The sequence below is a fragment of the Helicobacter bilis genome, from assembly GCF_900198365.1.
In the GTDB taxonomy this organism is placed as follows: Bacteria; Campylobacterota; Campylobacteria; order Campylobacterales; family Helicobacteraceae; genus Helicobacter_A; species Helicobacter_A bilis_B.
On record NZ_FZMS01000001.1, the window covers coordinates 1 to 57,179 of the forward strand.

The 57,179-nt window shown below is 36.6% G+C and carries 60 protein-coding genes and 6 tRNA genes (1 of these 66 running past the window's edge); 51 read left to right on the top strand and 15 right to left on the bottom strand.

From position 1 onward, the window contains the following. Nucleotides 1-130: 130 nt before the first annotated feature. Genes C6H08_RS00005 through flgB form a run of 4 tightly spaced genes read right to left on the bottom strand, consistent with a single transcriptional unit; the run spans nt 131 to nt 4,053 of the window. Nucleotides 131-2,704, bottom strand: a complete 2,574-nt coding sequence (locus C6H08_RS00005) for a peptidoglycan D,D-transpeptidase FtsI family protein (protein ID WP_034580257.1) — start codon at nt 2,702-2,704, stop codon at nt 131-133. A 37-nt stretch (nt 2,705-2,741) separates the two neighbouring features. Further along, nucleotides 2,742-3,044 (bottom strand): flagellar hook-basal body complex protein FliE, encoded by a 303-nt coding sequence (gene fliE / locus C6H08_RS00010; RefSeq protein ID WP_004086421.1) that lies wholly within the window; start codon nt 3,042-3,044, stop codon nt 2,742-2,744. A 21-nt stretch (nt 3,045-3,065) separates the two neighbouring features. Beyond that, nucleotides 3,066-3,557, bottom strand: coding sequence for a flagellar basal body rod protein FlgC (flgC, locus tag C6H08_RS00015; protein WP_005216538.1), 492 nt, complete (start codon nt 3,555-3,557; stop codon nt 3,066-3,068). A gap of 37 nt (nt 3,558-3,594) precedes the next feature. After that, on the bottom strand, nt 3,595-4,053 hold the full coding sequence (gene flgB, locus C6H08_RS00020; protein WP_052100047.1) for a flagellar basal body rod protein FlgB: 459 nt from the start codon (nt 4,051-4,053) through the stop codon (nt 3,595-3,597). A gap of 629 nt (nt 4,054-4,682) precedes the next feature. Here flgB and rpsJ point away from each other — a divergent pair. From rpsJ to C6H08_RS11425, 43 genes are all read left to right on the top strand, one after another. Further along, nucleotides 4,683-4,994 (top strand): 30S ribosomal protein S10, encoded by a 312-nt coding sequence (gene rpsJ, locus C6H08_RS00025; RefSeq protein WP_004086428.1) that lies wholly within the window; start codon nt 4,683-4,685, stop codon nt 4,992-4,994. 29 nt (nt 4,995-5,023) lie between these two features. Then, nucleotides 5,024-5,617 carry a 50S ribosomal protein L3 gene (gene rplC / locus C6H08_RS00030; RefSeq protein ID WP_034565206.1) on the top strand — a complete coding sequence of 198 codons (594 nt, stop codon included), beginning with the start codon at nt 5,024-5,026 and terminating at the stop codon, nt 5,615-5,617. Beyond that, nucleotides 5,617-6,231 (top strand): 50S ribosomal protein L4, encoded by a 615-nt coding sequence (gene rplD, locus C6H08_RS00035; protein ID WP_034565204.1) that lies wholly within the window; start codon nt 5,617-5,619, stop codon nt 6,229-6,231. Before rplC ends, rplD begins: the two co-directional genes overlap by 1 nt. Nucleotide 6,232: 1 nt before the next feature. Continuing rightward, nucleotides 6,233-6,514 (top strand): 50S ribosomal protein L23, encoded by a 282-nt coding sequence (locus tag C6H08_RS00040; RefSeq protein WP_004086433.1) that lies wholly within the window; start codon nt 6,233-6,235, stop codon nt 6,512-6,514. A gap of 13 nt (nt 6,515-6,527) precedes the next feature. After that, nucleotides 6,528-7,355, top strand: a complete 828-nt coding sequence (rplB, locus tag C6H08_RS00045; protein WP_004086435.1) for a 50S ribosomal protein L2 — start codon at nt 6,528-6,530, stop codon at nt 7,353-7,355. A 9-nt stretch (nt 7,356-7,364) separates the two neighbouring features. Next, nucleotides 7,365-7,646, top strand: coding sequence for a 30S ribosomal protein S19 (gene rpsS, locus C6H08_RS00050; protein ID WP_034565203.1), 282 nt, complete (start codon nt 7,365-7,367; stop codon nt 7,644-7,646). A 12-nt stretch (nt 7,647-7,658) separates the two neighbouring features. Further along, nucleotides 7,659-8,057 carry a 50S ribosomal protein L22 gene (gene rplV, locus C6H08_RS00055; RefSeq protein ID WP_052092955.1) on the top strand — a complete coding sequence of 133 codons (399 nt, stop codon included), beginning with the start codon at nt 7,659-7,661 and terminating at the stop codon, nt 8,055-8,057. After that, nucleotides 8,058-8,747, top strand: coding sequence for a 30S ribosomal protein S3 (gene rpsC, locus C6H08_RS00060; RefSeq protein WP_034565201.1), 690 nt, complete (start codon nt 8,058-8,060; stop codon nt 8,745-8,747). A 3-nt stretch (nt 8,748-8,750) separates the two neighbouring features. Beyond that, nucleotides 8,751-9,176 (top strand): 50S ribosomal protein L16, encoded by a 426-nt coding sequence (rplP, locus tag C6H08_RS00065; RefSeq protein ID WP_004086442.1) that lies wholly within the window; start codon nt 8,751-8,753, stop codon nt 9,174-9,176. Further along, on the top strand, nt 9,163-9,366 hold the full coding sequence (gene rpmC, locus C6H08_RS00070; protein ID WP_004086444.1) for a 50S ribosomal protein L29: 204 nt from the start codon (nt 9,163-9,165) through the stop codon (nt 9,364-9,366). Before rplP ends, rpmC begins: the two co-directional genes overlap by 14 nt. A 10-nt stretch (nt 9,367-9,376) precedes the next feature. Next, a complete protein-coding gene (gene rpsQ, locus C6H08_RS00075; protein ID WP_034565195.1) occupies nt 9,377-9,643 on the top strand; it encodes a 30S ribosomal protein S17 in 267 nt (88 codons plus the stop codon). Next, on the top strand, nt 9,640-10,008 hold the full coding sequence (gene rplN / locus C6H08_RS00080; protein ID WP_004086448.1) for a 50S ribosomal protein L14: 369 nt from the start codon (nt 9,640-9,642) through the stop codon (nt 10,006-10,008). The genes rpsQ and rplN overlap by 4 nt, the downstream gene beginning before the upstream one ends. Further along, nucleotides 10,008-10,232 carry a 50S ribosomal protein L24 gene (gene rplX / locus C6H08_RS00085; protein WP_004086449.1) on the top strand — a complete coding sequence of 75 codons (225 nt, stop codon included), beginning with the start codon at nt 10,008-10,010 and terminating at the stop codon, nt 10,230-10,232. The genes rplN and rplX overlap by 1 nt, the downstream gene beginning before the upstream one ends. 9 nt (nt 10,233-10,241) lie before the next feature. Beyond that, complete coding sequence (rplE, locus tag C6H08_RS00090) at nt 10,242-10,787, top strand: 50S ribosomal protein L5 (protein WP_034565193.1); 546 nt, start codon at nt 10,242-10,244, stop codon at nt 10,785-10,787. Between the two features lie 3 nt (nt 10,788-10,790). Beyond that, nucleotides 10,791-10,976, top strand: coding sequence for a type Z 30S ribosomal protein S14 (locus tag C6H08_RS00095; protein WP_004086455.1), 186 nt, complete (start codon nt 10,791-10,793; stop codon nt 10,974-10,976). A 10-nt stretch (nt 10,977-10,986) separates the two neighbouring features. Further along, nucleotides 10,987-11,382: a 30S ribosomal protein S8 gene (gene rpsH, locus C6H08_RS00100; protein ID WP_004086457.1), complete on the top strand. Its 396-nt coding sequence runs from the start codon at nt 10,987-10,989 to the stop codon at nt 11,380-11,382. A gap of 8 nt (nt 11,383-11,390) precedes the next feature. Beyond that, a complete protein-coding gene (gene rplF / locus C6H08_RS00105) occupies nt 11,391-11,927 on the top strand; it encodes a 50S ribosomal protein L6 (protein ID WP_004086460.1) in 537 nt (178 codons plus the stop codon). Nucleotides 11,928-11,939: 12 nt separating this feature from the next. Then, complete coding sequence (gene rplR, locus C6H08_RS00110) at nt 11,940-12,296, top strand: 50S ribosomal protein L18 (RefSeq protein ID WP_034565191.1); 357 nt, start codon at nt 11,940-11,942, stop codon at nt 12,294-12,296. 10 nt (nt 12,297-12,306) lie between these two features. Continuing rightward, nucleotides 12,307-12,747, top strand: coding sequence for a 30S ribosomal protein S5 (rpsE, locus tag C6H08_RS00115; RefSeq protein WP_034565189.1), 441 nt, complete (start codon nt 12,307-12,309; stop codon nt 12,745-12,747). Nucleotides 12,748-12,756: 9 nt separating this feature from the next. Next, nucleotides 12,757-13,155 (top strand): 50S ribosomal protein L15, encoded by a 399-nt coding sequence (rplO, locus tag C6H08_RS00120; protein WP_034565187.1) that lies wholly within the window; start codon nt 12,757-12,759, stop codon nt 13,153-13,155. After that, nucleotides 13,155-14,444: a preprotein translocase subunit SecY gene (secY, locus tag C6H08_RS00125; RefSeq protein WP_004086471.1), complete on the top strand. Its 1,290-nt coding sequence runs from the start codon at nt 13,155-13,157 to the stop codon at nt 14,442-14,444. Before rplO ends, secY begins: the two co-directional genes overlap by 1 nt. 7 nt (nt 14,445-14,451) lie before the next feature. Next, the gene (gene map, locus C6H08_RS00130; RefSeq protein ID WP_034565185.1) at nt 14,452-15,210 is read left to right on the top strand and encodes a type I methionyl aminopeptidase; all 759 of its coding nucleotides are present in this window, start codon (nt 14,452-14,454) and stop codon (nt 15,208-15,210) included. Continuing rightward, nucleotides 15,211-15,435 carry a translation initiation factor IF-1 gene (gene infA / locus C6H08_RS00135; RefSeq protein WP_004086475.1) on the top strand — a complete coding sequence of 75 codons (225 nt, stop codon included), beginning with the start codon at nt 15,211-15,213 and terminating at the stop codon, nt 15,433-15,435. 106 nt (nt 15,436-15,541) lie between these two features. Next, nucleotides 15,542-16,933 carry a hypothetical protein gene (locus C6H08_RS00140; RefSeq protein WP_104686057.1) on the top strand — a complete coding sequence of 464 codons (1,392 nt, stop codon included), beginning with the start codon at nt 15,542-15,544 and terminating at the stop codon, nt 16,931-16,933. Nucleotides 16,934-17,148: 215 nt separating this feature from the next. Beyond that, nucleotides 17,149-17,442, top strand: a complete 294-nt coding sequence (locus C6H08_RS00150; RefSeq protein WP_034565308.1) for a hypothetical protein — start codon at nt 17,149-17,151, stop codon at nt 17,440-17,442. A 796-nt stretch (nt 17,443-18,238) separates the two neighbouring features. After that, nucleotides 18,239-18,314: transfer RNA gene (locus C6H08_RS00155), tRNA-Thr, on the top strand. Between the two features lie 87 nt (nt 18,315-18,401). After that, nucleotides 18,402-18,486, top strand: a tRNA-Tyr gene (locus tag C6H08_RS00160). Between the two features lie 13 nt (nt 18,487-18,499). Then, a tRNA-Gly gene (locus C6H08_RS00165) sits at nt 18,500-18,576 on the top strand. Between the two features lie 142 nt (nt 18,577-18,718). Further along, a tRNA-Thr gene (locus C6H08_RS00170) sits at nt 18,719-18,793 on the top strand. Nucleotides 18,794-18,856: 63 nt separating this feature from the next. Then, the gene (gene tuf / locus C6H08_RS00175) at nt 18,857-20,056 is read left to right on the top strand and encodes an elongation factor Tu (protein WP_004086477.1); all 1,200 of its coding nucleotides are present in this window, start codon (nt 18,857-18,859) and stop codon (nt 20,054-20,056) included. Between the two features lie 8 nt (nt 20,057-20,064). After that, nucleotides 20,065-20,238: a 50S ribosomal protein L33 gene (rpmG, locus tag C6H08_RS00180; RefSeq protein WP_004086479.1), complete on the top strand. Its 174-nt coding sequence runs from the start codon at nt 20,065-20,067 to the stop codon at nt 20,236-20,238. Nucleotides 20,239-20,318: 80 nt separating this feature from the next. Beyond that, a tRNA-Trp gene (locus tag C6H08_RS00185) sits at nt 20,319-20,395 on the top strand. A 25-nt stretch (nt 20,396-20,420) separates the two neighbouring features. After that, complete coding sequence (secE, locus tag C6H08_RS00190) at nt 20,421-20,603, top strand: preprotein translocase subunit SecE (protein WP_027338298.1); 183 nt, start codon at nt 20,421-20,423, stop codon at nt 20,601-20,603. A gap of 28 nt (nt 20,604-20,631) precedes the next feature. After that, entirely contained in the window at nt 20,632-21,162 is a 531-nt protein-coding gene (gene nusG / locus C6H08_RS00195; RefSeq protein ID WP_034565311.1) for a transcription termination/antitermination protein NusG, read from the top strand. 23 nt (nt 21,163-21,185) lie between these two features. Next, nucleotides 21,186-21,611, top strand: a complete 426-nt coding sequence (rplK, locus tag C6H08_RS00200) for a 50S ribosomal protein L11 (RefSeq protein WP_034565315.1) — start codon at nt 21,186-21,188, stop codon at nt 21,609-21,611. A 16-nt stretch (nt 21,612-21,627) separates the two neighbouring features. After that, nucleotides 21,628-22,332, top strand: a complete 705-nt coding sequence (gene rplA, locus C6H08_RS00205) for a 50S ribosomal protein L1 (RefSeq protein ID WP_034565318.1) — start codon at nt 21,628-21,630, stop codon at nt 22,330-22,332. 115 nt (nt 22,333-22,447) lie between these two features. Further along, nucleotides 22,448-22,936, top strand: coding sequence for a 50S ribosomal protein L10 (rplJ, locus tag C6H08_RS00210; RefSeq protein ID WP_034565320.1), 489 nt, complete (start codon nt 22,448-22,450; stop codon nt 22,934-22,936). Between the two features lies 1 nt (nt 22,937). Beyond that, nucleotides 22,938-23,315 (top strand): 50S ribosomal protein L7/L12, encoded by a 378-nt coding sequence (gene rplL / locus C6H08_RS00215; protein ID WP_034580141.1) that lies wholly within the window; start codon nt 22,938-22,940, stop codon nt 23,313-23,315. A 193-nt stretch (nt 23,316-23,508) separates the two neighbouring features. Beyond that, on the top strand, nt 23,509-32,160 hold the full coding sequence (locus tag C6H08_RS00220; RefSeq protein WP_034580140.1) for a DNA-directed RNA polymerase subunit beta/beta': 8,652 nt from the start codon (nt 23,509-23,511) through the stop codon (nt 32,158-32,160). Nucleotides 32,161-32,228: 68 nt separating this feature from the next. Continuing rightward, the gene (rpsL, locus tag C6H08_RS00225; protein WP_034580139.1) at nt 32,229-32,612 is read left to right on the top strand and encodes a 30S ribosomal protein S12; all 384 of its coding nucleotides are present in this window, start codon (nt 32,229-32,231) and stop codon (nt 32,610-32,612) included. A gap of 24 nt (nt 32,613-32,636) precedes the next feature. Beyond that, on the top strand, nt 32,637-33,104 hold the full coding sequence (gene rpsG / locus C6H08_RS00230) for a 30S ribosomal protein S7 (protein ID WP_004086489.1): 468 nt from the start codon (nt 32,637-32,639) through the stop codon (nt 33,102-33,104). 14 nt (nt 33,105-33,118) lie between these two features. Beyond that, the gene (gene fusA / locus C6H08_RS00235; protein ID WP_034580137.1) at nt 33,119-35,197 is read left to right on the top strand and encodes an elongation factor G; all 2,079 of its coding nucleotides are present in this window, start codon (nt 33,119-33,121) and stop codon (nt 35,195-35,197) included. Between the two features lie 319 nt (nt 35,198-35,516). Next, nucleotides 35,517-35,666 carry a hypothetical protein gene (locus tag C6H08_RS11425; RefSeq protein WP_004086493.1) on the top strand — a complete coding sequence of 50 codons (150 nt, stop codon included), beginning with the start codon at nt 35,517-35,519 and terminating at the stop codon, nt 35,664-35,666. A gap of 429 nt (nt 35,667-36,095) precedes the next feature. Here the strand turns inward: C6H08_RS11425 and C6H08_RS00240 are convergent. From C6H08_RS00240 to glmM, 4 genes are all read right to left on the bottom strand, one after another. Continuing rightward, a tRNA-Glu gene (locus tag C6H08_RS00240) sits at nt 36,096-36,171 on the bottom strand. 565 nt (nt 36,172-36,736) lie between these two features. Then, nucleotides 36,737-37,381 (bottom strand): hypothetical protein, encoded by a 645-nt coding sequence (locus C6H08_RS00245; protein WP_034563000.1) that lies wholly within the window; start codon nt 37,379-37,381, stop codon nt 36,737-36,739. An 8-nt stretch (nt 37,382-37,389) separates the two neighbouring features. Next, entirely contained in the window at nt 37,390-37,824 is a 435-nt protein-coding gene (locus tag C6H08_RS00250; protein WP_034580136.1) for a hypothetical protein, read from the bottom strand. A gap of 23 nt (nt 37,825-37,847) precedes the next feature. Beyond that, the gene (glmM, locus tag C6H08_RS00255) at nt 37,848-39,182 is read right to left on the bottom strand and encodes a phosphoglucosamine mutase (protein WP_034562996.1); all 1,335 of its coding nucleotides are present in this window, start codon (nt 39,180-39,182) and stop codon (nt 37,848-37,850) included. Nucleotides 39,183-39,289: 107 nt separating this feature from the next. Here glmM and rpsT point away from each other — a divergent pair, with 107 nt between their 5' ends. Beyond that, nucleotides 39,290-39,562: a 30S ribosomal protein S20 gene (rpsT, locus tag C6H08_RS00260; RefSeq protein WP_034580135.1), complete on the top strand. Its 273-nt coding sequence runs from the start codon at nt 39,290-39,292 to the stop codon at nt 39,560-39,562. 25 nt (nt 39,563-39,587) lie between these two features. Then, nucleotides 39,588-40,040: a class I SAM-dependent methyltransferase gene (locus C6H08_RS00265; protein WP_034580134.1), complete on the top strand. Its 453-nt coding sequence runs from the start codon at nt 39,588-39,590 to the stop codon at nt 40,038-40,040. 676 nt (nt 40,041-40,716) lie between these two features. On the opposite strand, the gene C6H08_RS00270 is transcribed toward C6H08_RS00265, so the two are convergent. The 4 genes from C6H08_RS00270 to rsmA all read right to left on the bottom strand — a co-directional run bounded on the left by C6H08_RS00270 (nt 40,717) and on the right by rsmA (nt 46,783). Then, nucleotides 40,717-41,721 carry an HlyD family secretion protein gene (locus C6H08_RS00270; RefSeq protein WP_034562993.1) on the bottom strand — a complete coding sequence of 335 codons (1,005 nt, stop codon included), beginning with the start codon at nt 41,719-41,721 and terminating at the stop codon, nt 40,717-40,719. Nucleotides 41,722-41,730: 9 nt separating this feature from the next. Then, entirely contained in the window at nt 41,731-43,269 is a 1,539-nt protein-coding gene (locus C6H08_RS00275) for a TolC family protein (protein ID WP_034580133.1), read from the bottom strand. A 308-nt stretch (nt 43,270-43,577) separates the two neighbouring features. Further along, complete coding sequence (locus C6H08_RS00280) at nt 43,578-45,848, bottom strand: ribonuclease J (RefSeq protein WP_052100029.1); 2,271 nt, start codon at nt 45,846-45,848, stop codon at nt 43,578-43,580. After that, nucleotides 45,845-46,783, bottom strand: coding sequence for a 16S rRNA (adenine(1518)-N(6)/adenine(1519)-N(6))-dimethyltransferase RsmA (rsmA, locus tag C6H08_RS00285; protein WP_034580633.1), 939 nt, complete (start codon nt 46,781-46,783; stop codon nt 45,845-45,847). The genes C6H08_RS00280 and rsmA overlap by 4 nt, the downstream gene beginning before the upstream one ends. 175 nt (nt 46,784-46,958) lie before the next feature. Here rsmA and hisF point away from each other — a divergent pair, with 175 nt between their 5' ends. After that, nucleotides 46,959-47,729: an imidazole glycerol phosphate synthase subunit HisF gene (gene hisF, locus C6H08_RS00290; protein WP_034562987.1), complete on the top strand. Its 771-nt coding sequence runs from the start codon at nt 46,959-46,961 to the stop codon at nt 47,727-47,729. Nucleotides 47,730-47,839: 110 nt separating this feature from the next. Beyond that, on the top strand, nt 47,840-48,853 hold the full coding sequence (locus tag C6H08_RS00295) for a toxin-antitoxin system YwqK family antitoxin (RefSeq protein WP_034562985.1): 1,014 nt from the start codon (nt 47,840-47,842) through the stop codon (nt 48,851-48,853). A 114-nt stretch (nt 48,854-48,967) separates the two neighbouring features. Here the strand turns inward: C6H08_RS00295 and rimM are convergent, their stop codons facing one another. The 3 genes from rimM to rpsP are packed head-to-tail and all read right to left on the bottom strand — an operon-like array spanning nt 48,968 to nt 50,180. After that, the gene (gene rimM / locus C6H08_RS00300; protein WP_034580132.1) at nt 48,968-49,633 is read right to left on the bottom strand and encodes a ribosome maturation factor RimM; all 666 of its coding nucleotides are present in this window, start codon (nt 49,631-49,633) and stop codon (nt 48,968-48,970) included. A gap of 12 nt (nt 49,634-49,645) precedes the next feature. Then, entirely contained in the window at nt 49,646-49,948 is a 303-nt protein-coding gene (locus tag C6H08_RS00305) for a KH domain-containing protein (protein ID WP_034562981.1), read from the bottom strand. Between the two features lie 4 nt (nt 49,949-49,952). Further along, the gene (rpsP, locus tag C6H08_RS00310) at nt 49,953-50,180 is read right to left on the bottom strand and encodes a 30S ribosomal protein S16 (protein ID WP_004084322.1); all 228 of its coding nucleotides are present in this window, start codon (nt 50,178-50,180) and stop codon (nt 49,953-49,955) included. 226 nt (nt 50,181-50,406) lie between these two features. On the opposite strand from rpsP, the gene C6H08_RS00315 reads away from it, so the two are divergent. The 4 genes from C6H08_RS00315 to C6H08_RS00330 form a co-directional block, all read left to right on the top strand. Beyond that, nucleotides 50,407-53,184, top strand: a complete 2,778-nt coding sequence (locus C6H08_RS00315) for a heavy metal translocating P-type ATPase (protein ID WP_034580131.1) — start codon at nt 50,407-50,409, stop codon at nt 53,182-53,184. A gap of 75 nt (nt 53,185-53,259) precedes the next feature. After that, complete coding sequence (gene bamA / locus C6H08_RS00320; protein ID WP_034562976.1) at nt 53,260-55,731, top strand: outer membrane protein assembly factor BamA; 2,472 nt, start codon at nt 53,260-53,262, stop codon at nt 55,729-55,731. A gap of 75 nt (nt 55,732-55,806) precedes the next feature. Continuing rightward, nucleotides 55,807-56,844 carry a hypothetical protein gene (locus tag C6H08_RS00325; protein ID WP_034562974.1) on the top strand — a complete coding sequence of 346 codons (1,038 nt, stop codon included), beginning with the start codon at nt 55,807-55,809 and terminating at the stop codon, nt 56,842-56,844. Nucleotides 56,845-56,874: 30 nt separating this feature from the next. Continuing rightward, a protein-coding gene (locus C6H08_RS00330) for a hypothetical protein (protein ID WP_034562972.1) crosses the window boundary here: on the top strand, nt 56,875-57,179 show its 5' portion. 19 nt of this gene lie beyond the right edge of the window; the window shows 305 of its 324 coding nt (coding positions 1-305); the start codon lies at nt 56,875-56,877; the stop codon falls past the right edge of the window.

Here is a 57,179-nt window from a genome sequence, read left to right on the forward strand (position 1 = left end):
GTTTGTTTTAGAGTGGTGGAAATTGGTTTTCATGTTTGTTTGGTTCCGACCCAATAGTTCGAAGGCGTGTCAATGCGCGGTTATGATATATTGTAAGCAATGATAATATAATTATAAAGAGTTATCTATGCTATTTACGCTCCAAATATCCCTCTTGTGCTAATAGGTCGGCGATTTTTGCAAAAACTGGGGCGGCGGTTTGTCCTGCATAGTAGTCTTCATTTGCTTGTGAGCCATAAGTAACTACGCCGATGGTATATGTTTTTTTGCCATCGCTTGCATAGCCAAAAAATGAGCCATTATAGATGGTCTCACCATCTTTTCTTTCTCTTGCTGTCCCTGTTTTACCGCCTACAATAAGCCCTGCGACATCAGCCCTTTTACCTGTACCTTCCTTCACCACGCGATGTAAAATCTTTTGCATGTATGCGGCATTTTCTGCGCTAATGATTTGCCTAGGAGATTCTATACTTGGATAGAAAATCTTTGAATCTGGGGCTATGAAATGCTTTGTTACATGCGGTGTTACAAGAAAGCCGCCATTATTAAAAGGTGCATAACTACGCAATAGCTGGATAAAAGTCATACGCAATCCATAGCCATAGCTTGCCGTTCCTTTTTCTACCTCTCTATTTAGAATGCTTGGCTTAGGCAATAGCCCCGTGGCTTCGTTTGCTATATCAATGCCTGTGCTTTCACCGATACCAAAGGTTTGAAACATATCTTGCATTTGCTTCCCACTTAGATTGCGTGTGAGTTTTGTCATACCAATATTGCTTGATTTGATGAGAATCTGCTCTGCTGTTGCACTTTTTAGCGGGGTAGAATCTCGTATGGTATAGGTGCGTAATTGATAGATTCCATCATGCAGGTCAAAGTTCTCTTGAAAGTTAATCCACTTTTTATTTGCTAGATAGGCAAATATAAGCGGCTTAATGGTGCTACCGGGTTCAAATGAGCGTTCGGCTGCTGCTACACGCATTTTGCTTGCTATGTCTTTGTCGCGTTTGCCTATATTTGGGTTAAAAGATGATGAAGAGGCAAGTGCTAGAATCTCGCCTGTAGTTGGGTCCATGATACCTGCTACAATTTGTTCTGCTTTGTATTTTTTATGTGCGTCATTGAGTATATCTTGTATTTTTGACTGCAAAGTTAGTGGTATGGTAAGCTGCACTTGGAATCCATCTGTCCTTTCGTGCGTCTTTGCATGACGATTTAATATGATATTTCCACCTTTATCTGCCATACCCAAAATCTTGCCATCGCGTTTTGGCGATAAGATTCCATCTCGATACTTTTCAACGCCAGACTGGGCTACAAGCTTCATTTTATCATCATACATTTTGTCGTTTATTATCTTTTTGCCATAGTTTGTAAAGCCTAGTAATGGCTGCATAAGATTCTTAAAAGGATATGTCCTTTCTATCTTTTCAACAGCAATGTCAAGCCCCCTATCAATCCTTGTGCTTGCATTATTTTTCACATCAGAATTGTAGGTAAAAATAGGCGTATAACATTCTTTTGATAGGTCTATATCTTTATTTTTGTATTCTACCAATAGCACATTTAATTTTTCAAGGGTATTTTCTTCTGTTATATCGCCATTTTCAAAGGATTGCATGGTTTGTAAGACTTCTATATCAAGTGGGGTTTGACTGCCTTTTTCATGTGTAACTTGAGCGCGTGCATAAAGTGTTTTGATCTCTCCGTCTTGCAAACTTGTTTTATTGATATAGGTAAAAGTGCATTTCTTATACACGCCCAAACGCGCTAACTTTTGATTTAAAATGCGTAAATTTGCCGCATCAATGGAATTTACATTTGTAGCAATTAGGGCATTACCACCTTTTTCTATTGAATCCCGCAAAGATTTTATGTCAAAATCCGCATAAAGATGCAAGAGCTGAAATAGTAATTCCCTTTTTTCTTCGTATATGGAAGGGACATAAATGCTTACCCTGTATAGCTTTTTGCTTGTCGCAAGGATATAATTATCTAGGCTTGATATTTGTCCTCGCATAGCAATATCTACATCTGCCTTCACAGACCAAGGGTAATCCCTTGACTTTTTATTGTAGGGATCCATATTTGGTGGTTTTGCAATGATTTTTGCATATACTGCGAGTATAAATACAACAAAACAAAGGGCGAATGTCCCAAGCACTAGGAAAAGTCGCCATGCTTTTTGCGTTTTTGCCTCTTCGCTTATATTTTCTTCATTTTCATCGACTTGTTCTGTCTTTTGGACTTTTCGCGGTATGACTTCATCTTGTTGAATTTTGCGTTTTTCACGCTCATTGTTTGAAAGAGTTGTGATTTTAAAAGAATTTTCATTTGGTGTATCATATAGGCGGAAACGATTTTCCGCAATGCTATCAAGCATTATGGAATCAATATTTTCTTGATTTTTATCTAGTTGTGTTTGGCTGTTGCTGGAGTGTGAGTTTGTGGGGTTTTGCGGTATTTTAACACGAACAGAATCTGCTGCAGCATAATCTCTGTCATTGCTTGAGCGAAGATTCTCATCAATATTGTTATTAGATGGGAAAAGATAGACATTTGCATTACTATTTTGTGATTGCTGTGGGGTAGGGCGGTTGGATTTGCTTATTTGATTTTTGTTTAGTGAATGGTTATCCTCTAAGCTATCCTTTAAAGTAATTTTCTCATTACTTTTAGAATCTCCACCAAAGCTCCCACGCATCTAAAAGCAACAATCCACTAAATTCTTTTAAGCAAAATTAAATTTGAGTGCGTAAAATCTCTTTATACGCACTGATAGCCTTATTTCGCACTTCAAGCATAAGCTTCATGCTGGTTTCTGCTTTACCAATAGTGATGGCTGCTTGGTGTAAATCCTTAACCTGTCCGCTTGCCATGTCTGCCAACGCTCTGTCTGATACTTCTTGAGAAGCATTGAGTTCATCAAGAGACTGCTTCAATAGCGATGAAAAATCGCCTTGTCTTCCTCTAACCTCATTGCTTACATCTGTTAGAGAAATATCAGCAAGACCGGGTGCTGCAATATGTGTAACTTGTGCCATTATTTCTCCTTAATATTAAATTTACGCTTGAAACATAGTGATAGCATTGCTTGCCATGTTTTTCGCACTTTGAAATGCCGCCACATTCGCTTGATATGCTCTAGTGGCTTCTACTAAATCGGCCATTTCGACAACAGGATTAACATTAGGGTATGCAACATAGCCTTGCGCATTTGCATCAGGGTGTGTTGGATCATACTTCATCAACGGCTTATTATCGTCCCTTACAATCTTATCAATATACACACTTGTGATCGGTGGCACAGGCTTTTTGCCATACGCACCTTCTTCAAGTGGATCTTTATATTCCACAAGATTATTGTCCTTTGCCAACCTTTTATTTAATTGCTTATTAAAATCAAAGGCACGAAATACAACCTCTTGTCGCCTATATGGTCCGCCCTCATCAGTTCGCGTAGTGTTTGCATTTGCAATGTTTGCAGAAATGACATTCACGCGCACCCTCTGTGCCGACAAACCATAACCACTAATATCAAAAGTACTCATAAACATGACTAATCCTTTATTCTAACCTAACACAATACTGCCACTATAAATTCTTACTAGATTCTAAAGCGTAAGCAAAAATCCCTTTATGTTTTTTCAACGCTGAAGTAAGTGCTTGATACATAACAGAGTTTTTACCCATCTCGCTTGTTTCTACATCCAAATCCACGCTATTTCCATCATTCCTTGCAAGGTGTCCATCCCGAAAGAATAAAGAGCCAGTCAAAGGATCTGCAAGTCCGCTAGGTAAATGCTGTGGCAACGCCTGAGTTAGTTTTAAGGTTTCAGCTCGAGACTTGTTGTCAAAAATCTGACTCGCTTTCTCGGCAAGCATATCCTCGAAATGAACATCTCTAGGACGATAAAAAGGCGTATCTACATTTGCCATATTGCTTGCAATAAGGTCTTGTCGCAAAGAACGATAATCAAGCGCATTATACACTAGATTATACGCCTTTGATGTTTCAAAAGAAGTCCCTAATGCCTTTGATAGACTTTCCATAGTATTCTCCCTAATATCCATGTAAAAATTCAAAATTAAGACATGCTAAGCAAATCCAATTCCAAAAATACACTTAACCGAAAAACTCCAACATTATACCCTTTTTTTGTAAATAAAACAATTAAATTAATGAACTTGCGGTCAAAGTTGGCATAAGTTGTTGTTTCAGTGTATTTGTGTCTTTTTTTTGGTACGTGTTTTTAGCGTCTTAATGTCTAAGTAGCTGTCCAGCAAATGATGTTCCAAAAAACTATTCAAATTACAGACCTGCTAAAAAATATAAGATTATACAATGGAGTATGACTTTATCGTAGGTATAGCGAAGTGTCAAATTATCCAAATTATTAAGTTTTGTATTGTCCGACAATTATGACATATATCAACCGAACAAATGACTCATTATTGCTCCAAGCATTATATTTAATAGAAAATTTCCTTATACTAAGGAATAAAAAATATAAAAAATACAGCATTTTATGCGGATATGTATTGACTTAACACACTTTTTTTATTAGAATTTTGTCTTTGTTTTTACGACACTGCGATATTTTACTTTGTAGATTTTAGCATGGCAATGCAAAACTAGGGTATGTATTGGCAGTGCGAGTTCTTAACTATAAAGGAAAAATATGCAAAAGATTAGGCTAAAGTTGAAGGCTTATGATCACAGAGTGCTTGATCGCTCGATAGCAGCCATTGTCAGTGCGGTAAAGAGGACGGGTTCTGAAATCATTGGACCAGTGCCCTTGCCAACTAGAAAAAGACGATATACGGTTTTGCGTTCTCCGCATATCAATAAAGATTCTAGAGAGCAATTTGAGATACGCATACACAGCAGAATCATCGACATTATGTCTGCGACAGGAGAGACCGTTGATAGTCTTATGAAGCTTGACTTAGCCCCAGAGGTTGATGTTGAAGTAATGTCAATGGATAAATAAGTTTGTATTTGTTGTATAAGGAAATAAGAATGGAATTTATAGTGCAAAAGGTAGGTATGAGTCGTATTATCGCTACACCTAGCCAAGCTGTAACGCTACTAAAAGTATTAAATGCTAAAGTATGTAAGCTAGAAGAAAATGGTAAGGCTTTGGTTGCCTACTCTAAAGGAAAAACATGCAATAAAAGCATTGAGGGCAATCAAAAGAAGTATAATCTAAGCAAGGAATTTAACCGCTTTGCTACACTAAAGGTTGCAAATACTGAAGTTGGCGATTTAGATATGTCTAGCCTTAGCGATGGCAAGGTTGTAAAAGCAAGTTTTAAGACAAAAGGTCGTGGTTTTAGTGGTGCAATGAAGCGTTGGAATTTTCAAGGTGGTCCAGCAGCACATGGTAGTAGATTCCATAGAAGACTTGGTTCTATTGGGAATAGAGAGTGGCCGGGTCGAGTTCAGCCGGGTAAAAAAATGGCAGGACATTATGGTGATGAGCTTGTGAGTGTGAGAAGTGAGATTATTTCTTTTGATACACAAAGCGGTATCCTTGTATTAAAGGGTTCTGTGGCAGGGTATAATGGTGCTTATGGTAAAATCACTATTTTAGATAAAAAAGGTAGTAAATAATGAGTAAGGCAATTATGTTAGATGGCAAGTTTGTCAAAGGTGCTGAAGTAGCATTGCCAGAGCGTTATGCAGAGATTAAAGAACACAACTTGTATCTTTATGTAAAGTCGTATCTTGCTAGTCTTCGTGCGAACAACGCACAAGCAAAAACAAGAGGCAAAGTAAGCGGTGGCGGTAAAAAGCCATGGGCTCAAAAAGGTGGCGGTAGGGCGCGTGCTGGTAGCATTACTTCTCCTGTGTTTGTTGGCGGTGGTGTAAGTCATGGTCCAAGCAATAACAGAAACTATGATTTAAAGATTAATAAAAAGCAAAAAAGATTAGCACTTGAATATGCTTTGCAACAAAAGGCAAATGAAGGCAAACTTTTTGTCATAGAATCTATCAATGTAGAAAGTGGCAAAACAAAAGATGCGTTCGCACAATTTAAAGCACTAGGGCAAAGAAGCACATTATTTGTAACACAAGTGAGTAATGAAAAAACATTTCTTGCATTCCGCAATTTACAATCGTGTTATTTAGCTGATGCGAGTGAGTTAAACGCATATCTTGTAGCAGCATTTAGAAGCGTTGTGATTGAAAAAGCGGTGTTTGATGAACTTGTAAAAAGAGGTTAAGATGGCAGATATAACAGATATTAAAACGATTTTATATACAGAAAAATCTTTAGGATTGCAAGAAAGCGGTGTTATGGTTGTCCAAACTTCTACACGCATGACAAAAAACAGATTAAAGCAAATCTTTAAAGAATATTTTGGTTTTACACCTTTAAAAATAAACTCTTTGAGACAAGATGGTAAAACAAAGCGTTTTCGTGGTAAAGAAGGTCAAAGAGCTGATTTTAAAAAGTTTTATGTAAAGATTCCAGAAGGTGCGAATATCGATTCGCTTGCCGTATAGTTAAGGAGCAAACATGGCAGTAAAAACATATAAACCCTATACACCTAGTAGGAGATTTATGTCAGGTTTAAGCTCTGCTGATATTACAGCAAAGCCTAGCGTGAGAAAACTTCTTGTTAAACTTCCTGTAACAGCAGGTAGAAATAATAATGGTAGAATCACAAGCCGACATAAAGAAGGTGGTGCAAAGAAGCTTTATAGAATCATTGACTTCAAGCGTAATAAATTTAATGTTGAGGGTCGTGTAGCAGCGATTGAGTATGATCCATATAGAAATTGTCGCATTGCTCTCATTAACTATAAAGATGGTGATAAACGCTATATCATTCAGCCTAGTGGCTTAAAAGTTGGCGATTTGGTTATCGCGGCTGAAGGTGGGCTTGATGTAAAGGTGGGCTTTGCAATGAAGCTTAAAAATATCCCTATAGGAACAATCGTTCATAACATTGAGTTACACCCACAAGCAGGTGGTGCGATAGCAAGAAGTGCTGGTGCGTCAGCACAGATTATGGGGCGTGAAGGTAAATATACAATCTTGCGTATGCCAAGTGGTGAAATGCGATACATTTTAGAAGAGTGTATGGCGACAATCGGTAATGTAGGGAATGAAGATTTTGCAAATATATCTATCGGTAAGGCAGGTAGGAATCGTCATAGAGGTATCCGCCCACAAACTCGTGGTAGTGCTATGAACCCAGTAGATCACCCACATGGTGGTGGTGAGGGTAAAACTGGCTCAAGCGGTCATCCTGTATCGCCTTGGGGAACACCAGCTAAAGGCTATAAGACAAGACGCAAAAAAGCAAGTGATAGACTTATCATATCAAGACGAAAGAAGTAAGGAAATAATATGGCAAGATCAATTAAAAAAGGTCCTTTTATAGATACTCATCTTGAAAAGAAAGTAGTAAAGGCAAAAGCCGCAAAAGATAATAAGCCCATTAAAACATGGTCAAGAAGAAGCACTATCCTACCAGAAATGATAGGATTAACTTTCAGTGTGCATAATGGTCGCACTTTTGTGCCTGTGTATGTTACAGAGAATCATGTGGGCTATAAGCTTGGTGAGTTTGCCCCAACGCGAACTTTTAAAGGACATAAGAGCAGTGTCCAAAAGAAAATTGGTAAGTAATGAGGGATGACAATGGCTAAAAAACAGAATACAAAACAAACAAATGGCGGTGTAGCTATTTTGCGTTACGCGCGTCTATCTCCCACGAAGGCGCGTTTAATCGCAAGACAAGTGCAAGGCATGAATGCTGAAGTTGCATTAGCAAGTTTAGAATTTACTGCAAACAAGGCAGCAAAAGCTATTTATAAAACATTGGCATCAGCACTTGCAAATGGTGGGTTTGAATCTACTGGAGCCGAAGTTACTTCGTGTAGGGTTGATGCAGGTCCGGTATTGCGTCGTTTCATGCCAAGGGCGAGAGGCAGGGCAACTCCTATACGCAAACCTATGGCACATATATATGTGGAAGTAAATGCGGTAAAAAAGGTAGCTAAACAAACAAGCAAAAAAAGTAAAGGTGAGGTTAAGTAAATGGGTCAAAAAGTCAATCCAATCGGACTAAGATTAGGCATTAATAGAAATTGGACTTCAAGATGGTTTCCAAACGCTCAAAACACACCAGAGAGAATTGGCGAGGATCACATTATTCGTAAATTCTTGAAAAAAGAACTTTATTATGCGAGTGTAAGTGAAATTATCATTGAACGCATGGCAACAAAGCTTCGCGTAACTGTTGTAGCAGCAAAGCCGGGGTTAATCATCGGTAAAAAAGGTGCGGATATTGAAAAAGTAAAAGAAACTTTAAGAAAGCTTGTGAATAAAGATGTTGCTATAAACATTAAAGAAGTAAAAAGAGCACAAGCTAACGCACAGCTTGCAGCAGAGAGTGTTGCAATGCAGCTTGAGCGTAGGGTTGCTTTTAGACGAGCGATGAAAAAGGTTATGCAGCAAGCAATGAAGTCTGGTGCAAAAGGCATCAAGGTAAAAGTGTCTGGTCGTTTAGCAGGTGCTGAAATGGCGAGAACAGAATGGTATATGGAAGGTAGAGTGCCTTTGCATACACTGCGTGCAAAAATTGATTATGGTTTTGCTGAAGCGGCAACGACTTATGGAATCATTGGTGTAAAAGTTTGGATCTTTAAAGGCGAAGTTTTACAAAAGGGTATCCAGACTGACAGAGAAGAATCAAAAGATTCTCGCACGAAAGCTAAAAGGAGATAGATTATGTTAATGCCAAAAAGGACAAAATATAGAAAGCAGATGAAAGGCAGAAATCGCGGTAAATCTCATCGCGGTAATGCCCTTGCATTTGGCGATATTGGTATCAAAGCGCTTGAACATGGCAGGATAGATTCAAGACAGATAGAATCTGCAAGGATTGCTATGACTCGCCATGTAAAAAGGGCGGGTAAGGTATGGATACGAGTTTTCCCAGATAAGCCTTTGACTGCAAAGCCACTTGAAGTGAGAATGGGTAAAGGTAAAGGTAGCGTTGAAAAATGGGTTATGAATATTAAGCCCGGTCGTATTATCTACGAGATGATTGGTATTGATGAGGCAACAGCACGCGATGCGCTTGCATTAGCACAAAGTAAATTACCATTTAAGACAAAAATTGTAACGAGCGAGAGTGAAAATGAAATATACTGATTTGAAAGATAAGGATTTGCCAGAATTAAGGCAATTATTGAAAGATAAGAAAACAGAGTTATTTACCTTGAGAATAAAGCTAAAAACAGCACAGCTAACTAAGCCTAGCGAGATTAGCGTTGTGCGTAAAGATATTGCGCGTATTGCGACAGCAATATCAGCTAAACTCAATTTAGAAGAAAATAATTAAGGGATTGTTTATGAGTGAAAAGCAAGCACATAAAAGAGTAATACAAGGTAAGGTCGTAAGTATTGCGGGTAATAAAAGTGCGGTTATTTTAGTAGAACGAAAGGTTGTGCATCCAAAATACCGCAAGATTGTAAAAAGATTCAAAAAATATATCATTCATGATGAAGAGCATAAAGCAAAGATTGGTGATGTGGTAAGTGCGATTGAGTGCAAACCTATCTCTAAGCACAAAGCCTTTACATTGAAAGATATTGTAGTAGTAGGAGTGTCAGAATGATACAGAGTTTTACAAGACTAAGCGTTGCTGACAATAGCGGTGCAAAAGAAGTTATGTGTATCAAAGTTTTGGGCGGTAGTCATAAGCGATATGCAAGCGTAGGTGATGTTATTGTGGTGTCTGTTAAAAAGGCTATCCCAAATGGCAAGGTGAAAAAAGGGCAAGTGCTAAAGGCCGTTGTTGTCCGCACAAAAAAAGAGATTCACAGAGACAATGGCTCTCTTGTGCGTTTTGATGATAATGCGGCAGTATTGCTTGATGCAAAAAGAGAGCCTATTGGCACTCGTATTTTTGGTCCAGTTAGTAGAGAAGTGCGATATGCGAATTTTATGAAGATAGTATCGTTAGCTCCGGAGGTATTATAGTGAATAAGGTAAAGATTAAAAAAGGCGATATGGTAACAATTATCGCTGGTGATGACAAGGGTAAAAGCGGCGAAGTTCTTGCTGTGTTCCCAAAGAAAAATACTTTGATTGTTAAAGATTGTAAAGTGGCAAAAAAGGCAGTAAAGCCAACAGATGATAATAAAAAAGGTGGTTTTGTTGCAAAAGAAATGCCTATACATATTTCTAATGTAAAAAAATCATAGGAGTGAAATATGTATGCTTTAAAAGAACGATATAAAAATGAGATTAGAGAAGAGCTTAAAAGAGCATTAGATATTAAGAATCCTATGCTTTTACCAAAGTTAGAAAAGATTGTGATTAGCGTAGGAGCTGGTGAGTATGCTAAAGAGGCAAAAATCATGCAAAACATTGCTGATACTATCTCTTTGATTGCAGGGCAAAAGGCAATTATCACAAAGGCAAAAAAATCTGTCGCAGGTTTTAAAATGCGTGAAGGTATGCCAATGGGTGTAAAAGTTACTTTGCGTGGCAATATGATGTATAACTTTTTAGAAAAACTCATTGTTATTGCATTGCCAAGAGTGAAAGACTTTAGAGGGATACCTCGCAATGGCTTTGATGGTCGTGGTAATTATAGCTTTGGTTTAAACGAGCAGCTTATGTTTCCTGAAGTTGTTTATGATGATATTATGGTTACGCATGGTATGAATATTACGATTGTAACAAGCACAGATGACGATAAAGAAGCCTTTAAGCTTTTAGAGTTACTTGGTATGCCGTTTGCAAAAGGGAGATAATTTATGGCAAAGAAATCTATGATAGCAAAAGCAAAGAGAAAAGCAAAATTTAGTGTTCGCAAATATACGCGTTGTCAAGTATGTGGCAGACCACATTCTGTGTATCGTGATTTTTCTTTGTGTCGTGTATGTTTAAGAAAAATGGGCAATGAGGGATTAATCCCCGGTTTAAGAAAAGCAAGCTGGTAAGGAGATAAAGATGGTCAATGATATTATTGCAGATTCTCTTACGCGGATTAGAAATGCAGCAATGAGAAAGCTCGATAGCACTGAATTATATTATGCAAAAATTGTTGCAAGTATTATGGAAGTTTTTAAGCAAAGAGGCTTTATTAAAGATTATAAAATCAATGATAAAGACGGCAAACAAAGCATTTTCGTGCAACTTGCTTATGATGATTCTGGTGTTTCTGTGATTAATGAAATCACTCGCATTAGTAAGCCCGGAAGAAGAGTATATAAAACTTCTAAGGAATTAAAAAGATTTAAAAATGGTTATGGAATCATCGTTGTTAGCACAAGCAAAGGTGTAATCGCAAATGATGAAGCTTATAAAACAAATGTTGGAGGCGAAGCCCTCTGCAGTATTTGGTAGGAGTAGAAATGTCAAGAATTGGTAAGAAGCCTATCAGTATCCCAGATGGTATTGAAGTAAAGGTTGATAATAGTAAAATCATTTTCAAAGGCAAGAAAGAGAGCAAAGAGCTTGAGACACATGGTAGAGTTGGCATTAAGCTTGAGGATAAGCAATTATCTTTTTCACTATTAGACGATATGCCACAATCTCGTGCATTTTGGGGAACTTATCGTGCGTTAGCAAACAATATTGTTGTAGGTTTGCATGAAGGCTTTACAAAAACACTTGAGATCAATGGTGTGGGTTATAAGGCAAATGTAAGCGGTAAGACTCTAGAGTTAGCGCTTGGTTTCTCTCACCCAATTAAGTATCCTATCCCTGAAAATGTTGAAATTGGTGTTGAAAAAAATACCATTACCATTAAAGGAAGTGATAAACAGCAAATTGGACAAATTGCCGCAGAGATTAGAGAGTTTAGACCACCAGAACCATATAAAGGTAAGGGTGTGAAATACAGCGATGAAGTGATATTGCGTAAAGCAGGAAAAACTTCTAAAAAATAATAAGGTGAGAATATGACAGCTAAAGTTTTAGAGAAAAAAAAGATTCTAAGAGAAAAATGTAAAAAGCGTATCCGTTCTCAATGCAATGGAAATGCGACAAAGCCACGAGTAAGCGTATTCCGTTCAAATAAACATTTTTACGCACAAGCTATTGATGATAGCAAAGGGCATACAATCGCAGCTATTGATAGCAGGGTATTAAAAGTTGGCAATACAAAAGAAGACACAAATAAAATGGGTGCTGAATTTGCAAAGCTTTTAAAAGCAAAAAATATTAGTGCAGTTGTGTTTGATAGAAATGGATATTTGTATCATGGTGTAGTTGCTGCATTTGCTGATGGCTTAAGAAATAATGGCATAGCTCTATAAGGAGAGACAAGTGGAAATCAATAGAGAAGAATTTAGTGAAGTTGTGGTAAATATAGGACGCGTAACAAAAGTTGTAAAAGGTGGTAGAAGATTCCGCTTTAATGCACTTGTTGTTGTTGGTAATCGCAATGGCTTAGTAGGCTTTGGTTTAGGCAAAGCCAAAGAAGTCCCCGATGCGATTAAAAAAGCAATTGATGATGCGTTTAAAAATATTGTGCAAGTAAATATTAAAGGCACAACAATAGCACATGATATTGAGCATAAATATAATGCAAGCAAGATTCTATTAAAGCCTGCAAGCGAGGGAACTGGTGTTATCGCTGGTGGAAGTGCCCGTCCTGTTATAGAACTTGCTGGTATCAAAGATATTTTGACAAAATCGCTTGGCTCTAATAACCCATACAATGTAGTGCGTGCGACTATTGATGCGCTTGTTAGAATCAAGGCGTAAGGAGAAAGTATGTTAGAAAAAATTAAACCCGCTGAAAATAGTACAAAAGACATTAAAAGAGTAGGGCGAGGGCAGGGTTCTGGCATGGGTAAAACTTCTACTCGTGGCGGTAAAGGGCAAACTGCAAGAACAGGCTATAAAGCAAAAAGAGGCTTTGAGGGCGGACAGCAACCATTACAAAGAAGATTGCCAAAAGTTGGTTTTAACTCACATGTGGAAAAGCCTTTTGTTATTAATGCTGAAAAACAAAAAAAAGTTGCAACACTAGATTCTATTAGCCTTGAGACTTTACGCTCGATCTACACAATCCCAAAATATGTTACAAAAGTAAAGCTTATTGGGGCAAGTGCAAAGAATCTAAAATCTAAAATCAGTGATGAAAGTGTTGTAGTAACTGGACAAGCTTAATGAATAAAAGTATTCTCAATAAAATTCTTATTACTCTCGCATTCTTATTTGCTTATAGAATGCTATCTTATGTTCCTGTTCCCGGCGTTGATGCTGAAGTGTTAAAACGCATTTTTGATAGCAATGCAAGCAATGCGCTTGGACTTTTTAATATGTTTAGCGGTAATGCGTTGGAACGCGTTAGTATTATCTCTCTTGGTATCATGCCTTATATCACCGCATCAATTATCATGGAGCTTTTATCAGCGACTTTTGCAAATATCGGCAAGATGAAAAAAGAAAGAGATGGTATGCAGCAGTATATGCAGATTATCCGCTATCTTACGATATTTATTACAATCGTGCAGGCAATCAGTGTATCCTATGGTCTGCAAAGCATTGATGGTGGTAGTGCTATTATGTTGCATAATATGACTTTATTTGTGTCTATTGCGGTTATTTCTATGCTTGCTGGGACGATGCTTCTCATGTGGATAGGAGAGCAGATTACACAAAGAGGCGTGGGTAATGGTATAAGCCTTATTATTTTTGCTGGGATTGTATCTGGGATTCCGGGTGCGATTGGTGCGGAGTTTAGTGCGGTAAGTGAGAATGAAAAAAGCATATTCCAACTATTACTTGTATTGGCGGTTATCCTTATTACCGTGTTTGTTATTATTTATGTTGAGCTTGGTGAAAGAAGAGTGCCTATCTCTTATGCGCGTAAAGTCATCATGCAAAATCAGCATAAGCGGATTATGAACTACATTCCAATTAAGATAAATTTAAGCGGTGTTATTCCACCTATTTTTGCTTCAGCCTTGCTTGTTTTTCCATCGACCATATTGCAACAATTTGCAGGAAAACAAGTTGCAGAAAATCAAGCAAATAGTGACTCATGGCTTGTTATAATTGCAGATTACATAAGCCCATCATCGTATTTTTATAATATCCTTATGTTTATCTTTATTATCTTTTTTGCGTATTTTTACTCTTCAATTGTGTTTAACGCAAAAGATATAGCAGATAATCTTAAGCGACAAAATGGCTATATACCGGGACTGCGACCCGGAGAGAATACCGCGAGTTATCTCAATAAGGTAGCGGGGCATTTAACATTCTGGGGTGCTTTATATCTTGCAATTATTTCTACTATTCCATGGATTCTATTAAAAGGTATAGGGGTGCATTTTGTGTTTGGTGGGACTTCTGTATTGATTGTAGTCCAAGTTGCTATTGATACAATGAGAAAGATTGAGGCACAGCTATATACAAGCAAGTATCAAACATTAAGTGCGGTGGGAATCTAAGCTTACTATGAGTATTGCGACAAGAAATAAAAATGAATTAGCATTACTAGCTCAAGCAAACAAAGTGGTTGCCCTAACGCTTGATTATGCTAAAACGATAGTAAGTGAGGGGATTAGTCTTTTAGATCTTGACAAGGCAATCGAAGATAAGATTCTATCATTAGAATCGTTGCCAAGCTTTAAAGGATTATATGGCTTTCCTAATGCGGCATGTATATCTGTAAATCAAGTGATTATACATGGCATTCCAACAGATTATCGCTTAAAGCAAGGCGATATCGTTGGCATTGATATTGGCACAAAATATAAAAATTATTATGGCGATGGGGCAATTACTATTGGTGTAGGCAAGGTAAGCGATAAGGATGCAAAGCTTATGGAGTGTTCCTTACGCACACTTTATAATACAATAGATTCCATAAAAGCTGGTATGCGATTTAAAGAGATTAGTGCTATTTTACAGGAAAATATCGAGGGCATGGGCTTTGTGCCTTTGCTTGGATTCTGTGGGCATGGCATAGGCACAAAGCCACATGAAGAGCCGAGTATCCCAAATTATTTAGAAGATGGTGTCAAAATGGGCGGTCCTAAGGTTAGAAACGGCATGGTATTTTGCCTTGAGCCTATGGTATGCCAAAAAAATGGTGAGCCTGTCATTTTAGATGATAAATGGTCTGTTGTAAGCAAAGATGGTTTAAATACTTCTCATCATGAGCACACAATCGCAATCATTGATGGAAAGGCAAGAATTTTAACGGAGTTATAAATGGCAAAAGATGATGTAATTAAAGTAGATGGTAAAGTAATCGAGGCATTGCCTAGCACGACATTTAGAGTAGAGTTAGAGAATAAGCATATAGTGCTATGCCATATTTCTGGTAAAATGCGTATGCACAATATTAAGATTCTACCCGGCGATAATGTGCAGATAGAATTAACCCCATATAGCCTTGATAAAGGTCGCATTGTATTACGCTATCCGCGTGATTAGCCTTTATGACTAGTGGCTTTAAGAGAACACATATAGCAGGGGTTATATAAATAAATTTTGCGCTTAAATTATCTTATTTGAATCTATTTTGCAAAAAGGATAAAAAATGAGTGAGAATGTAACGATACAACATAATAAAGATTGTATAGAACTAATAAGGGGGGGGGGGGTAACTTGCTATAAGCATAATAAGCAAGTAAAACCCAAAATAGATTTTATACAATATGTGCTGCTTGTATGTATAGCTTTAGTTTTTATAGCTTGTAGCAACTCTTTGCAATATGTGAAAGATTCTAGTAGTTTTTCTAGCTTTGAGCTAGACTATCATGATATAGAATCCGTGATAGATGAAAACGCAAAATCCTTCATAAAATCAAACCTCATGAAAAAGTATGACGCTGATAAAAAAGCAGTCATGGCAATATCAAATATAGAGAATCTAAGCGATGAAAAGATAGACACAGAGTTTATAAGTCGCAAACTCATACGCAGACTTAGCTCTTATGAGCAAATCGTGCTAACAAACGCAGTAGCAGGCAGTGGTGCTAAAGCAGACAGCATGATAGAAGATTCTAGAAAGCTAACAGAAAATGATAACTTCAATCAATATACAACAAAAGAAAAAGGCAGAATTTTAGCACCCGAATACAGCCTTAGTGGAAAAATCACAAAAAGTATAAAAAACATAGGCAAAAAGCAAAGGGTAGATTATCAATTTCTCTTTATAGTCAGTGATTTAGATAGCGGTAGAGAGGTTTGGAGTAATGACACGATAATAAGTAAAGCGATAAAAAAAGAGGAAATAAGCAAATACAGCACAACAAATACAAACAATGTCGAAGCTACCAAATACAATGAAATAGGCTGGAACAATTACTACAATAGCGAGTATGGCAAAGCTAAAAAATACTTTAAAAAAGCTTGTAATCTAGGCTTAAAAGAAGCATGTGAAAATGTAAGAAAAGCACAAGATTCTAAAAAGGAAGCAAGGATTGCTAGGTCGTTTCTCAATGATACAAATAGTACTTTTGGCGGGATTGTGGGAGCTGATGTTGGCATTTTTTCTGGTGGTAGGGTCAATATGCCACAAACGACTTATTTACGCAGAATAAGCAATCAAGCATTAATGAAAGTATATATTGAAGAATTTTCTAGTCATTCGCATGTTTCTAATTATCCTGTTACCTTAAGAGTAGGTGGATTCTACAAAAAAGATAAGGGGTTATTTTTAGAAACGAACTTTTTGTATCGTATATATGACAACAAACTCGCACCACTTGAAGTCGATTGCATATGGACTGATGGACAATACTGCAATCCTGCAACAAATGTAAAAAGTGTGGATTTTCAACATTCTCAAATTGGAGGAAATTTGAGAATTGGCTATGGGAATACATGGAGATATGTATCGCTGATGGGATATATAGGGGGCGGTGCTTTTTTAGATGTGGATTCCAATATGACCATAAGAGGACATTTTTCGAATAGAGTGGTATAAAGACTATAATCTTACCAAAAAGATACAAGGTATCTATCCATTTTGGGAAATAGGTAGTTATATGACATATAAAGATAGGTTTTTTGTAGAAATGAGTTATAGATATGTTTTTGAGGGTGATATTGATAAATATTGGGTTGACGCCTCTTCTTTTAATCTCGGCATAGGCGTATTTTTAAGTAAAAAAAAATGTTTAGTCGTTAAAGGATTGGCAAATGATAATTTGGGGCATATTGTTAGGCGGACTTGTGTTTCTTAAGCAAAAATGGGCGAAAGCCCTAATTGCTGTCCTGATAGCTGGTTATATAATTCTTGTGTTTGTTGGTATCAACGAAGTGCCGAAGTTTGCTCAAAACAAATTGATATTCAGCGAAATAAAAAATGCGTTCATAGTCATTGTGATTGTCGCGTCTGTGTATTTCTTGTCGAAAAAAGATCAATCACCTAACAAGCAACAAGAAAAAGCAAGAAAAGACAGAAAGCTAGATTCTATAAAAACCCTAATATAAGGCATAGTGAAACATATCTTACGCATTCTAAAGAAATTTTACACATAGATTCTAATGTAGAATCTAAAGAGAATGTTTTATTATCAAGTAAAGATTCTATAGAATCTAAAGAAATCTATCAAGCAAAGTCTTTAGAAAAAGAGCATACACAAGATATTACCCCAGAAGTAGAAATCATAGAAGTAAAAGATGAAAATAAAAGATCTAAAAATGATAGAATCCTTTGTTCTTTTTGTGGTAGTAAAAATGTATCAAATGCGAATTTTTGCCATTCCTGTGGTAAGAGTATAAGCTTAGATTCTAAAGATTTTAGAGAATCTAAAAAAGAATATGCTAATAATAAAGCTGGTATTTTAAAATATCAAGGCTTATTTCAAATTCTTATAGGATTGCATGGGTTATTTGTGATTGTATTTATATTGTCAATAGTGCTTTCGGAGTTTAAAACAAAACCGATAGAATCTTTATTTTTTGGTGTTTTATTATTGTTGCCATTCGCATACACTTTCTACCAATACTTTAGATATAAAAAAATTTGGACATATTATGTATTTTTAGTATGCTTTGGCTTACTTTGCATATTGTCATTTTTTGGAATGTTTGGGAATCCTTTCGCTGTCATTGTTTTTATTTTATATTGTCTTATCCTTTGGTATCTTTATGAAAGCTTAAAATTAAATGGTTAAAATATTGTCTAAACTTAATTAATTTAAAAAATATCATTTAAGTCTTGACAAAGTTAAAAAAATAAGGCATAATTCAACCTTTAATCTTTTAGCATTTTTGATTTTAGTATGCTGGTTTAGCTCAGTTGGTAGAGCAGCTGCCTTGTAAGCAGCAGGCCGGGGGTTCGAGTCCCTTAACCAGCTCCATTTTTTAATCAAACTCTAATATTTTTAAGTTTAGTTATTTTGACTTTAAATAAAACATCAGTGTTTGACCAGTTTTTTAGCATTTGTGGTGAGTTACTCAAGTGGCCAACGAGGGCAGACTGTAAATCTGCTGACTATGTCTTCCGTGGTTCGAATCCACGACTCACCACCATTGTTTTTTGTTTGCGGGAATAGCTCAGTTGGCTAGAGCATCAGCCTTCCAAGCTGAGGGTCGCGGGTTCGAGCCCCGTTTCCCGCTCCATTTGTGTGAATAGATTATTTCGATTTATTAACGACTGGGAGCTGAAAACTTAGTTATTTTAGGATTTTTTCTAAACGCTTTTGTTTCCTGCTAGTTCTCGTTTTAAATCTAGTTATGTAATTATTTATAGTTTTTTATTTTTGCCCATATAGCTCAGTGGCAGAGCACTTCCTTGGTAAGGAAGAGGTCGGCGGTTCAATCCCGCTTATGGGCTCCAGTTTTTCGTTGGTTTTGAATTTTTATTCAATAGTCGTGTTTAATTTTATTTTAGGAGATAGCTATGGCTAAAGAGAAATTTAACAGAAGTAAGCCGCATGTGAATGTGGGAACTATTGGGCATGTCGATCATGGTAAAACAACTTTGAGTGCTGCAATCTCTGCTGTATTGGCAACTAAGGGTCTTGCAGAGCTTAAAGATTATGACAATATTGACAACGCACCAGAAGAGAAGGAAAGAGGTATTACAATCGCTACTTCTCATATTGAGTATGAGACAGAAAACAGACACTATGCGCATGTGGATTGCCCCGGACACGCGGACTATGTAAAAAACATGATTACAGGTGCTGCACAAATGGATGGTGCGATTTTGGTTGTATCTGCATCTGATGGTCCTATGCCACAGACAAGAGAGCATATTCTACTTTCAAGACAAGTAGGTGTTCCATATATTGTTGTATTTTTGAATAAACAAGATATGCTTGATGACCCTGAATTGCTTGAGTTAGTAGAAATGGAAGTAAGGGATTTATTAAATGAGTATGAATTCCCGGGTGATGATACACCTATTGTTGGTGGGTCTGCACTAAAAGCACTTGAAGAGGCAAAAGCTGGAACAGTTGGTGAATGGGGACAAAAGATTCTAGATCTTATGGCTGCTGTTGATAGCTACATTCCTACACCAAAAAGAGATGTTGATAAAACTTTCCTTATGCCTGTTGAAGATGTGTTCTCTATCGCTGGTCGTGGAACGGTTGTTACAGGTAGAATTGAAAGAGGTGTTGTAAAAGTAGGTGATGAAGTTGAAATCGTGGGAATCCGTGATACACAGAAAACTACTGTTACAGGTGTTGAAATGTTCCGTAAAGAAATGGATCAAGGTGAGGCTGGCGATAATGTCGGTGTGCTTTTGCGTGGAACTAAGAAAGAGGAAGTAGAAAGAGGTATGGTGCTTTGTAAGCCCGGCTCAATCACTCCACATAAAAAGTTTGAAGCTGAAATCTATGTTCTTACAAAAGATGAAGGCGGAAGACATACACCATTCCATAACAACTATCGTCCGCAATTCTATGTGCGAACAACAGATGTTACAGGTGCAATCATTTTACCAGAAGGCACTGAACTTGTAATGCCGGGTGATAATGTTAAAATCACTGTTGAATTATTGAATCCTATTGCATTAGAGCTTGGGACAAGATTTGCTATCCGCGAGGGTGGTAGAACAGTTGGTGCTGGTGCTGTAACAAAAATCATTGAATAGGAAAAGTTATGGCAAAGGGTAATTTGGTTAAAGTTGGATTGAAGTGTTCTGAGTGTGGTGATATTAATTATAGCACTACAAAGAATGCAAAAACAAATACAGAAAAACTGGAGCTTAAAAAGTTCTGCCCAAGATTAAATAAACATACAATACATAAAGAAGTAAAGCTTAAAACAAGCTGATTTTATTCTACAAAATGTATGTTGTGTCTCACATTCTGTGAGGCATAGGGATCGTTTGGATTTCTAGTATTTGTTTGGGAAGGTCAGTAGCTCCAATGGTTAGAGCATCGGTCTCCAAAACCGAGTGTTGAGGGTTCGAGTCCTTCCTGGCCTGCCATTATAGATTTGGTATCAAGGTTTTTATAGTGAAGATAAAAAAATATTATAAAGAATCTAAAGATGAGTTGGGAAAAGTTATCTTTCCAACAAAAGAGCAAGTGCGGACCGCATTTGTTTCTGTGATTATTGTTGTTTCTGTAATTGCCTTGTTTCTGGCAGTTATCGATGTCTTTTTCCATTATACGATTTCGCGTATAGTATCTTAGGAATTGTTGGTAAATTAAGGAATAGCTAATGGAATTTCAATGGTATGCAATACAAACATATTCGGGAAGTGAGCAATCTGTAAAGAAAGCTATAGAGAATCTTATTGAGCAGAATAATGCTTCCCATCGTTTGAAAAACATAGTTGTTCCTACTGAAGATGTTTTTGAAATCAAAGATAAGAAGAAAAAGACGGTGCAAAGAAGTATCTATCCGGGATATGTGTTTGTATATGTTAACCTAGATACGGAGCTTTGGCATATGATTCAGTCATTACCAAGAGTTGGTAGATTCATTGGAGAGAGCAAAAAGCCCACGCCTTTAAGTGAAGCAGATATTCAAAATATTTTAGATAAGATTGAGAATAGACCTGCACCTCGCCCTAAAGTTTCATTTGCTACCGGCGAGTCTGTCTTAATCACAGATGGACCTTTTGCTAACTTCACTGGTGTCGTTGAGAGTTATGATATAAAAACTAAGAAATTAAAACTTAATGTTTCTATTTTTGGTCGTAATACTCTCACAGAGATTAATGATGTGCAAGTTGAAAAAATTCTTTAACATTTTTTAAATAAGGATAGACAATGGCAAAAAAGATTGTTGGCGAATTAAAATTGCAGATTCCAGCTGGCAAAGCAAATCCATCTCCTCCAGTGGGTCCAGCTCTTGGACAAAGGGGTGTTAATATTATGGAATTTTGTAAAGCTTTTAATGAGAAAACAAAGGATATGGGTAATTTTAATATCCCCGTTATCATCACTGTGTATCAAGATAAAAGCTTTACATTTGTTACTAAAAAGCCACCTGTAACAGATTTGATTAAGAATGTTGCTCAATTGACAAAGGGTTCTGATAATCCTTTGAAAAATAAAATTGGTAGGATTACACAATCTCAACTTGAAGAGATTGCAAAAACAAAAATGGAAGATTTAAATACGACTGACATTGAAGAGGCAAAAAAGATAGTTGCGGGTAGTGCTAGAAGCATGGGCGTTGAAATAGTAGATTAATTTTTGGAGAATCATAATGAAGAAAAAAATGTCAAAAAGATTACAAGCTTTATCTCAAAAAATTGATTGTGATAAAACTTACGATATGGAATCTGCGATAAATGCGGTAAAATCCCTTGCTTCTGCAAAATTCGACGAAACTGTGGAGGTTGCATTGCGACTTGGTGTTGATCCGCGTCATGCCGATCAAATGATCCGCGGTGCAGTTGTATTGCCGCATGGCACGGGCAAAAAGGTAAGAGTTGCAGTGTTTGCAAAGGATTTAAAAGCTGATGAGGCACGAAAAGCTGGTGCTGATGTGGTTGGCGATGAAGATTTAGCAGAACAGATTAAGGGCGGGAATATAGATTTTGATATGGTGATTGCCACACCTGATATGATGCCACTTGTTGGTAAAGTTGGTAGAATATTGGGACCAAAAGGTATCATGCCAAATCCAAAGACAGGCACGGTTACTGCTGATATAGCAAAAGCTGTTGCAAATGCAAAAAGCGGACAAGTAAATTTCCGTGTTGATAAAAAAGGAAATATTCATAGCCCTATTGGTAAGGCAAGTTTTGATAATAATAAATTGCTTGATAATTTAGTTGAGTTTGTAAAAACTATCAATAGATTAAAGCCAAGCACTGCGAAAGGCAAATATATTAAGTCAAGTAACCTTTCTTTGACGATGAGTCCATCAGTTAAAGTAGATTCACAAGAACTTATGGATGTAAAATAGCAGGGAAGTAAAATAAAGATTCTAGAATCTTTTATCTTTATCTTGGGCTAGAGACTACTGGGGCGTGAAGCTTAAAAATTACCCCGTATAAGTTTGAAGGCTGAAAGGAGGAAGCATGACAAGAGAAGAGAAAGCACAGCTTGTAGCAAGTTTAAGCGAAAGCTTTAAAAATGCTAGTGCAATGATTATTTGTGATTATAAGGGATTGCAAGTAAAGCAATTAGAGTCTTTACGCAGAAGCTCTAAAGATTCTGATATTTGTGTGCAGGTTATTAAAAATAAACTTGCAAATATTGCATTGAAACAAGCAGGTTATAAAGAAGCTGAACTCAAAGATACAAATATTTATATTTGGTCTAACGATCAGATTTCTTTATCAAAAGTTGTATGTAAATTTCAAGAAGCAAATAGCGAAAAATTTAGCGTTAAATTTGGCTATTTTGATGGCGAGATTGTAGATTCTAAGCATATCACTGCAGTATCTAAACTACCAAGCAAAGACGAATTGATTGGTATGTTGTTGTCTATATGGACAGCACCTGCAAGGTATTTTGCGACAGGATTAGACAATTTAAGAAAACAAAAAGAAGAGCAAGGAGCTTAATATGGCAATTTCAAAAGAAGATGTATTAGAATATATCGGTAATTTATCGGTTTTAGAGTTATCAGAGTTAGTAAAAGCGTTTGAAGAAAAATTTGGTGTAAGTGCTGCTCCAACGGTTGTAGCTGGTGCAGTTGCTGGTGGCGGTGCTGGGGCTGCAGCTGAAGAAAAAATAGAATTTGATGTTGTGCTTGTTGATGCAGGCGCAAACAAAATCAATGTTATTAAGGCTGTTAGAGAAATCACTGGTCTTGGCTTAAAAGAAGCTAAAGAAGCAACAGAGAAAACACCAAATACACTTAAAGAAGGCGTAAGCAAAGAAGACGCTGAAAACTTTAAGAAAAAACTTGAAGAAGCAGGTGCAAAAGTAGAAGTAAAATAACTTTTACCTAACTATTGTAAGCTTTTTAAGCCTATCTTTGTGGCGGAGATTCTATCCGCCTTTGGATAGGCTTTTTTGCATTTTTATAATTTTATAAATATTCTCTCTATTGTATCATATCTCTGCGTATGGTGTATGGTAGGCTAGAGAGAGTATTTGGCTCTTAAAAAACTTTGAGATAAAGAGGGTTAATATGGGCAAACGACGACTAACAAACACGAGATTAAGAGTTGATTTTTCAAAAAGCCAAGAAGAGCTTGATGTTCCTAACTTATTAATGCTGCAAAAGGATAGCTATGATTCTTTTTTGTATTCAAATGATAGTAGAGAAAGTGGGATTGAGCGTGTATTAAAGTCTATTTTTCCTATTCAGGATAGTGCTGGTCGTGTTACTTTGGAATATGCTGGTTGTGAGTTTGGTAAGCAAAAATATACTATTGCTGAAACAATGGTAAGAGGCTTAACATATTCTATTCCATTGAAAATTAAGATTCGCCTTGTATTGTGGGATAAAGATGACAAGGGTGAGCAAGTAGGCGTTAAGGATATTAAAGAGCAAACTATTTATGTGCGTGAGATTCCATTAATGACTGATAGGGTGTCTTTCATTATTAATGGGGTTGAGCGAGTTGTGGTAAATCAGCTTCATAGAAGTCCGGGCGTTATCTTTAAGGAAGATGAGTCAAACACTTCAGCAAATAAGCTTATCTATACTGGACAAATTATTCCAAATATGGGCGCTTGGCTATATTTTGAATATGATGCAAAAGACGTTATGTATGTAAGAATCAATAAGCGAAGAAAAATGCCTGTTACTATCCTTTTTAGAGCATTAGGTTATAGTAAGCAGCAAATTATTCAAATGCTTTATCCTGTGCTTGATGTGTCTGTGAAAAAGGATAAATTCTATATTCCATTTAATCCAAATGATATTGAGGGAAGTCTTGAGTATGATTTGATAAATGAAAAAGGGCAGGTTGTTTTACCTGCGGGAAAAAGATTCAATAAAAAGCGTATAAGAGATTTAAATGAGCAAAATATTAGCTATGATAAAGTGGAGTTTTCCACAACAAATCTTTTAAATACTTATCTTGCAGAACCAGTCATTGATAGCAAAAGCGGAGAAGTAATACTTGATACACTCTCACCTTTAAACGAAGCGAATATAAAGAAATTAAATGACAATAAGATAACAAAATTTAAGATTATCCATGACACAGCACCGGGCTATGATAACTCTATCATTAACTCATTCCTTGCAGATATGGAAAGCTTGAAAAACATTCGCCAAACGGAAAAAATTGATGATGAATGTGATTTAGCGGCTATTAGAATCTATAAGGTTATGCGTCCAGCAGAGCCTGTAACAAGAGAAGTGGCACATAAATTTATCGAGCAGTTATTCTTTGATCCTTCGCGTTATGATTTAACAGGCGTTGGTCGTATGAAAATGAATCATAAGCTAAATCTTAAAGTGCCAGATTATGTAAGTGTGCTAACTTATGAAGATATTATTGAAACGGTTAAATATCTTATGCAAGTTCGCAATGGTAAGGGCAGGATTGATGATAGGGATCACTTAGGAAATAGAAGAATTAGGGCTATTGGCGAGTTGCTTGCAAATGAGCTTCATTCAGGGCTTGTTAAAATGCAAAAATCAATCAAAGATAAGCTTACACAACAAACTTCTTTTGAAAATGTAATGCCACATGATTTGATTAGCTCTAAAATGATTACAAGCACGATTATGGAGTTTTTTGCGATTGGGCAATTATCGCAGTTCATGGATCAAACAAATCCGCTGTCAGAGATTACGCATAAAAGGCGACTTTCAGCATTAGGCGAGGGCGGTTTGGTAAAAGAGCGTGTAGGCTTTGAAGCAAGAGATGTGCATCCAACGCATTATGGTAGAATCTGTCCTATTGAAACGCCAGAAGGGCAGAATATCGGGCTTATTAATACTCTATCAACTTTTACAAAAGTAAATGATTTAGGCTTTATTGAAGCCCCTTATAAAAAAGTAGTCGATGGAAAAACGACAAATGAAGTAGTCTATCTTACTGCAACACAAGAAGATGGCAAGGTTATAGCCCCTGCAAGCACAAAGCTAGATTCTACAAATAAGATTGTAGAGGGCTTGATTGAAACTCGTTGCGGTGGTGAGATTTCATTGCGTAAAACAGAAGATGTTGAGCTTATAGATTTAAGTGCTAGAATGCTTGTTGGTGTTGCGGCTTCACTCATTCCATTCTTAGAGCATGATGATGCTAACCGCGCACTTATGGGATCTAACATGCAGCGACAAGCTGTGCCGCTATTAAAGCCAGATGCACCTATTGTTGGGACAGGTATTGAAAGCGTTATTGCACGAGATTCTTGGGCGGCTATTAAGGCAAGACAAGGTGGTGTTGTAGAAAAAGTAGATGGTAAAAATATCTATATACTTGGTGAAAATGAAAATGGTGCTTATATCGATAGCTATTCAATGCAAAAAAATATGAGAACTAATCAAAATACAAGCTTTACACAACGACCGATTGTAAAAGTAGGCGATAAGATTAAAGCTGGACAGATTATCGCAGATGGTGCGAGTATGGATAGCGGCGAACTTGCATTAGGGAAAAACATTCGCGTTGCTTTCATGCCTTGGTATGGTTATAACTTTGAAGATGCGATTGTTGTAAGTGAGAATATCATTAAAGATGATGCTTTTACTTCTGTGCATATATATGAAAAAGAGATAGAGGCAAGAGAGCTTAAGCATGGTATTGAAGAGATTACTGCTGATATTCCAAATGTGCGAGAAGATAGTATCGCACACCTTGATGAAAGTGGTATTGTAAAGATTGGGACTTATGTAACAGGCGGTATGATTCTAGTTGGTAAGGTAACACCAAAGGGAGATGTGAAGCCAACGCCAGAAGAGCGATTATTGCGTGCGATTTTTGGGGAAAAAGCCGGACATGTTGTAAATAAATCTCTTTATTGTCCACAAAGCATGGAAGGCTATGTTGTAGATGTGAAAATCTTTACAAAAAAAGGCTATGAAAAAGATGCAAGAGCAAGACAGGCTTATGAAGATGAAAAGTCTGATTTAGATATTGAGCATCATGAGCGTTTGACAATGTTAAATAAGGAAGAGATGCTTAGAATCTCTTATGTATTGTCAAAAGAGCCACTAAGTGCAGAAGCAAAGATTAATGATAAAGTCTTTAAGAAGGGCGAGTGTATCCCTAAAAAAGAGTTTGATGATATTAGTCGCTTTGCGTTAAATACGCTTATTAAAAGCTATTCTAAAGAGATTCAGAATCAATACGAACAAATTAAAAATAACTTTTTAGAGCAAAAGCGAGTTTTAGGTGTCGAGCATGAAGAAAAACTTGCGATTTTAGAAAAAGATGATATTTTACCAAATGGCGTTGTAAAGCTTGTAAAAATCTATATTGCAACAAAAAGAAAGCTAAAAGTCGGCGATAAAATGGCGGGGCGACATGGGAATAAAGGTATTGTAAGTAATATTGTCCCAGCAGTTGATATGCCTTATACAAAAGATGGAGAGCCAATTGATATTATCCTTAATCCTTTGGGTGTGCCAAGTCGTATGAATATCGGGCAGATTCTAGAAGTGCATTTGGGATTAATTGGTAAGCGTTTTGGAGAGCAAATAGAAGATGAGTTGAAAAAATCTCAATATGAGTTCAGCACAGAGCTTAAAGCTAAAATGATTGAGATAGCAAAAGCTGTGAATGAAGATGATTCTGTTATTAAGATTCTAGAATCTGCGAGTAAAGATGATTTACTCGCTTATGCGAGAGATTGGAGTAATGGTGTAAAGTTTGCCATTCCAGTATTTGAGGGTATATCGCAAGAAAAATTCAACAAGCTATTTGAAATGGCTCGAATAGATATGGACGGAAAAACTGAGCTTTATGATGGTAAAACTGGTGAGAAAATCAAAGAGAGAGTTAATGTCGGCTATATGTATATGTTGAAGCTTCATCACCTTGTCGATGAAAAAGTGCATGCAAGAAGCACAGGACCTTACTCACTTGTAACACAGCAGCCAGTTGGTGGTAAAGCGCTTTTTGGTGGGCAGCGATTTGGTGAAATGGAAGTATGGGCGCTAGAAGCTTATGGTGCAGCACATACTTTGAAAGAAATGCTTACGATCAAATCTGATGATGTAAATGGTAGAAGAGAGGCGTATGAGGCGATTACAAAAGGTTATCCTATTGGAGATTCTGCAATCCCAGAAACTTTTTATGTTTTAACAAAAGAGTTGCAGTCTTTAGCCCTTGATGTCAATGTATATGGTGAGAATCAAGATGAGCCTTTAACGATCAGTGAAAAAGAGAAAGATAGACCAAAAGATTTTAGCTCTTTTCAAATAGTCTTAGCAAGTCCAGAGAAGATACGCTCATGGAGTAGAGGTGAAGTAAAAAAACCAGAGACAATTAATTACCGCACACTAAAACCAGAGAGAGATGGGCTTTTCTGCACAAAAATCTTTGGACCAGTAAGAGATTATGAATGCCATTGTGGTAAGTATAGAAAAGGGCGTTATAAAGATGTGATATGTGAGAAATGTGGCGTAGAGGTTACAACTGCAAAAGTTCGCCGCTCAAGAATGGGGCATATCGAGCTTGTAACGCCAGTAGCACATATTTGGTATGTAAGCTCTCTTCCTAGTCGTATCGGCACATTGCTTGGTGTGAAGATGAAAGATTTAGAGAGAGTGCTTTACTATGAAGCCTATATTGTTAAAAATGCAGGTGATGCGTATTATGACAATGAGCTGACAAAAAAAGTTATGAAATATGATGTGCTGAATGAAGAGCAGTTTAAAAATCTGAATGGACGATTTGAGCTTGCAGGATTTGAAGCACAAATGGGCGGTGAAGCGGTTAAGGAATTATTAGAAGAGCTAGATTTAGTGAATCTTTTAGAATCTTTAAAAGCAGATATCGCTGCTACTAATTCTGAAGCAAAAAAGAAAACCTATATTAAGCGTCTAAAGGTTGTAGAAAGCTTTTTACAATCAGGGAATAGACCAGAGTGGATGATGCTTAGCGTATTACCGGTGTTGCCACCAGATTTACGACCTTTAGTAGCCCTTGATGGTGGTAAGTTTGCGGTTAGTGATGTGAATGATTTGTATCGCCGCGTTATTAATCGTAACTTGCGATTAAAGAGATTAATGGAGCTTGATGCACCAGAAATTATCGTGCGTAATGAAAAAAGAATGTTGCAAGAAGCAGTAGATGCACTTTTTGATAATGGTAGAAACTCAAATGCAGTAAAAGGTGCAAATAAGCGACCGCTAAAATCTCTATCAGAAATTATTAAAGGAAAGCAAGGAAGATTCCGTCAGAATCTACTTGGAAAAAGGGTGGATTTCTCAGGCAGAAGCGTTATTGTCGTTGGACCAAATTTACGCATGGATCAATGCGGATTGCCTAAAAATATGGCTATTGAGCTATTTAAGCCGCATTTACTTGCAAAGCTTGAAGAAAAAGGACATGCAAAGACTATTAAAACCGCAAAACAGATGATTGACCAAAAAACAAATGAAGTTTGGGAGTGTTTGCAAGAGATTATTGAGGGCTATCCGGTTATGCTAAATCGTGCGCCGACATTGCATAAGCAGTCAATACAAGCATTCCACCCAAAACTTATTGATGGTAAAGCAATCCAGTTGCATCCGCTTGTATGTTCTGCATTTAACGCAGACTTTGATGGGGATCAAATGGCAGTGCATGTTCCATTATCAAAAGAAGCCATTGCAGAATGTAAGATTCTCATGCTAAGTTCAGCAAATATTTTGCTACCAGCAAGTGGTAAGCCAGTCGCTGTGCCAAGTCAAGATATGGTTTTAGGGCTTTATTATCTAAGCCTTGAGAAGCCAGATTCTAAAGGTGAGCATAAGCTTTTCTCAAACTTTAATGAAATTGCAATGGCAATGGAATTTGATGAGCTTGATATACATAGCACCATACGCGTAGTGCATGAGCGGCATGTAATTACAACTACTGCGGGTAGAATGGTATTGCGTTCTATTTTACCAAGCTTTGTATCGCCACATTTATGGAATCGCGTTTTGAAAAAGAAAGATATATCAAATCTTATTGATTGCGTATATAAAGAAAGCGGTATTGGTGGCACAGCAGTATTCCTTGATAATCTAAAAGATTTAGGATTTAAATATGCGACAAAAGCGGGTATTTCTATTGCCGCAGCAGATATTATTATCCCAGATTCTAAAACTAAAATGATTACAGAATCTAAGGAGCGTGTGCGTGAGATTCAGTCTCAAGCAGAACAAGGTGCTTTAACGATACAAGAACGCTACAATAAAATCATCGATGTTTGGACAGAAACAAATGACAAAATGGCAAAAGAGATGATGGAGATTGTAGAGAAAGATAGGGGCGGATTTAACCCTATCTACATGATGGCAGATTCTGGTGCTAGAGGTAGTGCGACACAGATTAGACAGCTATCTGCGATGCGTGGTCTTATGGCAAAGCCTGATGGTAGCATTATTGAAACGCCTATTATCTCAAACTTTAAAGAGGGCTTGAATGTGCTTGAATACTTTACTTCAACACACGGAGCAAGAAAGGGTCTAGCAGATACAGCGCTTAAAACCGCAAATGCTGGTTACCTTACAAGAAAGCTTATTGATGTCAGTCAAAATGTGAAAATCACAATGGAAGATTGTGGCACACATGAGGGAGTAGAGCTTACTGACATTGCAGTTGGTAATGAGATGATTGAGACATTGCAAGAGCGTATTGTAGGTAGGGTAACTGCTGCGGAAGTGCATGATGGAATCTCAAAGGAAGTGCTAGTGCAAGAGGGCAAACTCATCACAGAAGAGATTGCAGAACAGATTAAAAACGCAGGTGTTAGGGCAGTAAATATCCGCACCCCTATCACATGTAAAGCACCGCGTGGTATATGTGCGAAGTGTTATGGATTAAATCTTGGTGAAGGTAAAATGAGTATCACTGGAGATTCTGTTGGTGTTATTGCTGCTCAATCTATCGGTGAGCCCGGAACGCAGCTTACACTGCGAACATTCCATGTCGGTGGGACAGCAAGTAGAAGTCAAGAGGAAAATCAAATTGTCGCAAATAAAGAAGGCTTTATCCGCTACTATAATATTAAAACGCATAAAAATAGAGAGGGTAAAAATATTATCGCAAATAGAAGAAATGCTTCTGTATTGCTTGTTGAGCCAAAGATTAAAGCACCTTTTGATGGTGAATTGCAAGTTGAAACCGCACATGATAGAATCATCTTAGTCCTAAAAGGTGCAAAAGAGCAGAAGACTTATGAGTTAGGTAAGACTGATATTGCAGCCCAAAGGGAATTAGCAGGTGTTATCGGTGAGATTGAGGGTAAAATCTATATCCCGCATGATACAGGCTATAAAGTAAAAGCGGGGGATAGTATCGCAGATGTTATTAAAGATGGTTGGAATGTAGGCAATCGTATCCCTTATGCGAGTGAATTGCATATCCAAGATAATGAGCCGGTTTCACAAGATATATACGCAAATGTTGATGGTGTTGTGAAGTATTATCGCCTTGTATCTGATGAGTTAGAGCGATACCATGAAGTAAGTGTCGGTATGGTTGTGAAAGAAAAAGGCATTTTTGCAGTGATTGCAGATTCTAATGATAGGGAAGCATGCAGACACTATATCGCAAGAGGTTCAAAGATTGAGACTAAAGATAATGCAGAAGTAACAAAAAAGACACGCATCGCAAATAAAAATAATGATAAAGATGCGGTTGTTGCGTCGTGGGATGCTTACAATACACTTGTGATTGCAGAACAAGCTGGAACAATACGCTTTAATGATGTAGTAGCAGGCACAACCGTGATTGAAAAAGAAGATGAAAAAACGCATATCAAATCACTCACAGTGCAGGAGTATATCCCACAAGGCTATAAACCTGCGATTGTAGTGTTAGATTCTAAAGGTAAAGAGACTGCCTATAATCTTGAGCCAAAAAGCGTATTGCTTGTAAGCGATGGAGAAAAAGTTGAGGTTGCTGATGTGTTAGCGAAAGTGCCAAAAGCAACAGCGAAATCAAAAGATATTACGGGTGGTCTGCCTCGTGTTTCTGAATTGTTTGAAGCAAGAAAGCCAAAAGATATTGCAGTATTAGCAGAAATTGATGGACATGTGAGCTTTGGCAGGGCAATACGCGGTAAAGAAAGAGTTGTAATCACAGCTGATGATGGCAGACAGACTGAATATCTCATTGATAAGTCAAAGCAGATTCTAGTGCGTGAGGGTGAATTTGTACATGCAGGTGAAATGCTTAGTGATGGAACGATAAGCAGCCATGATATTTTAAGAATCAATGGTGAAAAAGAGTTGCATAAATATGTTGTAGGTGAAGTTCAGCAAGTGTATCGCCGACAAGGTGTTAGCATTGCTGATAAGCATATCGAGGTTATTTTATCTCAAATGCTTCGCTATTTCAAAGTGCTTGATAGCGGAGATACGAAATTCATTGAAGGAGATCTTGTTAGCCGTAGGCATTTCAAAGAAGAGAATGAAAGAATGCTAAAAATGGGTGGTAATCCTGCTATTGCAGAGCCTGTATTGCTTGGTATTACTCGTGCTGCAATCAGTAGTGATTCTATCATTTCAGCAGCTTCTTTCCAAGAAACTACGAAAGTGCTTACAGAGGCAAGTATCTCTGCGAAAAAGGATTTCTTAGAAGACTTGAAAGAAAATGTTGTTTTGGGTCGTATGATTCCAGTAGGAACGGGCTTATATAAGAATAAAAAAGTGATGATTAGACACAATAAGGATAATTCCTAAGTTTAATCTAAACATTTTTTAAGTATAATAGCCAAAAATTTTGTAAATTTTATTATAAGGATGGATGTGTGCCAACGATTAATCAGTTGATTCGCAAGGAAAGAAAAAAGGTTGTCAAAAAGACAAAGTCGCCAGCGTTAGTAGAGTGTCCTCAAAGAAGAGGTGTTTGCACAAGAGTTTATACTACTACACCAAGGAAGCCAAACTCAGCGATTAGAAAAGTAGCTAAAGTGCGACTTACAAGTAAGTTTGAAGTGATTAGTTATATACCGGGTATTGGTCATAACTTACAAGAGCACTCTATCGTGTTAGTGCGTGGTGGTAGGGTAAAAGACTTACCGGGTGTTAAATATCATATTATTCGTGGTGCGCTTGATACTGCAGGTGTTGCAAAGCGATCTGTTTCACGCAGTAAGTATGGTGCTAAAAAAGCAAAAGATGCTAAAAAATAATTTGAAATAAGGAGCAGTGATTCAATGAGAAGAAGAAAAGCCCCCGTTAGAGAAGTTTTGGGCGATCCAATATATGGCAATAAGGTTGTAACAAAGTTTATCAATAAAATGATGTATGATGGTAAAAGAAGCGTAGCAGAAAAGATTATTTACGCAGCTTTTAATAGAATCGAAGAAAAAAGCGGTGAAAAAGGCATTGAAGTCTTTGAAAAAGCATTAGCAAACATTCGTCCGCTTGTAGAAGTGAGAAGCAGAAGAGTAGGTGGGGCAACCTATCAAGTGCCAGTAGAAGTGCGACCAGAAAGACAACAAAGCCTTTCTATCCGTTGGCTTTTAGAAGCTACAAGAAAACGCAATGAAAGAACAATGATAGAGCGTTTAGCAAATGAGCTTATGGACGCAGCAAGTGATAAAGGTGCGGCATTTAAGAAAAAAGAAGATGTGCATAAAATGGCAGAAGCAAACAAAGCGTTTGCACATTATCGCTGGTAGTTTAAGGATAGTAAATGGCTAGAAAAACCCCTTTAAATAAAATACGCAATATCGGTATTGCCGCACATATTGATGCTGGAAAGACAACAACTTCAGAGAGAATCTTATTCTATACAGGTGTAAGTCATAAGATTGGCGAAGTGCATGATGGTGCTGCGACAATGGACTGGATGGAGCAAGAAAAAGAGAGAGGTATCACTATTACTTCTGCGGCGACTACTTGCTTTTGGAAAGATCATCAAATTAATCTCATCGACACTCCCGGACATGTCGATTTTACAATTGAAGTAGAGAGGTCTATGCGTGTGCTTGATGGTGCTGTTGCGGTGTTCTGTTCTGTTGGTGGTGTGCAGCCTCAAAGTGAAACCGTGTGGCGACAAGCAAATAAATATGGTGTGCCTCGTATGGTATTTGTGAATAAAATGGATAGAATCGGTGCGAATTTCTATAATGTAGAATCACAAATCAAAGAGCGACTAAAGGCTAATCCTGTGCCAATCTGCATTCCTATCGGTGCGGAAGATTCTTTCAAAGGTGTAGTTGATTTAGTATTAATGAAAGCTATCGTGTGGAATGATGAATTTATGGGTGCAAAGTATGATATAGAAGAGATTCCAGCAGATTTAATGGATAAAGCAAATGAATATAGAGAAAAGCTTGTAGAATCTGCAGCCGAGCAAGATGAAGCTTTAATGGAAAAATATCTAGGTGGCGAAGAGCTAAGTGAAGCTGAAATTAAAAAAGGCATTAAAGTGGGTTGCCATAATATGAGCCTTATTCCTATGCTTTGTGGTTCAAGCTTTAAAAACAAAGGTGTGCAAACATTGCTTGATGCAGTCGTTGATTATCTCCCCGCACCAACTGAAGTTGCGGAAATTAAAGGTATTGAGCCAAAAACAGAAGAAGAAGTGCTTGTAGAATCTAGCGATGATGGTGAGTTTGCAGGACTTGCGTTTAAGATTATGACAGACCCATTTGTTGGACAGCTTACATTCGTGCGTGTATATCGCGGTAAGTTAGAATCTGGTAGCTATGTGTATAACTCTACAAAAGGTAAAAAGGAAAGGGTAGGGCGACTTTTAAAAATGCACTCTAATAAGAGAGAAGATATTAAAGAAGTCTATGCCGGTGAGATTTGTGCCTTTGTTGGTTTAAAAGAGACACTAACTGGAGATACGCTTTGCGATGATAAAAAGCCAGTGATTTTAGAGCGTATGGAGTTCCCAGAGCCAGTTATTCACATTGCAGTTGAGCCAAAGACAAAAGCCGATCAAGAGAAAATGGCAGTAGCACTTGGTAAGCTTGCAGAAGAAGACCCAAGCTTTAGAGTAAGCACACAGGAAGAAACAGGGCAAACGCTTATCGGTGGTATGGGCGAGTTACACCTTGAAATCATTGTGGATAGACTAAAGCGAGAGTTTCGTGTTGAAGCAGAAGTTGGACAGCCACAAGTTGCATTTAGAGAGACTATCCGTAGCAGTGTTACACAAGAATGTAAATACGCCAAGCAGTCAGGTGGTCGTGGGCAATACGGACATGTGCATATTAAGCTAGAGCCAAAAGAAGCGGGCAGTGGTTATGAATTTGTAAATGAAATTAGCGGTGGCGTGATTCCAAAAGAATATATCCCAGCCGTTGATAAGGGTATCCAAGAAGCAATGCAAAATGGTGTGTTAGCGGGTTATCCAGTGGTAGATTGTAAAGTAACGCTTTATGATGGAAGCTACCACGAAGTAGATTCAAGCGAAATGGCATTTAAGATTGCTGGATCTATGGCGTTTAAAGATGCTTGTCGCAAGGCAAATGCGGTATTATTAGAGCCTATGATGAAAGTGGAAGTTGAAGTGCCAGAAGAGTATATGGGCGATGTTATCGGCGATTTAAACCGCAGAAGAGGACAGATTAACTCTATGGACGATAGAATGGGATTAAAAATCGTTAATGCGTTCGTGCCACTTGCCGAAATGTTTGGCTATTCTACCGATTTGCGTTCAGCTACACAAGGTAGAGGCACTTATACGATGGAATTTGATCATTATGGCGAAGTGCCTAGCAATATCGCTAAAGAAATCATGGATAAACGCAGTAGCTAATCCTTTTTGCTATCCCTTTAGCCTATTTATAATTACGCTTATTGAATCTAAACCCATAAGTTTAGATTCAATCTCAAAACTTCAAAATTACTATATTGTTTTAACTTTCCCATAATTGTTTTTTTGTTGCGTATAATGTGCAATTTAATGGTGAGAATTTAGCTACAATTAAACCTTATTGCATAAGCGATAATCTACAATTAAAGGTTTTCAAGTTGAAAATTTATCAATAGAATCACATAAAAACCCTTGACAAATCGTTTTTTTTGTATTATACGCACATAGCATTATATGCTAAATTTTTATGAAAGGATTTGTTATGAGTGATAAAAAAATAAGCCCTCAAGATAATTCTGCAAATCAGCAGAATGCAAACAAGGGAACACCGGGTGTAAATAAGCAATTTGCACAAGCTCAAGGCAATAGAGGGAAGCAAATGAATCCCAACCAAAATCAGACTAAGAAATAGTCTAAAATAAATTCATGTTGCTAAATTGCAGTATTAGGTTAGCATTATTGCTAAATGCCTGTATTGCAAACAATATGGATTTTCCGTGTTTCTTACCTTATTCTTTTTGAATAATATTTTTGCTTATATATTTAGGGATATTGTCAAATTAAGGTATAAAGGCGGTTTTGATATTTTCCAAATGACACTTATATTTATCGTTATGCTATGGAATCTTTAGATACACTTCAAAATCATTCAGTTAGTTTCTTTCATGATTTATTATACAGACAATCATTTTAATCTTATTTTTTAGTTTTTCAAAAGATTAATATCCTATAAATTTAAAGATTTTTCATATATTATTATGAAAATCTATTTCAGAAATTGAATATACGCTGATAATTGTTAAATGAACCTTAATTATAAAATAAAGTAGATTCTAAAGAATGGCGACCCTTGAAGGATTTGAACCTTCGTTACCGCCGTGAAAGGGCGGTATCCTTGGCCTCTAGATGAAAGGGTCATAAAAAAAGTAAAAAGAATCGATATTGTAGCAAAATCTAATTAATACAAAAAGATAAGGTCTTATGAAATAAATATTGTGAAAGATTTTATTGACGAAGTTTCGGAGTTAAGAATCTGCAACAAAAGTTGCAGATACAAAACAAGAAAAGACATAAAGTCTTGCCTTTGCATAAACAAAAAGTATTCCAAAAAACAATATAGAGTTGAAATTTGGTATAAAAATGCATCTATCAAAATTTTAGCACTTAAACAAGCATTCAAAACATAGGTAAGGGTAGAATAAATAAAAAGCAGGGTTGTTGGATAGAATAACTATGCGAGAACTAGATTACAATATGAAAATTTGTCATGTTGAGTAAAAGCAAATATCTCACGCAGAATCTAGAGACTTGTTTTTTTGAGACGAGGTTGAAAAAATATTTTTTTGTATTAGATACTTCGCTTTGATCAACATAGCAATTATTGGAGTCTATTTTTTTTGCCGAACATTGATGAACACAAGCAAATGCGATCCGCGTTCATGGCTTAGTTTCTAGCTTAAGTAATATGTTTGAGAGTAATCATCACCACAACCTTATAAGTTTAGCATGATGTAGCATTGTAGGCACGCTTGCATGATGGGCTGGTGGGGTTATGCCTGTGTTTATATCTGCATAAACGATTTCTTGTTTTGCACCACCGATTATAGCGGCGATATTTGCACGATTGTAGTGTTCGAAATGATTAGCGATATAGATATTTTCCCAAGATTCTATATGTTTTGGACGATGAGTGATATGAAAATGCCCTACACAATCAAGTGTTATAAGATTTTTTAAATAAATCGCATTAGAATCTAAACAGCAACGCAAGATATTTTTCGCACCCCAGCTATGTGCTATCACAGAGATATTGTATCCTGCCCCACTTAACTTTGGTAGAAAATCAAGCAAAAAAGCATAGCAATTAAAACTCATATAAAGCATACCATATTGCTTCTCTTTTTTTCTTTGTGAAAACAAGCTCTCACAAAATGCCCTCCATACCACTTTATAATAAGTATCACAGAATCCACCGATAAAAATGAGTAGCTCTTTTGTATCAGTCTCTAAAATATGCTTGATAGATTCTATATCATCACCCGTGATATTCCCGCTATATGTATCATAAGACATAGTTGTATATCGTGTGAGAGAGTGTGGCATGATAACAAGCGGTGTTTTAAGCATAAGATTCCCTAATAATTGATGATAGAATGCAATCCATCATCAATTACAATAGATTTGCCACTTTTATAGATATGCAGACTGCCTACAAGATTCTCTCTTTCATAAAAGCCAATCTCTAGTCTATCTTTAGTTTTCCAAGCGTATTTTATAGTGGTTTGTTCGTCTATATATTCATAGTTTTCATTTGGTAAAGTTTGCGGTAAATACTCCATTTTTGTAAGCTCTAGCCATGTAGCATAAGCACTCTCAATCTCACCAGATTCTATAATATAGCGATTAAAATCAATGTCGCTAATATTACATATATAGATACAAATACCGCCTTTGCATTGTTCCTTAAAACAGGCTAAGTTAGTAGAATCTGTTGCAAGTTTATTGTCTTTTGTAACAGCTAGTGCAATAGAAAAAAGTGTAAAAAATAGAAATACTAAAAGCCTAGACATTATACTTCCTTTTTTAACATGCTTTAGCATAGAGTTTTTAAAAAAAGTTCTTGCAACTTAGCATTATAAGATTCAAGTTTTGCTTCATCATTGCCCTCAAGTAGAATGCGGATTTTATTCTCCGTGCCAGAGTAGCGGACTAAATGGCGGATTTTATGAGATTCTATATCTTTTAGAAGATCTTGTAGCCCTTGTATAGAATCTAGGGGCAACTTTTGCTTTATTTGAAGATTACTTTGCTTTTGTGGTGCAAGAGAAAAGGGATTTAATGTGTCTTTGCTTGTCTTATTGCTCTCTAACACAAGAGCTGCTACTTGCAGAGCAGAGACTAAGCCATCGCCTGTTTTTGCAAAATCTGAGAAGATAATATGTCCGCTTTGTTCCCCACCAAAGTTAAAGCCACTTTTAAGCATTGCTTGTAATACATATTTATCGCCGACATTGCATCGCTCTAGCTTAATATCATGCACTCTTAAGAAAGTCTCTAGCGCGATATTACTCATAAGTGTCGCTACTATGCCATTATTATGTAGCAATTTTTTCTTTTTTTGATAGAGGGCTAATGCCCCAATAAGTTTATCTCCATCGACTAAATTACCTTCATTATCAATCACTATCAATCTATCCGCATCACCATCAAGCCCAAAGCCAATATCCGCACGAAGCCTTTTTACCTCATCGGCTAATACATTTGGGTGCATTGCCCCGCAGTTTTCATTAATATTTGATCCATTTGGAGAATCACTTAGCACAATCACATCAGCACCAAGCTCTTCAAATACACTCGGGGCGACTTTATATGCCGCACCATTCGCACAATCAAGCACGATTCTTATCCCTTGCAAAGTCAAATGCTTAGGAAAAGAGTTTTTAATATGCACGATATAGCGACCGATTACATCATCAATCCTTTTACTTGCACCAATCTCTGTGCCGATTTTATAATGTCTCTCTAAATCCTTGCTATGATATAAAGATTCTATCTCTTGCTCTTTTGTCTCATCGAGTTTAAAGCCGTATTTATCAAAGAATTTAATGCCATTATCAAAGTAGGGATTATGACTAGCACTAATCATAATGCCTGCATCACAACGCATATCTTCAGTCAAAAACGCAATAGCAGGTGTCGGCATAGGACCTACTTGTATCACATCCATACCAACGGCAGTCAGTCCAGATACAAGCGCATTTTCAACCATATAGCCACTTCGTCTTGTATCTTTGCCAACAAGGATTCTATTCCCAATAGAATCTCTTTGGAAATACAATCCAGCAGCAATGCCAAGCCGCAACGCAACCATAGCGGTAATATCCACACCAGCCTTACCCCTCACGCCATCTGTGCCAAAAATCTTCATATACTTCTTTCCTTAATGCAATAAATCATAAAATTTTAACATACTTTAAAGATTTTATGTTAAAATTAAGGCTTTTAATTTTTGTTATTTTATTGAAAAGGAAAAACATGGCAAATCATAAGTCAGCAGAAAAACGCATTCGTCAAACAGAGAAAAGGACAGAACGCAATAGATATTATCGCACACGACTTAAAAACATCACAAAAGCAGTGCGTGAAGCAGTAGTAAGCAAAGACCTTGACAAAGCAAATGAAGCTTTCAAAATCGCAAACAAAGAGATCCACAAGTTTGTAAGCAAGGGAATCTTAAAGAAAAACACAGCTGCACGAAAAGTAAGTCGACTAAATAGTGCAGTAAAAAAGCTTGGCCAAGCAGCATAACGCGTACTTATTAGGGGAAAAGAATATGAATAACAAAATGAGTAGTGTCGAGATGATGGCAACCTATGATGCAGAGTGGTATAGCGATCAAGGAAATGAGAGTTACAAATCTGCAAAAGCAACACTTGATTGTATTGCAGAATTATTGCCGAACTTAAGCGATGGTGTAACGAGTGTCATTGATGTTGGTTGTGGTGTTGGCACATGGCTTAGGGCATGGCAGGAAAAATATGGCAATATTAGCATTTGTGGTATTGATGGCAATAGTGTGGAGAGCGAACGCTTTTTCATTCCATACAATTTTTTTCATAGGATAGATTTGACTGCAGATTCTAATGTGATAGTAAGCGAGGTTTTAGAGCATTGTAAAAATGCAGATATTAAAACTAATACGCAAAATACAAATGACACAAATAGCGATACGCTTGATGAGGCAATGGGGGGGGGGGCAAACCCTTTAGTATCGCACAATCCTTAGAGGTTGCCGAGCATTTATACGCAGAATATGCAGAAAATTTTGTTCGTACTCTAACTTCCCTATCTGATATTATTCTTTTTTCCGCAGCAATTCCCCATCAAGGTGGCACACATCATGTCAATGAGCAACCACCAGCCTATTGGGCAGACATTTTTAAAAAATATGACTATGTATGTTTCGATATTGTGCGTCCAAAGGTGTGGGAAAATACAAAAATTGCACATTGGTATAGACAGAACATAATGTTGTATGTTCATAAGGGTAAAGCAGAAATCTTTGAGGCATTAGGCTATAAAATCACGCCAAAGCCGATGCACTTGGTCCATCCTTTCATTTATGGATACATGAGCGATTGTCAGCTAGAGATCGAGAGATTAAATAAGAAGTTAAATAAAACATTTTTTAGACGATTAAATAGGTTGTCTAAAAAACTAAGAGGAAAATTATAATCTAACATTTATGTAGAAGGTAAGTTATATAATGTTATTTTGCAATAGGTAATCTATGTAATATGGCTATATAGTTGTCATGACACCATATTGAAAATTAAGCCACAAGAAAATCTCACCATCAAATACATGCTATGTAGTAACTCATAAAGACTTAGATGAAACTTGTTTTATAAGTTATATAGAATTCTAGGGGTGATAAAGCACAACAAATCTTATCTTAGACTTTATTCACTATCCACAAGCACACTCATGCCTACGCGTAAGCCTTCTACTTTTTGTGTTGGGCGGGCTTCTATCTCAAAAGTTTTCATATCATAGTTTTGTGTGCTAGCTGTTGCTTTCCATGTGGCAAAATCGCCCATTGCAGCGATATAGGTAACGCGAAATTCCACTTCTTTATTTAATGCGGGTATAAAACCCTTAAAGGTATTCCCTTTCTGGAATCTTTGCAAATGATTCTCATCGACACTTAAACGCAACCAAGAATCATTTAAATCAAGCAGCATAACAACAGGAAAACCACTCGGGGCTAACTCTCCACTATGCACTAAAATATTACTCACTTCACCATCTGCTGGTGCAAACGCCTCAATGTCTTTTACATAGGCTTCTACCTCTTGGACCTGCCCTAATGCTGCTTTTTCTTTCTCTAGGGCTGCCTTTTTTGCTTCATCTCTTGTGCCACTTAAGGCAAGTTTATATTGTTGATATGTTGTGCTTTCATTATATTTTGCACTTTGATAGGCTGCAAATGCTTCATCTCGCCTTTGCAAACTCATCACACCTTCATTGTATAGCTGCTGGATTCTCTTATAGGTTTTTTCTGCTAGTTTTGCTTGCGCACTTGCTGCTTGCCATACATCTTTTGCGGATTCTATGGTTTCATTACGCGTTCCACTATGCACTTCTTCATTTAATGCCTTTGCTGCTTCATATCCTGCTTGGGCTTGTGTGAGTTTTGCTTCTAATTCTGGGCTTTTAATCGTAAAGACTACATCACCTTTTTTTACTACATCGCCTTTATGCACTAAAATCTCATCAATGCGTCCTGCAAGTTTTGAGCTAACACTATATTCTTTTGCACTTATTTGCCCTTGAAAGATCTGCTTTTTAGGAAGATAAGCACGATAAAATGTGCCAACAAGCCATATTATAATGAGTGCAAACGCAACGACAATAAACACAACAGAAGCTAACTTTTTCTTATCTTTTAGAATCTCTTGTAGCATATTTTCTCCCTATTTTTGTATTGCAAAAAATGTGTCAAGATCGCCACTTAATGCTTGTAACTTCGCAAATGCAACAATCATTTTATAGGCTACACCCTTTTGCTCGACTATGACAGAATCTAGCGCATTCCTTGCATCTACTACAGAATCATTTGTAACAAGCCCTTGAGAGAATGCCCTCTCTTTTAATCGCAAGTTCTCTTTTGCAAGGGCAATGCTAGAATCAAGGGCTTCATAACTCTCTTTATATAGCTTTATTTGCTTATAAGTTGTTTTTACAAGTAGCTCCATTTTCTGCACAGCTTCTATCTCAAGTGCGCTTGCTTGCATTTGCATAATCTTTGCACCTTGATATTTTTGCAGTCTGCCTTGTGGGCTAAGTAGCGTCCATCTAGCTGCAACCCCTGCATACCAATTTGGCATCATTTGCTCCATTTTTGACCTATTATCAGTTACCATAAAAGATGCAAAAGCACCGATTTTTGGAGTGAATCTACCAAGTTCTAATCGCTTTGTGTAATCTGCCATAGTGATTTTATTATGTGCGATTTGTAAGGCGGGATAGGTTTTAAGTGTCGCTTCTTTGTAGTATTCAAATGATTTTAACTCTAAGTTTGGATTTATGGCTAGAAGTGAAGTTGGATTAGAATCTGTTGTTTGTAAAATGCTATCAAGTGTAAATTTTGCTATATCAAGGGCATTTTCTGCACTTCTTCTTTGATTTTTAGCCTTATCATAGGCTACTTGTGCACCGAGTAGCTCAATGTCTGCGATTTGCCCTAGTCTGTGAAGTTTTTTTGAATTTTCATAATGTTTGAGTGTGCTTTCTTCTGTGGATTGCAATGCGTTTAGAGTCTCTTTTGCAAGCACAACGCTATAATAAATTGTTACTAACTCTTCAAAAGTGGCTAATTCCTTAAGTCTTAACGCCTGATAGGAATCTTTTAGGGCGACTTTAGCAAGTTTATTGCCATAATATCTAGCACCACCGGTATAGAGCGGATATAAAATATTTAATGCACCAACGACAACATCTTGCTCTAAAAGAGTGATGGGCGTGCCATAGAATTGCAAAAGTGAGACAAGCTGTCCGCCCATTTGACCACCTTGTCCTGCTAGATTCTGTGCATCTTGCAACACCTTATTATATTGCGCTCTATCATGAATGAGATCGATTTGGATTTTATTGCCAAGATGAAGATACAAGGCATTTAAATCGATTTGTGGCAAGTATGATAGTTTTGCGGCTAGATTTAGTTTTTCCATATTTTGCGTGTTGAGATATTGTGCTTTTGTGCCTTGATTGTTACGCAATACATCTTGCCATGCGTCATAAATGCTTATGTTTTTGCTTGTATTTTTTGTGTTTTTAGAATCTAGGTTTTGTGCGGTTATGTAATCAGATTGCGTTATGTAGTCTTTGGCTTGTATATTCTTTTTGAGTGAAGTTTGATTAGCATAGCATGTGTATGATAGCATAATGCCAAATAGCCAACATAATGGCAGCAACCCTAATGGCAACTTTGCGGCATATTTGCAATGATTCATTTCTAAACCCTTAAAATAAGATAAGGCATGTAAAACTAAAGTATAGTGTTGATTATAGTCAATATTCAACAATAAAGGACTTATATGCTAGTTTTTAAATTGATAAACGATCTCTATTGTTAAGAAATATCCATGCTAACAGATTGATATGCAAATTGACTTAATGTCAGTTTGTTATAGTATCTCATTGCAATAAGACTAAATTTTATCATTTGGATTAGTAGGTTTCAAAAAGATTGCGTGAAGAGTTATCTTGTCTGCAAACCTAAGTCCATGCAAACTGATCCTACATAAATACTATTACACCCTTACAGATTCCCTTCATTTTCATTAATAGTCTCACTCACAATAGATTCTAAGTGTGTATCTAGCATATCATGTTCTTTATGTGGGGCATTTTGTGTCATTTTTTGTCGCACTTCGCCATCGATTAAGACATTTACTAAAATGGCTGGATATTTTTTAAAGCGTTTGAAAAGTAGCTTTCTTAATACGCTAAACAAGTCATTCTCTAAACTTTTTGCATCTTTAAAAATAGTTGGCTTTGCATTGCTAAAGTGCATATTGATATTATCCATAACAAACTTTGCTAGTTCTGCTTCTTCTTTCTGTCCTAAGATTCCAAAGACATTGATTCTGTTTTCTAGAATCTTTCTTTTTTGCATATCCATACGCAAGGTTAGAATAAAGATTCCATCATTTGCAAGGAGATTTCGTTCATTTATCACATCATTTTCAATCCGTCTATTTGCTTGATTATCCACAAAGCTTTTACCTGTCCGCACGGATTTTACTTTACGCATGTAGTTTGGATTGACTTCGATTTGATCGCCATCTTCCATAAGATAGATATTTTTTTCTAGCACACCACAAGCAATAGCGGTTTGCTTGTGCTTTGCGATATGGTTATATTCGCCATGCACTGGTAGGAAAAACTTAGGTTTAATTAATCTTAGCATGAGCTTTTGTTCTTCTTGGGCGGCATGTCCGCTTACATGGATTTCGCTGAAATCTTGATAGGCGACTTTTGCCCCTGCTTTCATAATGAGATTAATGACTGCGGATACACTGCCCTCATTTCCCGGAATTGCCTTTGCAGATAGTATTACCATGTCTGTTGGCTTGATTTTAATATGTCTGTGCTCATCAGTTGCCATGCGATATAATGCACTCATTGTTTCGCCCTGACTGCCTGTCGTTACGATTAGCACTTCTTCATCTGGATATTGCAATACTTCATGTGCTTCAATAAATACATTGCTTGGTAAATCAATATAACCTAACTCTCTTGCAATATCAAGGTTTTTTTCCATTGAACGCCCTATAACTGCGACTTTGCGATTATATTTCAATCCATACGAGATAGCCTGATACACTCTGTGTATATTTGAGCTAAAAGTGCTCATAATCACTCTGCCTGTGGCGTTTTTAAAGAGATTATCAAAAGTTGGTCCCACACTTGCTTCACTTGGAGTTACACCGCTTTTATGAGAATTTGTAGAATCACTTAAAAGCAGCATTACCCCCTCTTCGCCATAATGTGCTAATCTGTGTAAATCTGTGGGGAGATTATCAATAGGGGTATGGTCTATCTTAAAATCACCTGTGTGCATAATAACCCCTGCTTCTGTGCGGATAGCAAGGGCAGAACTATCAATAATGCTATGTGTAATATGAATCCACTCAATCTCAAAGTCGCCAATTCTAACTGGGCTTCTTTTCTCTACAATGTGAAATAATGATTTATATTGCTTCAAGCCGTGCTCTTCAAACTTATTGCCAACAAGCCCTAATGCAAGCGGTGTACCATAGAGTGGAAACTGAAACTGCTTGTAAAAGTAAGGCACTGCACCAATATGGTCTTCATGTGCGTGTGTAATCACAACGGCTACAATCTTATTTTTAATACTTTGAATATAGTGAAAATCTGGTATCAAGATATCAACACCGGGCATACTCTCATCTGGAAAACTCATGCCAATATCAATGACAATCGCACTCTTTTCAGTCTCAATAATAGTCATATTGCCACCGATTTCGCCAAGCCCACCAAGTGGTGTGATACGCACTTTTGCGTTTGTGTTGAGGTTTAGTTTATGATGCGGATTGAGAGAGCCTTTTTGAATCTTTGTATTTGCTTCAACACCTTTTTTTAAGTCTTTATGAAAAGAGAGATTCCCTTTTTCATTTGTAGTCTTTATCTTTCTTGTGCCATCTTCATGTTTTTCTTCTTCATATCTCTCTCTTTTTTGTCGCATGGCATGTTTATTTTCACCTACCCACTTTCTATTTTCTGTATTAGAATCTTTTGCATACTCGTTTTTAAATTGCGGTTTAAAATTTCGCTTTTTATGCTCATTTACAGAACGCATATTAGAATCTTCTCTTTTGTTAGAATCTTCTGGAGTATGTGCGGGATTTTTAGGGCGAGGCTTTCTTGCATGTGTGTTATGTCTTTCGCCTTTTTGTGTGTCTGTGTGTTCCTGCCTTGTGCGTCTTTTTTGCTCTTTGTTTAACATATCATTTGGCACACTTGCTTGTTCTTCACTCTTATTTTGCGTGTATTCATTTTCATTCATTGTTTATCCTTTTTTATAGCATTATATATATGCAACATATTGCAATATTCTTGTAAGCCTACTTCATGCGCTCTTACATTCTCATCTAATTGCATGGTTTGAAAGATATGTTTTAGCATTGCCTTATCTCTCAGTTTATCATATTGCATAAGATTTGAAAAGAGCTTTTTACGCGGTGCAAGGAATGCAAAATGCAGCAAAGATTCTAAATCTTGCGTATAATGACACTTCCCGCGTTTAAAGCAAAATACTGCTGACTCCACTTTTGGTGGTGGATTAAACGCTTCTTTTGGCACGGAAAAAAGATAGGATATATCCCCAAAAGATTGTGCTAAAAGGCTAAGGCTACAATATGTGCTATCCTTTTGTTTCGCACAAAATTTTTGTGCCACTTCTTTTTGTGTCATTACAAGAAATCCCTTGCAATGCGTATCCTTTAAGGCTTGCAATATAATTGCAGTTGCAATATAATAGGGAAGATTTGAGACCAAAAAGTAATCACTATTAAGCAAATAAGAATCGTTATGTCGCACTTTTAGCACATCAGCTTGCACAAGTTGCAATCTATTTGTTTCTATCTCATGATGATAGTTTTTCTCTGCTTGTGTGATTAAATCATAATCGATTTCATACGCTAAAAGTCTATATTTGCTTAAAAGTCTTTTGGTTAAATCGCCCAAGCCAATCCCCACTTCGATTAATCGCACGCTTTTATCAATCTCTGCGGCAATATCTTGGGGAATGGATTGGAAGATTCTATCAAGTATTACAGAATCATGTAAAAAATGCTGTCCTAAACTCTTTTTATGATGAAAATGTGTTTTGCTTTTTTCATGCTGTTTTAATGTCGCTTTTTCTAAGCTTTTAGTTTTATAAGTTCTAGAATCTACATTGATTCTAGATTCTGTAATGTAAGATTCTAATGTATCTTGCATTATGTCTCCCATTTTCTGTTTTGTTTGTATGTAGCTATATCTTAAGGGCATAGCCTTAAATTCATTTCATATTTTGACTGACTTTATCTTGTAAATAATTAGCTAAACTTATGACTTTAATATTATTTTTCAGTGAAATTATAACGATTTTTCTATGTTAAGTAAAGGGGATATTATGACAAATTTAGCAAAAAGGATTATTCCATGCCTTGATATTAAGGACGGAAGAGTTGTAAAAGGTGTGAATTTTGTAGCCCTAAAAGATGCGGGAGATCCACTTGAAGTAGCAAAAAGATATAATGATTGTGGTGCTGATGAGCTTGTGTTTTTAGATATTAACGCTTCTTTTGAAGGACGCAAAGCAACGCTAAAGGTTATAGAATCTATTGCAAAAGAAGTCTTTATCCCGCTAACTATCGGCGGTGGTATTAGCACACTAGAAGATATTAGCAATCTCTTAGATGCAGGCTGTGATAAGGTTAGCCTTAACTCTTCAGCGATTAAGAATCCAGACTTTATAAATGAAAGTGCTAAGAAGTTTGGGTCTCAATGTATTGTCATCGCCATTGATGTGAAAAGAAGAGAAAATGGAAGTATCGGCGTTTTCACACATGGTGGGCGGCATGATAGCGGACTAGATATGCAAACATGGCTACAAGAAGTGGAGAAAAGGGGGGCTGGTGAGATTCTATTAACAAGTATGGATAGCGATGGCACAAAGGCTGGATTTGATATAGAAAAGCTAAAGATTGCTATGGAATGTTGTGATTTGCCGCTTATTGCAAGTGGTGGAGCGGGATCTATGGAGCATATTCTAGAGGCATTTGAAATAGGCGTTGATGCCGTGCTTGCTGCAAGTATCTTTCACTATAAAGAAGTAGAGATAGAATCTCTAAAGCATTTTTTAACACAGCATAATATCCCTGTGCGTTTGGAATGTGTGTAGATTTGGGAGATTCTATCACATAGACTTATGGATAGATATACTAAATTGTTTTTATATCTTATAAATATTTTGTAAAATACAGAATCTTTATCTTATTTAAAAGGACAAATATGTTACTAAAAAGTGTGTTTATAGGTTTTCTTTCATTTCATAGTGTAGATGCAACCATGTTAAAAGAATGCGAAAATCACGCAGACATAATAAGCGGTTGTGTAGCAAGAGAATATCATTCAAATGGGAAAATTTATTGGGAAACACCATATAAAAATGGCAAAATAGAAGGTATAGAAAAGCGGTATTATTGGAATGGGAATCTTTGGGCAGAAACGCCATATAAAAATGGTGAAAAGGACGGCATGGTAAAGTCGTATTTTGAGAATGGGAATCTAGAGTTTGAAACACCATATAAGAATGACAAAATAGAAGGTATAGAAAAGTTGTATGATGAGAATGGGAATCTAAAGATTGAAACACCATATAAAAATGGTGAAAAAGAAGGTATAGAAAAATGGTATTATTGGAATGGGAATCTTAGGGCTGAAATACCATATAAAAATTATAAATTCGAAGGCACAGCAAAAGAGTATTATGAAAATGGGAATCTAGAGATTGAAACACCATATAAAAATGACAAAAGAGAAGGCATAGAAAAAGAGTATTATGAGAATGGGAATCTAATGGTGGAAACACCATATAAAAATGGTGAAAAAGAAGGTATAGAAAAGCGGTATTATGAAAATGAGAATATTAGTTGGGAAACACCATATAAAAATGGCAAAATTGAGGGTATAGCAAAAGAGTATGATGAAGATGGGAATCTTGTGAAAGAAGTGCCATATAAAAACAACGAAAGAGAAGGTATAGAAAAATGGTATCATTATGAAAATGGAAACTTGGCGTTAGAAGCATCAGTTTTAAATGATATATTGCATGGGGATATAAAACTCTACACAAAAGATGGAAAACTACTAGCCTTAATTAAAGCCGAGAATAATAAGTTTATAAGTGGAAAATGCTCTAGTGACAAAGCCCTAACAAGTAAAGATTTAGAAGAGAGTAATAAATATCCCTACTTCGAAAGTGCAATTAACCATTTAAAAGCAATATGTGTAGCTAATCCTTGATTTTGTCTTCAGTATATCTGAACTTAACTTTACTTGCAAAAAAAGACATTTTAAGTCGTACGGCTGTTTTATCCACACAAGCATAACACTTCCAAACATTTTTCAAATTAAAATTCAAGCCATGCGTAAAAAGCGTGCGTCTTTTGTGATTATTTGTCTATTTTCTAAATCAACTGAAAGCACATAGCGGTCAATATAAGGTATCAAAAAATGCTTATCAAGCACGAGATAATGTGTATTTGCTATCTCTTGTATGTCTTTTACAATGCCAAGATTTATGCCATCTTCTACTACGCACATGCCGATAATATCAAAGTAGAAAAACTCATCTTTTTCTAGCACGCATAGCTCTCTTGTATCATCAAGCGTGCTATAAAAAAGCATATTGCATAAAAGTTCTGCTTCTTCTTTTCTTATAATTTCTTTAAATTCCATAACCTTTTTTGTGGAATGAAAAGTTTTGAGTATTAGGGGTAAATATGCCCTTGTACTCTCTTGTGTGGGGTTATGTTTTGTAGCTATTAAACTAGCCTTATTCTGTGTTTTGCTTGTGTTGTTAGAATCTAGCTTATTAGGATCAGATAGAATAGATGAAAGCTTATCTATGTATTCCACATAAAATACATTGCCACTAGCTAAAATCTCGGGAAAATCTGTTAGTATCGTAGCACGAACACCGCCTTTTAACCCTACACTTCTACCAAACTTGCCGACAAGAACCATATTCGATGGTGTGAAGTGCGGTAAAGATTCTATGTATTTTGCATGATTAAGGGGCATTAGAATCCAAAGTTATTGCGACTTTGCATTATCGCATGGATTTGTGCTATCATGGGCTACGACTACAAGCTCGTATGAGACATTATCCTTTGCCTTACATGCAGAAACGACATTCTTCAAAGCACTTACCATTTTGCCATCTTTGCCTATTATCTTACCTATATCTTCGTTTGCAACTTGAATGCAAATCATATAGTCAGAATGTTTTCCTGCACTCGTGGTAATTGCCACATCATCTGGATATTTTACAATTTTCTTAACATATTTTTCTAAGAAGTCTTGCACAGAAAACTTTTGCATACTACTTACTGCCATGTAATTATTTGCTTAAAATCGCAACTCTTTCACTCATTTTCGCACCGACACTTTTCCAATATTCTAGTCGCTCTCTATCTAGCTTTACAACTGCTGGATTAGCCACAGGGTTATAAAAACCAATAGATTCAATCCAACCACCATCTCGTCTTTTTCTTGAATCTGTAACTACTATTCTATAAAATGGTTTTTTCTTACGACCCATTCGTGTTAATCTAATTACTGTTGCCATTGTATTCCTTATAAATGAAAAAAATTTTTCGCTATTCTATCACAAAACTATGAATTTTTATAAATATTTTCCCAAAATTAAACTCTTCTTTCCAAAATCTAAACCAAACATACTATGATAGTAAAAAGCAATCAAGCAAAATCAATAAACACACAAGGCAATAAGCAAGTAAAACAATACTAAAATTTTTATTGTAAAATTCATTTATTAAAGATAAAGGCAGAATATGCAGATTCCATGCTCTCATTGTAAGCAAGTATATAATAAAGACGCATTAAAAGAAGTAAAAGATACAGAATCTAAAAAGACTTTATATTTTTGCTGTAATGGCTGTGAGCTTGCCTATTCGCTTTTAAAATCATGCAATTTAGAATCTTTTTATACAAAGCTAGGCGATAATACTCTGCAAACAAAGAAGCTACAAGATTCTAAAGTGGCTACAAACTTTAACTCTATAAATTTCACACAAAAATATCTTAAAGATTCTAATGGTTTAAAGGAAGTGCATTTTATCATAGAAGGCGTTGTGTGTGCGGCATGTGTATGGCTAAATGAGCAGATTTTAGCAAAGATTAAAGGTATAAAAGAACTAAAGATAAACTACACTACACATAAGGCAAAAATACTTTTTGATCCAAGTGAGACAAACTTTCAGCAAATCTATGATGAGATTGCAAAAATAGGCTATAAAGCTATCGTTTATGACCCGCAAGATAGGGAGCAAAATGATAATGTGAGAAATAGGGAATACTACATTAAACTAGCGGTAGCGATATTTTGTGCGATGAATGTTATGTGGGTAAATGTAGGGCAGTATAGTGGCTTTTTTTCTGGGATAGATTCTATATCAAGTAATATTTTAAATCTTGCGAGTTTTATCCTTGCTACACCTGTGCTTTTCTTTTGTGCGAGTGATTTTTATAAACAAGCATATAGGGGGCTAAAAAATGGCGTGATAGGTATGGAAATGCTTGTTATAACTGGCACGACCCTTGTGTATTGCTACTCGATTTATGCGTGGCTTAGTGGGAGTGGGCATACTTATTTTGAATCTGTGTGTATGATTATTTTATTTGTGCTAAGTGCGAAATTTTTAGAATCTTTAAGTCAAAAAAGGGCAAATGATAATCTCTGTAAATTAAATGCGATACTACCGCTTGAGGCAAGAAGAGAGAGTGGCGAAATAGTATCAGTATATGATATAAAGGCTGGGGATACCTTGCTTGTGTTAGCTGGAGAAATGCTTTGTGTTGATGGAGTTTTGCTTAGTCCAAACGCACATTTAGATTATGCTAATATTAGCGGTGAGAGTGTAGCTATCACAAAAGAAGTGAATGAAGAGATTATGGCAGGAGCAATAGCCCTTGATAAGCCGCTTATCTACAAGGCACAAAAAAGCTTTGAAGATTCTAGCATGAGTAAGTTGGCAAGGCTTTTAAAAGAGAGTGAGTTTAGCACACCACAAATCGCAACAACTGCTTTTAAAATCGCTGGGAAGTTTAGTCGCATTGTTTTAAGTATTGCTTTACTTAGCTTTTGCTATTACTATTTTTTCACACAGCATGGCTTTGAGTATGCTTTGCTTATTGCGGTATCTGTGATTGTGATTGCTTGTCCTTGTGCGTTAGCGCTTGCTACGCCCATTGCTAGTGTAGTGAGCTTAAATGTAGGCTTTAAAAATCACATTATCTACACAAAGGCTGACTTTTTAGAATCTCTAGCAAAAGCAGATTCTATAATCTTTGATAAAACAGGCACATTAACACAGGGAAATATGAGTGTAGTGAGTATGACTCAATATAATGGCTTTATGGAATTGCTTGGGGGTTCTGCTTTAGATTCTAAAGATTATCATATTAAACAAAGCGAGATAAATCAAAACTTAGATTCTAAAAATTGTCATATTGACCTTGAGCAAAGCGAAGGGGAAATAAACCTAGATTCTCACTCTTGTCATATTGAGCGTAGCGAAATATCTAATATGGAAAATATAGAATCTAAACAAAGCATAGAGCCTATAAACAAAGATTCCATAAAAGATATAGAATCTACAAAAAGCACCAAAACAAGGCAAATCTGCAGTTTCTTTAGTAAAGAGACAACGCAGGTAAAGCAGAAAGAAAAAGGATTTCTATATGCTTTACTCAAACACAACAACCACACAATCGCAAAAGCTATATTACAATCTTTATATAAGGATAATACAGAATTAGATTCATTAAAAGATTTAGCAAATACATATAATTTTAAAGACTTTTCACTTATTGCAGGGAGTGGATTTGAATCTTATTGTGACAATACACATATTATAGGCGGTAGCAGGGCATATATGGAAAAAATGGGAGTTAGTCTATATAATGATATAGATTCAAATAAGACAAACACAGACGATGATATAACAGAATGCTTCATTGCATATAAATTAGAGAATGAAAAAAGCTACACTCTTGCGTATAGATTTGGTTTAAAAGATTCTATAAAAGATGGAGCAAAAGAGCTTATCTCACTTCTGCATAGTCATAAAAAGAAAGTAAGCATTCTTAGTGGCGATAGAGAAAGTGTTGTAAAAAAAGTCGCACAAGAGTTGCATATCAAAGACTATAAACATTCAAAAACGCCCTTGCAAAAGGCAGAGTTTGTGAAAGATTTAATAGCAAAGGGGCATAATGTCGTTATGATTGGCGATGGATTAAATGATTCACTTGCACTAAAATATGCACAAGTTGGCATTGCCATGGGGAGTGGTAGCGAGATTGCCCTACAATATAGCGATGTGATTATCCTTGATGATAGTCTAAAAAGCCTTTCAAAAGCCTTTAAAATCGCACATAAAACCCTGCGTATTATAAAAGGCAACCTACTTATGAGCTTAGTGTATAATGCCCTTGCTATTCCGCTTGCATTTTTTGGCTTTGTGATTCCATTATTTGCGGCGGCATTTATGAGTTTGAGTTCATTATGTGTTGTGCTAAATTCATTGCGACTCTACAAAAGTAGGCTTTAATATTGTTTTTAATCCGCTATAATTTTAGCTTTTTTGTAAGTTATTGAATCTTTTTTTGAAAATATTGGGAACATTATGCGTCTTTTATTGCTTCTTTTTTGTATGTTTAGTCTATCTTTTGCAGAAGTTATACAATCTGTAAAAGTGAATAATATTACTTATATGTCAGAATCTCTAGCAAAAGATATAATCAATATAAAATCAGGTGAAAAGCTTGACTATGGCAAGGTAGATGCTGCTATCCTAGCCCTTTATAAGCAAGGCTACTTTAATGATATTTATGCGACTTTTGATAATGGAATCTTGCAATTTTTTGTAAAAGAGAAACCAGCTATTGCAAGCATTGAGCTAAAAGGCTATGGCACACAGAGTGAAAAAGAGACAATTTATGGGCAGATTGGAATCAAAAAGGGCGATACCTATGATGATATAAAGCTAGATAAAGCCCTTGAAACACTCAAACAAATGTTAGAATATAAGGGCTATTATGGCAGTGTGATTGAGCCTAGCGTAGTAGAGCTTAGTGAGGGCAGAGCAGTAGCAATTACCTTAAATGTTAATCGTGGGGATACAATCATCATTGAAAAAAGCTATTATGAGGGTGCTACAAAGCTACCAAAAAGAAAGTTAGAATCTCTTAGTGCGAATAAGCAAAGAGATTTTATGGGGTGGTTACCCGGGCTTAATGCAGGTAAGCTTATGCTAGGTGAGATTGAGCTTGATTCATTACGCATACAAGATTCTTATATGCGTAATGGCTTTTTAGACGCACAGGTATCAAATCCGCTTCTTTCAGTCAATATGACAAATCACAAAGCACAGCTTTACTACAATGTAAGCGAGGGAGAGCAGTATAAAGTCAGTGGAATCTCTTTTGTGATTGATAAAGACCATGAAGGCGAGATTACAGAAGAAGAACTAAAAAAAGATTTAAGCACTAAGATTGGCGAAGTCTTTAATATACAAAATGTAAGAGATGATTCTCAACGCATAAAGCTAAAAGTAGCCGATTTAGGTTATGCTTATGTCGCAGTGAATCCAGACTTAAAAAAGAATGCAGAAAAGCAAGAAGTAGAAGTTGTGTTTCACATTGACTTTGGTAAAAAAGTGCGTATTAATGATGTCTTAATCACAGGTAACACACGAACAGGTGATAGAATCATACGCCGTGAAATCCTCATCGCACCGGGTGATATCTACTCTTTAGGCAAGATTCAAAGCAGTGAGATTGCATTAAAGCGTATTGGCTATTTTGAAAATGTCCGCATTGATGAAAGGCGTATTAGCGAAGATTCTATGGATTTAGTCGTAAATGTTACAGAGGGTAGGACAGGGGAGCTTACCTTTGGTATCGGTTATGGTAGCTTTTATGGACTTATGGTCAATGCGAGTGTAAATGAGCGCAATCTCTTTGGCAGTGGCTTTGGGGCAAGTTTATATGCGAATGTAAGCTTTGGGGGCGATCTCTCTTTTTATAATGCAAGCACTAGCTTTTTTACCGCTACACAACAAGCCTTTAATCTAAGCCTTACAAACCCTAGAATCCTAGATTCTAAATGGAGTTTATCTATGAATCTCTATTATAGTCGCTACCTTAACTATGTTTATACGCAGCAAAGCGTAGGTGGTGGCTTCACTGTTGGGCGATTATTACTTCCTACTTTAAGGCTTAATGTAGGCTATGATATCAATAAAACAGATACCTTTGGATTCTACAATCTCTACACAGGACAAGCCCAACCGCAGTATCAAAAGTATTATGATTCTGGAAATCAAGGCTTATGGGATAGAAGCTATTCTGGTTGGGATAATGCTCCAATTAAAAGCTCTATTACCCCAAGCCTTGTATTTGATAACACAGATGACTACTATTTTCCTAAAAATGGTAACTCTACAACGCTTTCTTTAAATATCGCAGGTATTGGTGGTGATGTGTATTATACAAAGCTATATGCGAAGACTGGATTCTATTTTGATATTAGCAAATGGACTAAAATCGATTTAATCGCACGATATAAGGCACAAGGTGGCTATCTCTTCCGCTATAATCCAAACCACTTCTTACCACTTAATGATACTTTCTATATGGGTGGTGTAGGCACAATCAGGGGATATTCAAGCTATTCTATTACACCGCTAGATAGCGATGGCTTACGCGTAGGTGGCGATGGAATCTTTACAAATTCAGTAGAGCTTAGCTATGGCTTAATCCCTAGTGCAAAAATGCGTGTAGCCTTATATGCAGATTATGGGATCTTGACCTATCATGGTGCAAATGGTGCGGCAAACTTTAAGCAATATGGCACAATTTATGGTAACTCAAGTATATTAGCAAGGGGTGCAGCAGGTGTCGCAGTCGAATGGGTATCGCCTATGGGACCCATTGTAATAGTAATCCCTATGCTATGGTATGGACCAACAGACCCTATGGGTATAGGACCTAGCAAAATCTTTAGCTATGGCACAGCAAATGACATTCGTGCAAGTGGTGGCTATCTTACAAACTATCCTAGCTTTTTTGAATTTACTATGGGGACTAGATTCTAATCTTTGTATTCCTATGTGTAATGCGGATTCTAAAAGCTATTTTGAAAGTGTGCGGATAAGTTTGCAAGGATTTATATGTCATTATCATCATATATTTTGAACGCATTATCTTTGCGACAAAAGATAGTCGTTATTCTGCTTTTTAGTAGCGTTATGCTTGGTATTGTAAGTGTGTGTATTATGCGTAGTGAGTGGATATTCTCACTTCTTTGTGGCTGCTTATCTTATATACTACTTATGATAGTAACATTTCAGTCTATCCGCACAAAGATTACACAAAAGATACAAGAAGCCGACACAGAAGAAAAACTACTCAAATACGCAAGCAAATACGATGATGAAATGCAAGATATTACACAAAAAGTTATCTCACAAGATTCTAAGCATAACGCAGAATCTTATCCAAACGAGTGGGCTGTGGGGTTTAGGGCGCAAAATAGCAAGATTTTAGAATCTCAACCATTTGGGCGGGTGCAGGGCGTAGGGGTGCAAGATAATGAGAATTTAGAATCTACACAAAACACCCCAACCCATACAGCACAGAATTTAGAATTTAATAATTGTCATATTAACCAAAGCGAAAGGGAAATATCTAGCAAATCTTTAAAACAGAATCTAGATTCTATTCCTTATAAGCAGAGTGCAGAGCTTAAAACACAAGATAAACAAAATCTAGATTCTAAACCTTGTCATATTGAGCGAAGCGAAATATCTAATATGAAAAATATAGAATCTAAACTAAGCAAAGATTCCATAAATAAAGATTCTTCAATCCCCCCAAATACCCAAACAACAGAAAATACAGAATCTAATCCCACCGCAAAGCAAAGCAAAAAAGAAAAAAGCAAAGAGAGATTAAAACTTCTTGATTTATCAAAGGCGAGTTTAGGCTTTGAGCTTAGCTTTTCACTCCCTAGAATCTTTGTATTCATTGGCATGATTGTGTGTTGTGTTGTGCTAGTGTGGTTTAGGGCATTCTATCCACTTGTATATCTTTTTGGTGTATTTCTTGGCGTTGTGCTTATTATGTGCTTTTTACTTATGAAGCGATGGCATGATGATTTTATGCAAAATTCACATAAACACGACACCAAATCATGCAAAACTTGCTAGAATCTACAAAATCTTTTAATAGGAGCGGTTATGAAACATGTAGGTTTTGTATTTTTTGTGAGTGCGTTTCTTATGGTAAAGTTAGCATTTTGTGTGCCTGCTACAATCCAAAATGCTTATGATAATATTTGCTGGACTTGTTATAGCCCAGAAGTTGCAGTGCAGAATTTTCTCTCAAAATACCGCGAACCATTGCGGAATCTATGCTTCAAAAAAGATGCTAAAGCATGTGAAATGATGGCTACTCTCTACTCGGCATTACAAAATGACATAGACGCACAAGACTATTACCAAATGGCTTGCAAACTTGGTGTAAAAGACTCTTGTGCTAAGGT

What these genes read in the sequence shown, in the direction of transcription:
- map (WP_034565185.1), top strand. Translation starts at nt 14,452, where the DNA reads ATGAGTATTGCGACAAGAAATAAAAATGAATTAGCATTACTAGCTCAA.
- C6H08_RS00315 (WP_034580131.1), top strand. Translation starts at nt 50,407, where the DNA reads ATGCAGATTCCATGCTCTCATTGTAAGCAAGTATATAATAAAGACGCA.
- C6H08_RS00040 (WP_004086433.1), top strand. Translation starts at nt 6,233, where the DNA reads ATGGCAGATATAACAGATATTAAAACGATTTTATATACAGAAAAATCT.
- C6H08_RS00305 (WP_034562981.1), bottom strand. Translation starts at nt 49,948, where the DNA reads ATGGCAGTAAGTAGTATGCAAAAGTTTTCTGTGCAAGACTTCTTAGAA.
- flgC (WP_005216538.1), bottom strand. Translation starts at nt 3,557, where the DNA reads ATGTTTATGAGTACTTTTGATATTAGTGGTTATGGTTTGTCGGCACAG.
- nusG (WP_034565311.1), top strand. Translation starts at nt 20,632, where the DNA reads ATGGAATTTCAATGGTATGCAATACAAACATATTCGGGAAGTGAGCAA.
- C6H08_RS00275 (WP_034580133.1), bottom strand. Translation starts at nt 43,269, where the DNA reads ATGAATCATTGCAAATATGCCGCAAAGTTGCCATTAGGGTTGCTGCCA.
- rpmG (WP_004086479.1), top strand. Translation starts at nt 20,065, where the DNA reads ATGGCAAAGGGTAATTTGGTTAAAGTTGGATTGAAGTGTTCTGAGTGT.
- C6H08_RS00140 (WP_104686057.1), top strand. Translation starts at nt 15,542, where the DNA reads ATGAGTGAGAATGTAACGATACAACATAATAAAGATTGTATAGAACTA.
- glmM (WP_034562996.1), bottom strand. Translation starts at nt 39,182, where the DNA reads ATGAAGATTTTTGGCACAGATGGCGTGAGGGGTAAGGCTGGTGTGGAT.
- rpmC (WP_004086444.1), top strand. Translation starts at nt 9,163, where the DNA reads ATGAAATATACTGATTTGAAAGATAAGGATTTGCCAGAATTAAGGCAA.
- rpsT (WP_034580135.1), top strand. Translation starts at nt 39,290, where the DNA reads ATGGCAAATCATAAGTCAGCAGAAAAACGCATTCGTCAAACAGAGAAA.
- C6H08_RS00245 (WP_034563000.1), bottom strand. Translation starts at nt 37,381, where the DNA reads ATGCTTAAAACACCGCTTGTTATCATGCCACACTCTCTCACACGATAT.
- C6H08_RS00005 (WP_034580257.1), bottom strand. Translation starts at nt 2,704, where the DNA reads ATGCGTGGGAGCTTTGGTGGAGATTCTAAAAGTAATGAGAAAATTACT.
- rpsG (WP_004086489.1), top strand. Translation starts at nt 32,637, where the DNA reads ATGAGAAGAAGAAAAGCCCCCGTTAGAGAAGTTTTGGGCGATCCAATA.
- hisF (WP_034562987.1), top strand. Translation starts at nt 46,959, where the DNA reads ATGACAAATTTAGCAAAAAGGATTATTCCATGCCTTGATATTAAGGAC.
- C6H08_RS00270 (WP_034562993.1), bottom strand. Translation starts at nt 41,721, where the DNA reads ATGCTACAAGAGATTCTAAAAGATAAGAAAAAGTTAGCTTCTGTTGTG.
- rpsH (WP_004086457.1), top strand. Translation starts at nt 10,987, where the DNA reads ATGGTCAATGATATTATTGCAGATTCTCTTACGCGGATTAGAAATGCA.
- rpsS (WP_034565203.1), top strand. Translation starts at nt 7,365, where the DNA reads ATGGCAAGATCAATTAAAAAAGGTCCTTTTATAGATACTCATCTTGAA.
- C6H08_RS00150 (WP_034565308.1), top strand. Translation starts at nt 17,149, where the DNA reads ATGATAATTTGGGGCATATTGTTAGGCGGACTTGTGTTTCTTAAGCAA.
- rpsC (WP_034565201.1), top strand. Translation starts at nt 8,058, where the DNA reads ATGGGTCAAAAAGTCAATCCAATCGGACTAAGATTAGGCATTAATAGA.
- C6H08_RS00280 (WP_052100029.1), bottom strand. Translation starts at nt 45,848, where the DNA reads ATGAATGAAAATGAATACACGCAAAATAAGAGTGAAGAACAAGCAAGT.
- rsmA (WP_034580633.1), bottom strand. Translation starts at nt 46,783, where the DNA reads ATGCAAGATACATTAGAATCTTACATTACAGAATCTAGAATCAATGTA.
- fusA (WP_034580137.1), top strand. Translation starts at nt 33,119, where the DNA reads ATGGCTAGAAAAACCCCTTTAAATAAAATACGCAATATCGGTATTGCC.
- rplC (WP_034565206.1), top strand. Translation starts at nt 5,024, where the DNA reads ATGGAATTTATAGTGCAAAAGGTAGGTATGAGTCGTATTATCGCTACA.
- bamA (WP_034562976.1), top strand. Translation starts at nt 53,260, where the DNA reads ATGCGTCTTTTATTGCTTCTTTTTTGTATGTTTAGTCTATCTTTTGCA.
- C6H08_RS00250 (WP_034580136.1), bottom strand. Translation starts at nt 37,824, where the DNA reads ATGTCTAGGCTTTTAGTATTTCTATTTTTTACACTTTTTTCTATTGCA.
- rplR (WP_034565191.1), top strand. Translation starts at nt 11,940, where the DNA reads ATGACAGCTAAAGTTTTAGAGAAAAAAAAGATTCTAAGAGAAAAATGT.
- secY (WP_004086471.1), top strand. Translation starts at nt 13,155, where the DNA reads ATGAATAAAAGTATTCTCAATAAAATTCTTATTACTCTCGCATTCTTA.
- rpsQ (WP_034565195.1), top strand. Translation starts at nt 9,377, where the DNA reads ATGAGTGAAAAGCAAGCACATAAAAGAGTAATACAAGGTAAGGTCGTA.
- rplL (WP_034580141.1), top strand. Translation starts at nt 22,938, where the DNA reads ATGGCAATTTCAAAAGAAGATGTATTAGAATATATCGGTAATTTATCG.
- rplP (WP_004086442.1), top strand. Translation starts at nt 8,751, where the DNA reads ATGTTAATGCCAAAAAGGACAAAATATAGAAAGCAGATGAAAGGCAGA.
- rpsJ (WP_004086428.1), top strand. Translation starts at nt 4,683, where the DNA reads ATGCAAAAGATTAGGCTAAAGTTGAAGGCTTATGATCACAGAGTGCTT.
- rplO (WP_034565187.1), top strand. Translation starts at nt 12,757, where the DNA reads ATGTTAGAAAAAATTAAACCCGCTGAAAATAGTACAAAAGACATTAAA.
- rplV (WP_052092955.1), top strand. Translation starts at nt 7,659, where the DNA reads ATGGCTAAAAAACAGAATACAAAACAAACAAATGGCGGTGTAGCTATT.
- C6H08_RS11425 (WP_004086493.1), top strand. Translation starts at nt 35,517, where the DNA reads ATGAGTGATAAAAAAATAAGCCCTCAAGATAATTCTGCAAATCAGCAG.
- rplK (WP_034565315.1), top strand. Translation starts at nt 21,186, where the DNA reads ATGGCAAAAAAGATTGTTGGCGAATTAAAATTGCAGATTCCAGCTGGC.
- fliE (WP_004086421.1), bottom strand. Translation starts at nt 3,044, where the DNA reads ATGGCACAAGTTACACATATTGCAGCACCCGGTCTTGCTGATATTTCT.
- rplN (WP_004086448.1), top strand. Translation starts at nt 9,640, where the DNA reads ATGATACAGAGTTTTACAAGACTAAGCGTTGCTGACAATAGCGGTGCA.
- C6H08_RS00295 (WP_034562985.1), top strand. Translation starts at nt 47,840, where the DNA reads ATGTTACTAAAAAGTGTGTTTATAGGTTTTCTTTCATTTCATAGTGTA.
- rplE (WP_034565193.1), top strand. Translation starts at nt 10,242, where the DNA reads ATGTATGCTTTAAAAGAACGATATAAAAATGAGATTAGAGAAGAGCTT.
- C6H08_RS00325 (WP_034562974.1), top strand. Translation starts at nt 55,807, where the DNA reads ATGTCATTATCATCATATATTTTGAACGCATTATCTTTGCGACAAAAG.
- rpsP (WP_004084322.1), bottom strand. Translation starts at nt 50,180, where the DNA reads ATGGCAACAGTAATTAGATTAACACGAATGGGTCGTAAGAAAAAACCA.
- rimM (WP_034580132.1), bottom strand. Translation starts at nt 49,633, where the DNA reads ATGCCCCTTAATCATGCAAAATACATAGAATCTTTACCGCACTTCACA.
- flgB (WP_052100047.1), bottom strand. Translation starts at nt 4,053, where the DNA reads ATGGAAAGTCTATCAAAGGCATTAGGGACTTCTTTTGAAACATCAAAG.
- infA (WP_004086475.1), top strand. Translation starts at nt 15,211, where the DNA reads ATGGCAAAAGATGATGTAATTAAAGTAGATGGTAAAGTAATCGAGGCA.
- rplB (WP_004086435.1), top strand. Translation starts at nt 6,528, where the DNA reads ATGGCAGTAAAAACATATAAACCCTATACACCTAGTAGGAGATTTATG.
- rplD (WP_034565204.1), top strand. Translation starts at nt 5,617, where the DNA reads ATGAGTAAGGCAATTATGTTAGATGGCAAGTTTGTCAAAGGTGCTGAA.
- C6H08_RS00095 (WP_004086455.1), top strand. Translation starts at nt 10,791, where the DNA reads ATGGCAAAGAAATCTATGATAGCAAAAGCAAAGAGAAAAGCAAAATTT.
- tuf (WP_004086477.1), top strand. Translation starts at nt 18,857, where the DNA reads ATGGCTAAAGAGAAATTTAACAGAAGTAAGCCGCATGTGAATGTGGGA.
- C6H08_RS00220 (WP_034580140.1), top strand. Translation starts at nt 23,509, where the DNA reads ATGGGCAAACGACGACTAACAAACACGAGATTAAGAGTTGATTTTTCA.
- rplF (WP_004086460.1), top strand. Translation starts at nt 11,391, where the DNA reads ATGTCAAGAATTGGTAAGAAGCCTATCAGTATCCCAGATGGTATTGAA.
- rplA (WP_034565318.1), top strand. Translation starts at nt 21,628, where the DNA reads ATGAAGAAAAAAATGTCAAAAAGATTACAAGCTTTATCTCAAAAAATT.
- C6H08_RS00265 (WP_034580134.1), top strand. Translation starts at nt 39,588, where the DNA reads ATGAATAACAAAATGAGTAGTGTCGAGATGATGGCAACCTATGATGCA.
- rplJ (WP_034565320.1), top strand. Translation starts at nt 22,448, where the DNA reads ATGACAAGAGAAGAGAAAGCACAGCTTGTAGCAAGTTTAAGCGAAAGC.